Origin of the sequence: Leeuwenhoekiella palythoae, assembly GCF_900130045.1 — a bacterium.
GTDB lineage: Bacteria > Bacteroidota > Bacteroidia > Flavobacteriales > Flavobacteriaceae > Leeuwenhoekiella > Leeuwenhoekiella palythoae.
This window is the reverse complement of the sequence record NZ_FQXT01000003.1, coordinates 173,015-230,685: the sequence shown is the minus strand read 5'-3', so window position 1 is coordinate 230,685 and position 57,671 is coordinate 173,015. Positions and strand designations below refer to the sequence as shown.

The following is a 57,671-nucleotide window of genomic DNA, read 5'->3' as shown; positions in this document are numbered from 1 at the left end:
TGGCGTGACCTAGCGTATGCCCATAATTGAGACTTTTTCTTCTATTCTTCTCGAAGGGATCTTCTAAAACCACTTCGTTTTTTATAGCAATAGATTGTCTGATCAATTCAGCCAGACTTTCAAAATCTGTATATTTTGCTTGCTTTACCGTATTCCAATACGCTTCAGAACTGATGAGGCCATGTTTAAGCATTTCGGCATAACCGCTACGCAGTTCTTCAACAGAAAGCGTTCCTAAGAAATGAGTGTCAACCAGAACCAGCTCAGGATTACTAATGATCCCAATTTGATTTTTTAACGGTCCGAGATCTACACCGGTTTTTCCACCTACAGAAGCATCAACCATTGCGAGTAAGGTAGTAGGAATATTGATGAAATCAATGCCGCGTTTAAAACAACATGCTACAAAACCGCCAAGATCAGTTACGACACCACCACCAAGATTGATCAAGGCACTGTTGCGATCAGCATTCAGCTCTGACAGCACATTCCATACTCCTTCACACGTTTCAAGATTTTTAAACTCTTCACCCGGATCAATCTCTATAATTTCAATAGTCGTTTGAGTGACTATATTCTGAAGAAAAGGCGCCAAACAATGCTCGTGTGTATTACTGTCTACAAGCACAAACAGGATGCTGTAATTTTTTTCCTTTAAAATAGCATTAAGATTTGAGTAGCCGTTTTCGCCAAAAACAACCTGATAATCTTTAGCTTGAATTGCTTCCATGTTAAAGTTTTTTGAGGTTGTGAAATTAATATCTTTTTATAACAATCCCTTTGCGATTTGGCTATATTTGACGCCTAATTTTAGAATATGTTAGAACAAAAAATATTTGATGATACAAAGACTGCATTTTCTTTAAAATCAGATAGTGAGCTTGAGCGAGCTTACTTCTTGTTTAAGATGATTTCCTTGCAGCCTTTGGTAAAAATAGGCACGGCGGTTACTCGCTTTGCATTAAACGCCAGTCTTCCGGTAGAAGGTTTGGTGCGCGCTACCGTTTTTGATCATTTTTGCGGTGGGGTAAGTGAGAAAGATTGTGTTTCTACCATTGATGCGATGTACAGTAAAAATGTACATTCTGTTTTAGATTTTTCGGTAGAAGGGAAGGAGACCGAAAGTTTATTTGATTCTGCTCTAGAACGCGTGATGAGTCTTATTGATTTTGCTAAAGACCGACCCGGGATGCCTTTTTCGGTTTTTAAACCTACCGGTTTTGGCCGTTTTGAAGTTTGGCGAAAGGTTACCGAAAATGAAACGCTTTCAGATAAAGAACAACAAGAATGGAAACGTATTCAGGAGCGTTTTCATAAAGTATGTAAAAAAGCAAAAGCTTGTGATATAAAATTGCTTATTGATGCCGAAGAAAGTTGGATGCAAGGTGCTGTAGATGATCTTGTACTTGAGATGATGCAAACTTATAATCAAGAGAAACCCATTGTTTTTACAACCTTGCAATGTTATCGCTGGGATCGTTTAGCTTATTTAAAGGATCTGCATCAAGACGGAATCGAAAAAGGATATCATTTAGGGATAAAAATCGTGCGCGGCGCGTATATGGAAAAAGAGCGTGCTCGTGCCGAAGAAAAAGGTTATGATTCTCCAATTTGTAAAGATAAGCCTGAAACTGATGCGCATTTTAATGCGATGTTAGTTTACATCTTTGACAACCTAGAAGATATTTGGGCATTCATTGGGACGCATAATGAAGAAAGTAATTATTTGGCTATCGAAATTATGGCACAGAAAGAAATTGCTCCAGATGATGGTCGTGTATGGTTTGGTCAATTATATGGTATGAGTGATCACATTAGCTATAACTTGGCAAAGGAAGGGTATAACGTTACCAAATACGTTCCTTTTGGGCCTGTTAAAGATGTGATGCCCTACTTGATAAGAAGAGCTGAAGAAAATACTTCGGTTGCGGGTCAAACCAACCGAGAGCTTTCGTTAATTCAGGAAGAACGCAGACGTCGCAAACTAAATTAGACGGACTTATATTAAAAAGGCTTACCTCTCTGGTAGGCCTTTTTAATTATAAAGCAGGTTGAATTTAATGCTTAATCACACTCAAAACTTCAAAAGTTTCGTCGCAAAGTTCAAGTGTTGTAGTAATAGGAGTGGGCATCGTTTCTTGTGAATGAATCATATAAAATCCACACGGTTCTTTTCGGGTATCACTTTTATCAAAATCAACTTCCCCTTCTAGGAAAACAGTGTTTAAATCTGAAGTGTCAAGCTTTAATTCTTGTAATTGTTTTTCAGCTTGCTCAGAGAGTGTGTAACCATTATTCCGGATGGTTTTGAGTACGCGTGCATTAGGCATATAATCGCAAGAGGGTAATTCAACCCCGCTACCTTTTACAAAAAAAGCTAAAAGAATAAGGCCAATAGCAAAACCACCAAGATAGAAACCTAATCGGTATAAAATTTTCATGTGCTGTATTTAGATCTAAAAAAATAAGAGATTGATATCTCTAAATGGAAGATCAAACCAATCTGCAACAGACTTGCTGGTAAGAATTCCGCGGTAAAAATACAATCCGTTTTTTAAACCTTTATTGATACGCAGACTATTTTCTAGTCCGCCGTGTTCACCAATTTCTAAAAGATACGGCGTAAAAATATTACTAATTGATAGTGAGGAAGTTCTCGCGTAACGAGAAGGAATATTAGGCACACAATAATGTACCACATCGTGTTTGACAAAGGTAGGCTTATCGTGCGAGGTAACTTCTGAAGTTTCAAAGCTACCACCCATATCAATACTAACATCGATAATGATTGATCCCGGTTTCATATATTCTAGCATGGTCTCTGTAACGATTACAGGAGATCTATCCTTACCTCTCACGGCTCCGATAGCTACATCACAACGGCGCAAAGCCTTAAGTAAATTTTTTGGCTGAATGGTAGACGTATATAAAGGTTGGCCCACACTTACTTGAAGACAACGTAGTTTAGTAAGAGAGTTGTCAAAAACTTTTACGTTAGCACCAAGACCCAGTGCAGAGCGTGTTGCAAATTCACCAACTGTGCCCGCACCAATGATCACAACTTCCACAGGGGGAACTCCGCTAATATTGCCAAACATCAATCCGTTACCTCCATCTTGCCGTGACATCAGTTCTGAAGCGATAAGTACAGATGCGGTACCGGCAATTTCACTTAACGCTCTAACGGCAGGGTAGGTGCCATCAGCATCTTTAATAAATTCAAAAGCAAGTGCTGTAATGCGTTTTGTAGCTAGAATTTTAAAGTATTCTTTTTTCTGAGTTTTGAGTTGCAGTGCAGAAATGATCACCGTTTGCGGATTCACCATCTCAAGCTCTTCAAGAGAAGGCGGCTCTACTTTTAATACCATCGGGCAGCCAAAAACTTTGGCCCGATCAGAAGTGATTTCTGCACCATTTTCAGAATAATCGTGATCTGTAAAACGAGCATTTTCACCTGCCTGTGATTCGATGAGCACACGATGCCCGTGTGCAACTAGGGCTCCCACTGCATCAGGAGTAAGGCAAACGCGTTTTTCTTGAAAGTGATTTTCTTTTGGGATACCTATAAATAGCGAACCTTTACGCTGCTCAATCTCAAGCTTTTCTTCTTGCGGAATCAGCTGTTCTCGGGTAAAAGGGCTATTTTGAATCATTTGATGATTTAGTTAAAAATAAACCTCAAATTAAACATTATTATTTAGGGAAAAAAAGAGATTGAAGTAGAATTCTTATGACTATCCCATAAATAAAGGTTCATCATCATCGTCGTCTTCTTGCTCGTCCTCTTTGGAAAATGAAGGATATTGATTTGTCAGTTCATCTTCATCTCTAATTTTTCCTTTAAAAGAGACTCTTTCAAGCTCAGACAAATCGATATTATGAATACGATCGAAAATTTTCATACGTACTGTATAAAGGAAAATGAATGCAAAAAGTATTAAGGGAGCTAGATAATAAATTTCGACACTATCTTTATAGAAAATATCCTCATTAAACAAACTGTATATTTGAAAAATATACATACAAATAGGGATAATTAAGGAGTGATACCACCAATGCTTACAAGTGAAAAACCAAATCAATAACAGTAGGAGCGGGATTAATTTGCTAAAAAATAACCATCCGGCCACGTTAACACTTTGATAAAATCCACTTTCGTATCGTATGTCAAAACCAAAAAAAGAGGTTTCCCAGATTTTGACATCTGGAAAACCTTCATATAAGTAAAAAAAGTATGGCGTACCAGCAATAAAAGCTGCTAATATACTACCCGTTAGAAGGGACTCTGATCTTAGTTGGGTCAACTTTTTTCGCTGCATAATCTGCGTTAGTATCTTGTGCTGTGTAAGTAACTGCTGTTGCACCTGCAATTAAAAGGCCTAGGAGTAATGCTTTAAGTTTCATAATAAAATGTGTTTGAGTGTTAATGATTTGTTGGTTCAAAGATGAACAACTTTTTACACCCTACTGCATTTTATAATTCTTCTATATTTGCCTCACAAAAAATGGCATTAACACATTTTATCGATTATAATTATAATGCCAATTTAGGAATAATTCTTTTACTCGTACAAATTTTGACTATAACTTTTTCGTGATTTTTAACTTGTAAGAAAAATCTTCACAGTACAATTTTTGCTTTAACATACTTTTAACAAAGTTATAAAAATTCAAGTGTTCTTACATTATCTTTTGTCGAAAAAATTCTCGCTGAATGAACTTCATCATCAAGTAAACTGTTAATTTTTTGAGGCCACTCAATTAATTTTAAACTGTCAGTTTCTAAAAGTTCTTCAATTCCTAAATCGTAAGCTTCATTTTCATCTTTTAGCCTGTATAAATCCAGATGAAAAATGGATGCGCCTGCATCTGTTTTATACTCATTAATCAATGAAAAAGTTGGGCTCGAAACATTATCTGCTGAGCCCAACCTTTTAACCAAAGCTTTAATTAAAGTTGTTTTACCTGCGCCTAAATCTCCATAGAATAGAATTGTTGAAAATTTTAAATTCTTGATTAAGGCTTCAGCTACTTCGTCAATCTGATCTAATGCATAGGTATATTCCATATAAAGACAGCGATGTTATCTTGGGTTTAATACAATAAACGGAATGATCACCTCCTCAAGAGAAACACCACCGTGTTGATAGGTGTTTCTAAAATAGCTCACATAATGATTGTAATTATTAGGATAAGCAAAAAAGAGATCTCCCTTGGCAAAAATAAACGAGCTACTCATATTAATGGTAGGCAAATGAATTGATTTTGGTTCTTTAGCTTCTAACACATCCTTTTGCTCATACGTCAAACTACGCCCCGTCTTATATCTTAAATTTAAACTGGTATTCTTATCACCAATTACTTTTGACGGATTTTTCACATTTATGGTTCCGTGGTCTGTGGTGAGAATAATCTTAAACCCGAGTTGTTGTGATTTCTGAATCATTTCTAAAAGGGGAGAATTCTTGAACCAACTTTCGGTAAGGGAGCGATATGATTTATCGTTACTTGCTAACTCCTTTATAACTTCCATTTCCGTTTTAGAATGGCTGAGCATATCAACAAAATTGTATACGAGTACGGTAAGATCATTTTTTTTGAGCGAATTGAAATTCTCTACTAGTTTTTTTCCGCTTTTAAGATTGGTAATCTTATGATATTCCCAATTCAGGTTACTCAGCCCTAAACGCTTCAGTTGTGCTTCTAGAAACTTGTCTTCATTTAAATTCTTTCCGCCATCATCCGTATCGTTTAACCAAAGATCAGGATGTTGTTTTTCCATCTCACTTGGCATCAAGCCGGAGAAAATCGCGTTTCGCGCATATTGTGTAGCGGTTGGCAGAATGCTGTAATAAGCGCTTTCACTTTCTTTTTTGTAATAGTTACTTATTATAGGTTCAAAAGATTTCCACTGATCGTATCTTAAATTATCTATCACAATAAGCATAACCGGCGCATCGTCCTTTTTGATCTGAGGCACAATTTTGTCTTTAAATAATGTGTGTGACATTGTAGGACGATCTTCATCGCTAAACCAGTCTTTATAATTACGCTCAATAAATTTGAAAAACTGACTATTTGCTTCGGTTTTTTGAGACTCCAGAATTTCTTGCATACTCTGATCTTCAATATTCTCTAATTCAAGCTCCCAATAAATCAACTTTTGATAGAGTTCTACCCATTCTTCATAAGAATTCACCTGCGCCATATCCATCGCAATTTTTCTAAATTCTTGCTGGTAATTGAGCGTTGTTTTTTCTGAAACCAGTCGGCTTGTATCTAAGTTCTTTTTCAGACTCAACAAAATTTGATTGGGATTCACAGGCTTTATAAGGTAATCAGCGATTTTAGAGCCAATAGCCTCTTCCATTATGTATTCTTCTTCACTTTTAGTAATCATAATGACCGGCAGCGTGTCACGTTTTGCTTTGATCTCGCTCAAGGTTTCAAGACCGGTAAGGCCCGGCATATTTTCATCAAGAAAAACCACATCAAAGTTTTGCTCTTCAACAAGTTCAATAGCTTCGGTACCACTCTGACACGTGGTCACCTCATAATTTTTCTTTTCTAAAAATAAGATGTGAGGTTTTAATAAATCAATTTCATCATCTACCCATAGTATTTTAATCGTACTCATATATAGTATCTTTGTATAAGGTGATTTTAAAAATCACCTGTTGCGCACAGCGCGTTATTTAAAATTTTAAAGCCTTTCTTTTTGAAGACTCCTAACAAACTTACGATAATTAACGACCCTATTTATGGCTTTATTACCATACCCAACGGGCTCATCTTTAACTTAATTGAGCATAAATACTTTCAGCGCCTGCGCCGTATTTCTCAAATGGGCTTGTCTTATTTAGTGTATCCCGGGGCCCATCATACCCGTTTTCATCACGCAATAGGTTGTGTGCATATTATGCAAAAAGCTATGGAAAAGCTTGAGCAAAAGGGCGTTGAGATCTCTGCGGAAGAAAAGGAGGCTACGCTAGTTGCTATATTATTGCACGACATAGGTCACGGACCTTTTTCACACGCGATGGAAAACAGTATCGCAGAAGGGGTGCATCACGAGCAGATTTCGCTTCAATTTATTGAGTATCTCAATTCGGAGTTTAACGGAAGTTTAACCCTGGCTCTTAAAATTTTTAAGGGAACCTACCACCGTCCATTCTTGCATCAATTGGTTTCGGGGCAATTAGATATGGATCGTACAGATTATCTTAAAAGAGATAGTTTTTATACAGGAATGGCCGAAGGAAACATCAATACAGACCGTATTCTCGCGATGCTGAATGTAAAGGATGATGAATTGATGGTAGAGGAAAAGGGGATTTATACCATCGAAAAATTCTTGGTAGCACGACGTTTGATGTACTGGCAAGTGTATTTGCACAAGACCAGTTTGGTGGCTGAGCAAGTTCTTGTAAAAGTTTTAAAGCGTGCAAAAGCGCTTACCGAAGCAGGTTATAAGCTTCCGGCAAGTACGGCGCTTGGATACTTTCTAAAAAAGAAAAATGCAGAAGGCATCTTTGATCAAGAGGCGCTTGAAGTTTTTTCAAAATTAGATGATTACGATATAATTTCAGCAATGAAGGCGTGGTGTGAGGAAGACGATTTTGTTTTGCGTACACTTTGTAAAACAATTATTGATCGAAAATTACCACGTATTAAGATTAAGAAGAAACCCTTTAAAACCGATTTTATTCAGACGGAAAGGAGCCGGGTTAAAGCCCACTATAATATCTCTGATGAAGAAGTAGATTATTTTGTATTCACCGGTACACTTACAAATCAAGCTTATACCTTAAAAAAGGAAGCAATTAATATTCTTACAAAAAAAGGAAAAGTCATTGATGTGATTTCTGCTAGTGATCAATTGAGTTTAAAGGCCTTGTCAAAGGTGATCACAAAAAACTATATCTGCTATCCCAAACACTTAAATTAAACCCTTTTTTTCTATTTTTGCGATGATGAAATTTACAGCTGAACAAATTGCTGGAATTTTAGAAGGCTCTGTGGACGGGAATCCCGAAGCAGAAGTTTCTAAACTTTCAAAAATAGAAGATGGAACCACGGGCTCGCTCACCTTTTTGGCGAATCCTAAATACACTCCATATATATATAAGACTAAAGCTTCAATTGCTATAGTTGATAAAAATTTTAAGCCTGAGCACGATCTTGACGTTACGCTTATAAGAGTAGATGATGCTTATAAATCGTTTTCAAAACTTTTGGAATATTACAATCAGGTAAAACTTAGTAAGTCGGGAATAGAACAACCCGTCTACATCTCAGAAAGTGCTTCTTACGGTGATGATATTTATTTGGGTGCCTTTGCCTATTTAGGTAATAATGTAAGCATAGGCAACAATGTCAAAATCTATCCTAATGTTTACATTGGCGACAATTGTAAAATAGGGGATAACTGCGTGATCTTTCAAGGAGCTAAAATTTACTCTGATTGTGTTTTAGGCGAAACAGTTTATGTGCATAGTGGTGCAATTATTGGCGCAGATGGTTTTGGTTTTGCCCCTGATGAAAATGGTGAGTATTCTAGAATTCCGCAAACTGGTAATGTTATTATAGAAGATAATGTAGATATCGGTGCAGGAACTACGATAGATAGAGCTACTTTGGGTTCTACGATCATACGTAAAGGTGTGAAACTAGATAATCAAATTCAGATTGCACACAACGTAGAGATAGGAGAGCATACCGCTATTGCCGCACAAACAGGTATCGCAGGTTCTACTAAAATAGGTAAGAACTGTATGATAGGAGGGCAAGTAGGTATCGTGGGACATCTTACTATAGGTGATCGCGTGCGTATTCAAGCACAATCTGGAATCACGAGAAATATTAAGAATGATGAAGCGGTGCAAGGTTCGCCGGCGCTATCCTATAATGATTTTAATAAATCTTACGTACACTTTAAAAATTTGCCAAGTCTGGCAGAACAATTAAATAATTTGGAAAAACAAAAATCCAATGATAAGTAAAGCTGAAGGAAAGCAAAAAACAATCGCCGGTGAGGTTTCCTTAACCGGCGTTGGTTTACATACAGGTAAAAATGTTACGCTAACGTTTAAGCCTGCTGATGAAAATACCGGTATGTTTTTTAAGCGCGTTGACCTTGAAGGACAGCCTATTATAGAGGCAAATGCAGATTATGTTGTGAATACCCAAAGGGGAACCAACCTCGAAAAAATGGGAGTACACATTCAAACGAGTGAGCACGTACTTGCTGCTTGCGTTGGATTAGGAATAGACAATATTTGTATAGAACTGAATGCTTCAGAACCACCAATTATGGATGGTTCTTCAAAGTTTTTTGTTGAAGCTATTGAGAAAGTAGGCATTCAGGAGCAAGAGGCTAGCCGCGAGGAATACGTGGTGACTGAAGTGATTAGCTATGTTGATGACAAATCTGGCAGCGAAATTATGCTTATGCCGGCTGATGAATATCAACTTACTACTATGGTAGATTTTGGTACTAAAATTTTAGGCACTCAGAATGCAAGTATCAAGAGTATTTCTGAATTTAAAGATGAAATTTCAGACTCTAGAACGTTTAGTTTCCTTCACGAAATAGAGATGCTTCTTGAGCACGGACTCATTAAAGGCGGTGACCTTAATAATGCAATAGTTTATGTAGATAAGGAACTTTCTCCTGAAACTATGGAGAAGTTGAGAAAAGCATTTAATAAAGATAATATTTCGGTTAAATCTAATGGAATATTAGATAACCTTACGCTGCATCATCCTAATGAGGCTGCGCGTCACAAGTTACTTGATGTTATTGGAGATCTAGCCTTAGTAGGGATGCCTATCAAAGGAAAAGTGATCGCCAATAAACCGGGACATTTTGTAAACACACAGTTTGCAAAAAAGCTGAAGAAAATCATTAAGCTTGAAAAGCGTAATAATGTACCTAATTTTGATTTGTCAAAACCACCGGTTAAAGACATTCATCAAATTATGGCGATGCTTCCGCACAGGCCACCGTTTCTATTGGTAGATAAAATTCTGGAAATTACAGACACCGGTGTTGTGGGACTTAAAAACGTCACTATGAATGAGCCCTTCTTTGTAGGGCATTTTCCGGGAGCTCCTGTGATGCCGGGTGTTCTTCAGGTAGAAGCAATGGCGCAAACAGGTGGGATTTTAGTGTTGAGTACGGTTCCTGATCCTGAGAATTACCTTACCTATTTTATGAAAATAGATAATGTGCGTTTTAAGCAGCAAGTGCTTCCGGGGGATACACTTATCTTTAAATTAGATCTGTTATCGCCTATTCGCAGAGGAATTTGCCACATGCAGGGAAGTGCATATGTAAATGGCAAATTGGTATCTGAAGCTGAGCTTATGGCTCAAATTGTAAAAGTAAAGAAAGACTAGATTTATGAATCAACCCTTAGCATACGTACATCCGGGTGCCAAAATTGCCAAAAATGTGGTGATTGAACCTTTCACTACGATCAATAACAATGTGGTCATAGGAGAAGGAAGTTGGATAGGATCTAACGTTACCATAATGGAAGGTGCACGCATCGGTAAAAATGTAAATATTTTTCCCGGCGCTGTTATTTCAGCAATTCCACAAGATAAAAAGTTTGATGATGAGGATACGGTAACAATTATTGGCGATAACACAACCATCAGAGAGTGTGTTACGATCAATAGAGGTACCACAGACAAAATGAAAACTCAGATAGGTCACGATTGTTGGATTATGGCATACAGCCATATTGCGCACGATTGTATTGTGGGCGATCACTGTATTTTTTCTAACAACAGTACACTGGCAGGACATATTGTAGTGGGTGACCACGTTGTACTAGCAGGAATGGCAGCCGTGCAGCAATTTTGTACTATAGGAAGTCACGCCTTTGTAACCGGTGGATCTTTAGTTCGTAAAGATGTGCCTCCTTACGTAAAAGCCGGTCGTGAACCGCTTTCTTATGTGGGAATCAATTCTATTGGGCTACGCCGAAGAGGTTTTACCACAGAGAAAATCAGGGAAATACAGGATATTTACCGTATTCTGTACCAAAAGAATTACAACAACACCCAAGCTGTAAACATTATTGAAGCCGAGATGGAGGCGACTCCAGAACGTGATGAAATTCTTCAGTTTATTCGTAATTCGCAACGCGGAATTATGAAAGGCTATTTTACAGCAAACTAATAATAGATTATAACAGCTTAGATTAATATAGAAATATGGCAACTACATCAGATATTCGTAATGGAATGTGTATTCATTACAACCACGACATTTATAAGATTGTTGAATTTTTACACGTAAAACCTGGTAAAGGACCAGCGTTTGTAAGAACAAAATTAAAAAGTGTTACTAACGGCAAAGTTTTAGATAATACATTTTCGGCAGGGCATAAGATTGAAGAAGTACGTGTAGAAACTAAAGGGTATCAGTTTTTATATAATGATGGGGAATGGTACCACTTTATGAACACTGATGATTATACACAAATCAGACTTTTGGAGTCTGCGCTAGATCAACCCGGACTTTTAAAAGAAGGTGAAGTAGTTTCTATTGCGATCAATACTGAAGACGGTATGCCTCTTTCTGTAGATATGCCGGCTCACGTGATTCTCGAAGTTACCGCAACTGAGCCTGGTGTAAAAGGAAATACCGCCACTAACGCCACCAAACCTGCGACTGTAGAAACCGGTGCTGAAGTAAATGTTCCTTTGTTTATCAATGAAGGGGACAAAATAAAAGTAGAGACCGAAAAAGGTACTTACAAAGAGCGTATAAAAGAATAAGTAGTTGAAATTTCCTCAAAAACATAGCTTAGAGCAGATTGCTACCATTCTTGGAGTAGAATATGTAGGAGCTGCTGATTTTCCGGTTCTGGGAATGAATGAGATTCATGTCGTGGAACCCGGAGATATTGTTTTTGTAGATCATCCCAAATATTATGATAAGGCTTTAGCTTCTGCGGCAACAGTTGTTTTAATAAACAAAAAAGTAGCGTGCCCAGCAGGTAAAGCATTATTGATTTCGGAAGATCCCTTTAGCGATTTTAATAAACTTACTAAGTTCTTTAAACCTTTTGAAAAAGCTACTTCGAGTATTGCGACTACCGCAACGATTGGCGAAGGAACGATCATTCAGCCTAACTGTTTTATAGGTCACAATGTAAAAATCGGTCGTGATTGTTTAATCCACGCCAATGTTACGATTTACGATAATGCGATTATAGGTGATGGTGTAACTATTCATTCTGGAACTGTTCTAGGAGCAGATGCTTTTTATTATAAGAAGCGTGAAACCGGTTTTGATAAACTGCTTTCAGGCGGAAGAGTGGTCATTGAAGATCACGTAGATCTTGGAGCGCTATGCACAATAGATAAGGGTGTGACCGGCGATACTACAATTGGTCAAGGATCTAAATTAGACAATCAGGTTCACGTAGGTCACGATACTCAGATAGGAAAGCGCGTACTTATTGCCGCTCAGAGCGGAATTGCAGGCTGCGTGGTCATTGAAGATGACGTGGTGATTTGGGGGCAAGTAGGTATCGCTAGCGGAATTACCATTAAGGAAAAAGCTGTAATTTTTGCGCAAAGCGGAGTAGGGCGCACCCTAGAAGGAGGTAAATCTTACTTAGGTACTCCTGCCGAAGATAGCAAGAAGAAGTTTAGAGAATTGGCTTCAATTAGGCAAATTCCTTATATTTTAGAACAAATAAAAAAATAAAATGAGTCAATCAGCAAAAGACCTTGTAAGAGGTTTATATGAATCCGATTTTTTTAATGATTCCACTGTTCTAAAAAAATTCTTACATCAGGATGCAGAACTGTATTGGAATGCATCTACCGGATTTTCAAAAATGACGTACAGCGATATTGCTGATATGTCTTCAGAGATGGGAAAATCGTTCATTTCTTTAAGGTCATCTATAAGTCATCTTATTTCAGAAGGTGATAAAGTGAGCGCGCGTTTAACGTATTATATTCAGACCGTTGAAAACCCTGAAGAAGAGGTGGGTATTATTCACTTTATGGCGATTTGGGAACTCAAAGACGGCCTCCTTTACAGAGGGTATCAAATTAGTCAACCTAGTGATGATGACCCACAAAATAATGATGCGCACATCCGCATAAAGTCTTAAAATTCCTTTAGCATTCAGCTTTAAAAAATTATTTTTGTTACCACAAAATTCAAACAACTCATGAGCGTTTTAGTAAATAAAGATTCCAAAATAATTGTACAAGGTTTTACCGGAAGTGAAGGTACCTTTCACGCCGGTCAAATGATTGAATACGGGACCAACGTTGTTGGTGGTGTGACACCGGGTAAAGGTGGTCAAACCCATTTAGACAAACCGGTATTCAACACTGTTGAAGATGCAGTAAAAGAAACCGGAGCTGATGTTTCAATCATCTTTGTACCGCCGGCATTTGCTGCTGATGCGATTATGGAATCTGCTGATGCAGGAATTAAAGTGATTATTGCGATTACTGAAGGTATTCCGGTAGCAGATATGATTAAAGCTGCTGATTATATCAAAGATAAAGACTGTCGTTTAATTGGTCCTAACTGTCCTGGTGTGATCACTCCCGGGGAAGCTAAAGTAGGTATTATGCCCGGTTTTGTGTTTAAGAAAGGAAAAGTAGGTATCGTTTCTAAATCAGGAACACTTACTTATGAGGCAGCAGACCAAGTTGTAAAACAAGGTTTAGGGATTACTACTGCAATTGGAATAGGTGGAGATCCTATCATTGGTACCACTACTAAAGAAGCTGTAGAATTATTGATCAACGATCCGGAGACTGAAGCTGTTGTGATGATCGGTGAGATTGGAGGTCAGTTAGAAGCAGACGCCGCAAAATGGATCAAAGCAAGTGGCACCAAAAAGCCGGTTATTGGTTTTATCGCTGGTGAAACTGCTCCTGCCGGAAGAACAATGGGTCACGCTGGTGCTATTGTTTCTGGAGAAGGAGAATCTGCTGCAGATAAAAAGAAAATCCTAAGAGAAAATGGAGTACACGTTGTGGATTCTCCAGCTGAAATAGGCAAAAAAGTTGCTGAACTTATTGGTTAATTTCAGCATCTGAAAAAATCAAAACCGACACGTAATGTGTCGGTTTTTTTATGCGTGTACCCCTCAAGTTTCCTATATTTACCGCTATTCAAACGAACTATTTTAGATATATCAATTTAGAATGAAACTTTTAGAAGGAAAGAATACGATTATAACAGGAGCCAGCCGCGGGATCGGAAACGGCATTGCCAAGGTTTTTGCTCAAAATGGAGCCAACGTGGCCTTTACCTATAGCTCGTCTGCAGGTCCGGCAGAAGAATTAGAACAAGAACTTCTTGCAATGGGAGTGAAAGCCAAGGCTTACAAGTCAAATGCTGCTTCTTTTGAAGATTGCCAGGAATTGGTAAAACAAATCAGTGCAGATTTTGAATCTATCGATGTTTTAGTTAATAATGCAGGAATTACTAAAGATAACCTGCTGATGCGTATGGGCGAAGAAGATTTTGATCAGGTTATTGAAGTAAATCTGAAGTCAATCTTCAATATGACCAAAGCTGTACAGCGCACCATGCTTAAACAACGTTACGGAAGCATCATCAATATGAGCTCTGTGGTGGGGATTAAAGGAAACGCTGGCCAAGCCAATTATGCTGCATCAAAAGCCGGAATTATAGGTTTCTCTAAATCTATGGCTTTAGAATTAGGTTCGAGAAATATCAGAACCAATGTGGTTGCTCCAGGATTTATCGAGACCGAAATGACCGCTAAACTCGACGAGAAAGTAGTAGCAGGTTGGCGAGATGCTATTCCATTAAAAAGAGGAGGTACTCCAGAAGATATCGCTAATGCTTGTGTATTTTTAGGGAGTGATATGAGTGCTTATGTTACCGGTCAAGTCTTGCAAGTAGATGGCGGAATGCTAACCTAGGCAAATCTTAATACAATACTTTATGGCAATATCCACAGTCTTATATATTATCCTCTTAGGGATAATGGCTCTGGGTATTGCCATATTTTTTTACTTCCATAAACCGGAACGTTCTAAGCGCTTGCGATTACTTCTTAGCGCTTTACGATTTATAAGTATTTTTGCGGTCTTGATTTTGTTGCTAAATCCTTCGGTTAAGCAAACGTCTTATAAAACCATCAAGCCTAAACTAGCGGTGGTGCTTGACAATTCTGAATCCATGTCTTTTTTAGCAGATTCGGTAGCCATACGAGAGGTTTTTCAAGCAATACTTCAAAATGAGGCTTTGAGTGAACGATTTGATCTGGACGCCTATACTTTTGGATCTGAATTGAATCAACAAGAACGAGTTGATTTTAGCGAAACCCAAACCGATATTGCAAAAAGCATTCAAGCATTAGATCGAATTTATAAAGACCAGAAATACAGCAGTCTTTTAATCACTGATGGGAATACCAATCTTGGTGCAAATTATAGATACGTTGCAACCGAAGCTAGAGAGATTGCCCGTCATTTTATTGTGGTTGGTGATACTTCGGCGTATGAAGATTTGCGAATTGATCAGGTTAATGTCAATCGTTACGCATATATAGATAATCAATTTCCGGTAGAAATTACAGCATCATATTCCGGAAAAAAAGAAGTATCTGCCAAGCTTTCGGTAACGCATAGCGGAACTATTGTACATACCGAAACCCTCAATTTATCTTCTCAAAACAGTTCTTTCCGAAGTAATTTTTATTTGAACGCAGATCAGATAGGAACACAGCGTTATACGGTAAGGCTTGATGCATCAATCGATGAGACTAACTTAGAAAACAATACCAAGCAGTTTGCGATTGAAGTCATTGATCAACGCTCTGAAGTGCTTATTATTTATGGTGTTTTGCATCCTGATCTAGGGACGCTAAAAAAGAGTATTGAAAGTAACCAGCTGCGTTCGGTAAGCCTTAGAGCTATTAATGATGTCAAGGTTGCTGAACTTAATGAAGCAGACCTAGTGCTGTTGTTTGAGCCCAATGCACGTTTTGCTACTGTTTATCAGGAACTCAATAAACTAAATAAAAATCGATTTACAATTATAGGGTTGCAAAGCAACCTCTCTTTTTTAAATCAAAATCAGGAGGCATTTACATTGCCGCTAAGAAGGCAGTCAGAAGCGGTGCAGGCCATTAAGAACGAATCGTTTTCGGCATTTCAAATCTCAGAGATCAACTTCGCTAATTATCCTCCGCTGGAAGCCATTTTTGGTGAAATCACAGTTGCCGGCTCCAGTGATGTTCTTTTTTATCAGCGAATTACCGGTGTTACTACCGGAAATCCTTTGTTGGGGCTCACAGAGTTATCGGGTAGAAGAGAGGTATTTTTATTTGGAACAGGTATTTTTCAATGGCGTAGTCAGTCGTTTTTAGATACCGGAAGTTTTGAAACCTTCGATACGTTCATAGACCATTTGGTGCAATATGCAGCTTCAAATCAAAAGCGTCAACGTTTAGAACTAGATTATGACCGTTTCTATTATGGAGGAAATGCGATTATACTTAACGCACAGTACTTTGATAAAAATTATGTTTTTGATCCGGGTGCGCAACTTCAGGTGAAGATCTTTTCAGAAAATGAAGTTCTTTATGAATCACCACTCGTTTACAACGGAACTAACTATTCAACACAGCTTGCAGATTTAGAGCCCGGAACATATTCTTTTGAAATTACTGTTGCTGACGAAAATTTAAAAGCGAAAGGTAGTTTTACAGTAATTCCTTATACAATTGAACATCAGATTAAAAATGCCGATTGGACAACGATGGAAACTGTAGCAAAGGAAACCAATGGGAGTATCGCTCCGTTGGATCGCTATTCAGAGCTGATAGACAGCCTTTTGGATAATCAGGAGTTTACTCCCGTACAGCGAGCTATAGAAAAAAATGTACCTTTAATAGCCTTCAGTTGGCTGCTTTTCCTCATCATTGCAAGTTTAGCAGCTGAATGGTTCATCAGAAAATACAACGGACTCATATAATAAAAACTACATAAAATGGACAGATTACCTAAAATAGGAATTCCGGTAATAATTGGAGTAATAATCGTAATTGTACTCATTGCAAAATCTGCGGTAACGATTGATTCAGGAGAAGCGGGAGTACTTTATAAACCTTTTGGAGGAGGTGTAGTAACTGACGAGCCCCCGTTAGGAGAAGGTTTTCAAATAGTTGCTCCGTGGAATAAAGTTTATATCTACGAAGTAAGACGGCAGGAGCTGAAAGAAATTATGAACGTGCTTTCTTCTAATGGTTTGGATATTAAATTAGAGGCTTCGGTATGGTATAAACCGCAAGCTGAAAATTTGGGTAAACTGCATCAAGAGATAGGAGAAGATTATCTAAATCGAATCTTGTTACCCACTATTAGATCTGCAGCGCGTTCAGTAGTGGGGCGTTATACTCCAGAACAATTGTATTCTTCAAAACGTGATGCGATTCAAGCAGAGATTTATGATGAAACTAAAAAAATCGTAAAAGATCAATATATCGTTCTTGATGAAGTATTGGTACGTGATGTCACGTTACCTGCGACAATTAAGCAAGCAATTGAACGTAAACTGCGTCAGGAACAAGAATCTCTAGAGTATGAATTCAGGCTTATTTCTGCTCAAAAAGAAGCAGAACGTCAGGTTATTGAAGCTCAAGGTAAGGCTGATGCTAATAAAATTTTAAGTCAATCGCTTAATGATCAGATCTTGAAAGATAAAGGTATTGAAGCCACATTAAAACTTTCAGAATCTAACAATTCTAAAGTGATTGTTATAGGTTCTGGAGACAGTGGGTTACCCATTATTTTAGGGAATAACTAGCCTAATCAACTGTCTCTTGGCAAATTTCTGTAAGTTGGAGGGAGTTTCACCTCATTGGCGACGCCAATAAAATCACAAAAAAACCGAATCGATTACGATTCGGTTTTTTTGTGTTGTAACAGTCTTTGTGCAAAGAATCTTAGGCTTTTTTCATTCTAACGTTTCGATCCCTACGCAGTTTAATTTGCTGCTTGGTTTCTTGAAGCAATTTGGCTTTGGCTACCCAATTATCATTTACGATGCGATCTGGAAAAAATTGAATGCGCTCAGTAACGATCTCGATATCTCGCGTATTAAACTTACTGATCTGATCAAAGGTGTAAATACCAATCGTATTGAGTTTTTCTTCGGTATAGGGCCCAATCCCGATAATTTTTTGAAGATCATCTGCATCTTCATAGGATGCGTAACCAATACGCTCAAAATCTAATTCAGTTCTGGTTTTATCGAGTTCGTCTTGAGCGAAACGTTTCTTTTTCGCTTTGGCCGCAATTTGAATATCCTCATCGGGTAATGTTTCCTCTAGATTTGGATCTTCAATAGCAACACCTGCTTGTTCTGAAAGCTTTTGGCGCAGATTAGAAATCCGCTTTACATATTTGCTTTTCTGATAATAATATGCAAAGAAATAACCTATAGAAAAGGCACCCAACATCAATACAATAACCTCTATATACACTAAGGGTATAGAGACGTAATCGTTATTGGTTTGTGTCAAAACTAGATGGAGCATTATTTAAATATCAGTTCGTAGCGGTTATTTAATTCTATTTTATCTTCTTGCTCTCGGGGATATAAAGGAAATTCTTCTCCTTTTGATAATGCAATAACTTGATTTTCAGGTAAATTAAGGCTTTTTATGAGAAATAACCTAATTTTTTGAGCTTGTTCTAAGGCAATTACATAGTTATCTCGATCATCTCCAATATGATCTGTATACCCTATAATTTCAATTTTAGCCTGAGGTTTGATTTTTAATCTTCGTTCAACTTCTGCTAAAAAACGCGATGCATTTTCATCACGCACTAAACGTGCCATTTTAAAAACAGGTCGAAAGGTTATGTCAGCATTTGGTTTAGTGGCTTTGGTAGTTGCCGTTTTGCTCAATTTTGCGAGGCGCAAACGTTCTTCATCTTCATCAATAGCACGCTGGTTACGTTCCATTCTTTTTTGAATGTCATCTATGAGTTTATCGTAATTTCCGGTTTTAGCAAGGCTGCTATCTTGATAAATTCCTCTATTTGCTAGTTGTTCTGTAGGTTCCGTAGCTTGATAAATAGAATCTAATACATATCCAGGAGCTTGCTTTTTAATAGTACCAGAATTTGGGGATTCGACAGTAGACGAAGCGTCAACAAAAAGACTCTTGCGATTATTGAATGCTCCAGTAGCGTTCAAAAAGTACAGACCTACTACACACCAGCAGGTAAATACGGAGAATGCTATAAGAAAATTCTTCATCGGTTAGTAATTTTCTCAAATGTAAGTCTTTAAGATAAAAATCACATCAAGCTGTTAAATGTATTCGATATAATGCACGTAAAAAGGATTTTTTTTATAAATTCGCCCTGTATTATGAGAAAAACAGCATTACATCATCATCATTTTTATTCACGCACTCAAGCGAGGTAAAGATGTTGTATATATAATTGACGTATAAAAAACAGTAACCCGTTTGAGCTTTTCAAACGGGTTTTCTGTTTAGAATAGCTCAGACTACCAATCAAACCTAAAAAAATGAATAAAAAAATTAGAATCGCAATTCAGAAGTCAGGCAGACTCAACGAAGATTCTTTACAAATTTTAAAAGACTGCGGAATCTCTATAGACAACGGTCGTGATCAATTGAAAGCGAATGCTGCTAATTTTCCACTTGAAGTATTTTACCTCCGCAATGGTGACATTCCACAATACCTGAGAGACGGGGTTGTTGATATCGCGATCATTGGTGAAAATGTTTTGATCGAAAAAGGCGAGGATATAGCTATAGCTCAGAAACTAGGTTTTTCAAAATGCCGGGTGTCTTTAGCGATTCCAAAAGGAGTTAAATATGATTCGGTATCAGATTTTGAAGGAAAGAAAATCGCTACTTCATACCCTAATACCGTGCTTAATTATTTAAGTAAGTATAACGTCAAAGCAGATCTTCATATCATTAATGGTTCGGTAGAAATTGCTCCTAATATCGGCCTCGCAGACGGTATTTGTGACATCGTGTCTAGTGGAAGTACATTATTTAAAAACAACCTTAAAGAGGTTGAAGTGATGCTTACTTCTGAAGCCGTTCTTGCAGTCTCACCTAAAATCGATGAGGAGCGTCAGACCATTCTAGACAAATTGTTATTTAGAATTAAAGCGGTGCTAAAGGGGCGTGACTACAAATACGTATTGTTAAACGCACCGAACGATCGTTTAGACGAAATCATCGCATTGCTACCGGGAATGAAAAGTCCTACGGTGTTGCCGCTTGCTGAAAAGGGATGGAGTAGTGTACATTCGGTAATTGACAAGAATAAGTTCTGGGAGGTCATTGATAATCTTAAAGATTCTGGCGCTCAAGGAATTTTAGTGAGTGATATAGAAAAGATGGTGCTCTAATTTTTAGACTAAGGAAGACGTATGAATACGATTGTAAATCCTGAGCGTTCGCAATGGAATGAGATTCTAAAACGCCCTACACAAACTTACAAGCAGATTGAAAAAACCGTTTTAGAGGTTTTTGAAGCAATTCAAAATGACGGTGACGTAGCAATTGAGAAATACACTCAAAAATTTGATGGGATCAGCTTGAATTCTTTTGAAGTAACTCCTGCGGAAATTACTGCTGCTGTAGCAAACTTGGATGCCCATTTAAAAGAAGCGATCACGCTTGCAAAAGCTAATATTGAAGCATTTCACAAAGCACAGCGCACCGAAAAAATTGAGTTAGAAACCGCACCTGGTGTAAAATGTTGGCAAGAAAAGCGGCCTATTCAGAAAGTAGGTTTGTACATTCCCGGAGGAACTGCGCCCTTGTTTTCAACCATTTTAATGCTGGCTGTTCCGGCAAAAATAGCAGGCTGTAAAGAAGTGGTGCTTTGTACACCACCTGATAAAGAAGGGAATATCAATCCTGCAATTTTATTTACCGCTCAACTTTGCGGTATTGACAAAATCTTCAAAGTTGGCGGAATTCAAGCTATTGGAGCAATGACGTTTGGTACACCGAGTATTCCAAAAGTGTATAAGATTTTCGGTCCCGGAAATCAGTTTGTAACGGTAGCTAAGCAAATGGCAACTCAATTCAATGTTAGCATTGATATGCCGGCAGGTCCGTCTGAATTATTAGTTGTTGCTGACGATACTGCCGAAGCTGCCTTTGTAGCTTCAGATTTATTAAGTCAGGCTGAGCACGGTGTGGATAGTCAAGTTATTCTTGTTTCCACCTCTAAAGATTTAATCAAAGCTGTTGCGCAAGAAGTTCAAGAGCAGCTGCAAGCGCTTTCCAGAAAAGCCATTGCAGAAAAAGCCATTGCAAACAGTAAGCTGATTTTTGTTGAGACTAAAGAACTCGCTTTGGAACTTATTGATGAGTATGGTCCTGAACACTTTATTGTGGCTACTTCAGATAATGCATTTTATGTAGAAAATATTGCTAATGCAGGTTCTGTTTTTATAGGAAATTATACCCCTGAAAGTGCCGGGGATTATGCCTCAGGAACTAACCATACTTTGCCAACTAACGGGTATGCTAAACAATACAGCGGTGTAAATCTTGACAGTTTTATGAAGAGTATGACCTTTCAGGAAATTACGTCGGAAGGAATTCAGAATATTGGTAAAGCAATCGAACTTATGGCTGCTGCCGAAGGCTTACAGGCACACAAAAATGCAGTGACTTTACGTTTAACTCAACTCGCAAATTCAAATTAATGACTGCAACTACTTTTAATTTAGAGCGTTTGATTCGCGCCAATGTTGCGCAGTTAAAACCCTATTCTTCGGCTCGTGATGAGTTTAAAGATTTTCACGAGGATATGGTATTTCTTGATGCAAATGAAAATCCGTTTGAAAACGGTGTCAATCGCTATCCAGATCCACAACAGCTTACTTTAAAACAACATTTATCGTCCTTAAAACGGGTGCCGGTTGATCAAATTCTTTTAGGTAACGGAAGCGATGAAGTACTCGATTTATTATTCAGAGCTTTTTGTGAGCCTAAGCAAGATAACGTGATTACGTTACCGCCTACTTACGGAATGTACGGAGTGCTGGCAGCTACTAATGATATTGCTAACCGTGAAGTATTGCTGTCTGAAGATTTTCAGCCCCAAGTTGCTAAAATTCTGGATCAGGCAGACCATCAAACAAAAATGCTTTTTCTATGTTCACCAAACAATCCTACGGCCAATAGTTTTAAGGCAGATGCTATCGAAGTGCTGCTTCAGAATTTTAAAGGATTGGTTGTCGTAGATGAGGCGTATATTGATTTCTCTCCAGAAGAAAGTTGGACGACAAAGCTTCAGCAATATCCTAATCTAGTCGTGACACAAACCTTGTCTAAAGCCTATGGCCTAGCGGGAATTCGCTTAGGAATATGTTATGCTTCCGCAGCAATTATTTCGATCTTAAACAAGATTAAACCGCCTTATAATGTAAATGAACTCACGCAAAAACGCGCGTTAGAACGTGTGCTTGACGATGAAAAGGTTCAAGGTGAAATCAGCACGATTTTAAAGGAAAGAGATGTTTTATCTAAAGTGTTACTTCAAGTGAATTTTGTTAAAAAAGTTTATCCATCTGAAGCTAATTTTATTTTAGCAAAAGTGGATGATGCCAACAAACGTTACGACCAATTGATCAAAAAAGGAATTGTGGTTCGTAATAGAAGTACACAGGCTTTATGCGAAAATACACTACGCTTTACCGTAGGGACAACCACCGAAAATGAAAAACTAATTACCGCTCTCAAAGAACTGGTTTAACTATAATAAATGACTACCGAAACTACCTCCAAAAAACAAAAAGTATTATTCATTGATCGGGACGGAACGATCATTAAAGAGCCGCCCGGATATCAAGTGGATGCTTTTGAAAAGGTGACTTTTTACCCAAAAGCTTTTACCTATTTAGGTAAAATTGCTCAAGAGCTTGATTACAAGTTGGTCATGATCACCAATCAAGATGGTTTAGGTACCGATATTTTTCCTGAAGATACGTTCTGGCCGGTGCATAATTTCATTTTAAAATCCTTTGAAAACGAAGGTGTTGTGTTTGATGACGTTTTTATAGATAAAACTTTTCCTGAGGATCAGGCAGACACCCGTAAACCAGGCACGGGAATGTTAACCGAGTTTTTCTCTGAAGATTACGATCTTGCCAACTCCTTTGTTCTGGGAGATCGTATAACAGATATAGAACTGGCTAAAAATCTTGGGGCACAGGGTATTTTTATCAGTGATCATACTGATTTAGGTGCCGATGAAATCACCACCAAACGGGAAGATCTTGATGCTTATATTGCCTTAGAAACTACAGACTGGCAAAAGATTTATGAATTTTTGAAGCTGAAAGAACGCACCGCTTCGATCTCCAGAAAAACCAACGAAACCGACATAGAAATCAAGTTGAATCTTGACGGAACCGGCAAAAGCGATATCAACACCGGACTAGCATTTTTTGATCATATGTTAGATCAAATCGCTAGACACGGCTCCATGGACTTAAAAATTCACGTAGATGGCGATCTCGAGGTTGATGAGCATCACACAATTGAAGATACCGCGATCGCTTTAGGTGAAGTTTTTTCTAAAGCTTTGAGTAACAAACTAGGTATTGAGCGTTACGGTTTTTGCTTACCCATGGATGATTGTCTAGCGCAGGTAGCCATAGATTTTGGTGGGCGTAATTGGTTGGTATGGGAAGCCGACTTTAAACGCGAGAAAATAGGGGAGATGCCTACTGAAATGTTTTATCATTTTTTCAAATCCTTTACAGACGGTGCACGCGCAAACCTCAATATAAAGGCAGAAGGCACAAATGAGCATCACAAAATCGAAGCCATTTTTAAAGCTTTTGCTAAAGCGATTAAAGTTGCTGTGAAACGCGATCCAGACAAAATGGTATTGCCCAGTACAAAAGGAATGTTGTAAGCTTATGAAACTAGTAATAATCAATTACGGAGCAGGAAATATTCAAAGTATCAAATTTGCTTTTGAACGCTTGGGCGTTCACGCGATATTGTCTGATGATGCAGACGAAATCAAAGCAGCTGACAAAGTGATTTTTCCGGGTGTTGGAGAGGCTAGCAGTGCAATGGCTAAATTGAAAGCGACCGGTTTAGATAAAGTGATTCCTACGCTGAAGCAACCCGTTTTAGGAATATGTCTGGGAATGCAGTTGATGTGTAACCATTCCACCGAAGGAGACACCACAGGTTTAGGGATTTTTGATGTTAATGTGGTTAAATTCTCAAACAAAGTCAAAGTTCCACAAATCGGCTGGAACGAAATCGAAAGTTTAAAAACTCTATTATTTAAAGACATACCAGAGCATAGTTTTATGTATTTGGTACACAGTTTCTACGCACCAACCTGCGATCAAAAAATAGCCACCACGACTTATGGTGTGGATTACGCTTCGGCCTTGCAAAAGGATAATTTTTACGGAGTACAATTTCACCCGGAGAAAAGTGGAGTCGTTGGCGAACAAATTTTAAAAAACTTCTTAGCCCTATGAGAATAATCCCAGCAATAGATATAATCGATGGTAAGTGTGTGCGCCTATCTAAAGGTGATTACAACACCAAAAAAATATATAATGAGAGTCCGTTAGAGGTTGCAAAGGAATTTGAAGCCCACGGGATTCAATATTTGCATTTGGTTGACTTAGATGGTGCTAAAAGCAAACATATTGTCAATCATAAGGTGCTGGAGCAAATTGCTTCTCAAACCAGCCTAAAAATTGATTTTGGAGGCGGACTTAAAACCGACGATGATCTGCGCATTGCCTTTGAAAGTGGTGCTTCACAAATCACCGGTGGAAGCATTGCCGTTAAAGATCCTGAGACTTTTAAAAGTTGGTTACAGAAATTTGGCGCTAATAAAATCATTTTAGGCGCAGATGCTAAAGATGAAAAAGTTGCGGTCAGCGGCTGGCTTGAAGAGTCTAAAGAAGAATTGATTCCGTTTATTCAAGGCTATCAAAAGGAAGGAGTTTCTTATGTGATTTGTACCGATATTAGTAAAGACGGGATGTTAGAAGGACCTTCTTTTGAGCTGTATAAGCGTATTTTAGAAGAAACGAAGAACTTGAAACTGATCGCTTCCGGCGGAATTTCAAGTTTTGACGAATTACCAAAATTAGCTGAATTAGGCTGCGAAGGAACGATAATCGGTAAAGCGATCTATGAAGGCCGCATTTCAATGAAACAGTTGGAAAATTATATTTTGGGACATGAATAATGCTTCAACTTTTAGAGAAGAATTGGTCAAAAATATTTTCTACAGGTTAGATGAAAACCTTAGAATGATAAGAATTGCATTTGCTCAAATCACAGAAGAAGAGATCTGGTTAAAACCCAATCCCACGCTAAACAGCATAGGCAATTTGATTTTACACCTATGCGGAAATCTGACTCAATATGGGATTTCTTCTTTAAGTGGAGCTTCAGATGATCGAGTTAGAGATTTAGAATTTTCAACTGAAAGTGGACTTTTAAAACAAGAGTTGTTAGATAAATTGGAGACTACGGTTAATCAAGTTAAAGCGACGATAATTCAAGTTTCTGATGAGCGTCTAATTCAAATAAAGGAGGTTCAAGGATATCAATTTTCAGGTATTGGAAATACTATTCATTTAGTAGAACACTTTTCGTATCATACGGGTCAGATTGCTTTTTGGGTAAAAATGCTCAAGTCAAAAGATTTAGGTTTTTATTCTAATGTTGACTTGAATAAAAGAAATAAAAAAGAATAATTATGTTAACCAAACGTATAATTCCCTGTCTCGATATCAAAAACGGAAGAACGGTAAAAGGTGTCAATTTTGTGGACTTGCGTGACGCCGGTGATCCGGTAGAACTGGCTGCAAAATATGCCGAAACAGGAGCAGACGAACTCGTTTTTCTCGATATTTCGGCTACAGAAGAACGCCGAAAAACCTTAGCCGATCTGGTTTTACGCGTAGCGGAAAAAATAAATATTCCGTTTACCGTAGGCGGCGGTATTTCTTCGGTTGAAGATGTAGATGTGTTGCTTCAGAATGGGGCTGATAAGGTTTCAATCAATTCTTCCGCAGTAAAAAATCCGCAACTCATTAATGATTTGGCAGCAAAATTTGGTTCGCAATGTGTAGTGGTGGCGATTGATGCTAAACAGATCAATGGAAAGTGGACGGTGCATCTTGTAGGAGGAAAAGTCCCAACCGAACTCGATTTATTTGAATGGGCAAAAGAGGTGGAAACCCGCGGCGCCGGTGAGATCTTATTCACCTCAATGGACCACGACGGTACTAAAAACGGATTTGCAGATGAAGCTTTAGCCAAGTTGAGTACAATGCTGAATATTCCTATTATTGCTTCGGGAGGAGCAGGAGCGATGCAGCATTTTGCAGATACTTTTGTAAATGGAAAAGCAGATGCAGCTTTGGCAGCGAGTGTGTTTCATTTTCACGAAATCGACATTCCCGAACTCAAACAGGTTTTAAAAGAAAATAATATCCCGGTTAGAATTTAATGACCTAGCCGAAAAACAACATAGTTACAATGGAAATTAAATACGATGAAAACGGACTCGTGCCGGCGATAATTCAAGATGCTAAGACTAAAACGGTTTTAATGCTGGGCTATATGAATGAAGAGGCTTATTTGAAAACCAATACTACTAAAAGGGTTACTTTTTACAGTAGAAGCAAACAGCGTTTATGGACAAAAGGCGAGGAAAGTGGGAACTTCTTGAATTTGGTTGCTATTAAAAATGACTGTGATAATGATTCGCTTTTGGTGACCGTAAATCCAGTAGGACCTACGTGTCACACCGGGACAGATAATTGCTGGGGCGAGGATAACAAGCAGACTTTTGGTTTTCTAACGGAATTGGAGCAAACTATTGCAGACCGAAAAGCGAATCAGGATAACGACGATAGTTATGTCGCAAGTCTTTTTAGAAAAGGAATCAACAAAATTGCGCAGAAAGTAGGAGAGGAAGCTGTAGAAGTTGTTATTGAAGCAAAAGATGATAACGATGATTTATTTTTAAATGAAAGTGCCGACCTTCTTTTTCATTACCTCATATTGATGAAAGCTAAAGGTTTTGGACTAAATGATATTGAACAGGTATTGCTTGATAGAAAGAAATAATTGAATCCGAATAATTTAGACGTTTTCAATATCGCTAAAAATTTAAAGCCCTTTCCTACAAGAAAGGGCTTTTTTGTTGATTATATTTTTTAGACAAACAACAAAATTTGACGTTACGAAGCGCATAATGCTTTTCGTAAAGGTGAAAAATGTAGCCTTTTTCGACTATTTTAAGTATAGATCTAGAAATAATTAAAATTCAGTTATTTGGTACTTGTAGAATACTATTGAAGTATTTTTGACATAGAATTAGCACAACTAAATCGATTGATAATTAGTGTTTTACAAGTGAAATTTGTAATATTTCTTTCTGAAATAATATTGAACGCAAATTATTATTAAAAAATATAGGTGCTTAGTACAAGTATTAATATTTAGTTAAAGGATTTAGGAGATCAAAGAAATGTAAATAATGCGCAGTTAAGCGTATTTGCTTGTATTTCATCTTGTTATTAAGGAAATTAGGGTGACAATCATCCAATTTAGATTATGCCCAAAATTCTACTTTTCTTCTCTCTTCTTCTTACATGTTTTATTGCCCATTCACAGGTGGGAATAGGAACTACAGACCCACATCCTGATGTGATGCTAGATGTCAATGGCGGATTGCGAATACGCAATTACAATGACGGTAGTGATAATGCAGCAAAAGATTCTTTAGTCGTTTTGGATGGAAGAGGTGTGGTTCACCGCATCGCTACAAGTACCTTACTTGCCAATATGGATAAATCATTAGTTAAGGCAAATATTTCATCCAGTGCATCATCTTTGTTAAGTATAACAATTGGAGAAAGTTTAATAAAGTTTGACAATACAGAATTCGACATTAAAGGAGAGTACAACTCTTCCTCAGGATATATTACAATTGAAAATAGCGGAATTTATCGAATTACGAGTCAAATTCTATCTTCATCTACAATTTCCGGACTTGTTTTGTTTGGTTTGCGATTGAAAATACGAAAGGGAGGGGTAGGTTCATTTAACACAGCCGCAGAAACTAATTATACAGGACTCAGTGCTGTCCCTAGAACTATTTCTACAATATTGGAACTTGAAGCTGGAGATCAAATCGCCTTTTATTCTTATAATGATTTATCTATAGGCGTAATAAACCTCAGTGCTAATGCATACGATAATTATTTTACCATCGAACAAGTACGTTAGCTATCCTTCCATTCCAATTAAGGTGAGGGCTAAACGAATTTTATAGTAAGGAATCTTTTCTTCAAAATGCTCAAAATAAGGCTTTAGACCTTCGGGATGCTCTAGTTCTTGTCGAGCGGTTTTTATTTGAGCGACTTCTGTTGGGCTTACATAGTTATACAAATCAAGATCAGCACCATCTTGCGCTAATTTGGCTAAATGCGAATATACCGTAGTATCCTTTAAATCTCTTTTAGCCGCTATGGCTTCCACACTTAAACCATCTTTGAGCAGTTCATAGGTTACTTGATGTGTGGCACTTTTGCTTCCTTTTTTCTTGATCTTATTTTTTTGAAAATCTATAATTGCTTTGATAAAAGCATCCCCATAAACTTCAAGCTTGCGTTGCCCCACACCACTGATTTCAAGAAATTCCATTTCTGTGACCGGTCGTGCTTTTTCTAGTTCTTTTAGCGTTTTATCGCTGAATACTAAATAAGCAGGAATCTCTTCTTCTTTGGCAATTTCTGCACGCAGGGCACGTAGTTTTTCAAACAGCTCATTGCCTTTTTTAATTTTAGGCTTTTTAGCCTCAACAGGTTCTTTTTGCAATACTTCGGTAGGTGATGTCAGGCGTACTTTTTTTCCGTGGAATAAAATTTCTTTACTGGATTCCGTCAGATGTAGATTGTTTCTCAAATGAAAAGCAATCTCACAATAGCCTTGATTGATGAGTTGTAAAACATAATGTTGCCAATCTTTCCAGGAAATGTCTTTTCCGATCCCGTAGGTGCTTACTTGATCTAACTGATGATCTAGAATATGCGCATTTTTAGCTCCTCTCAAAATATCAATGATCACCCCAATGGGTTCACTACCTTTTACACGTGCGATCGTAGAAAGTGCTTTTTGAGCTAAAATGGTTCCGTCAAAAAACTGCGGCGGATTTTTACAAACATCACAGTTGCCACAATCTTCGGCCAAAAATTCGCCAAAATAACTCAGTAAGATCTTACGCCTGCACGTGGTTGCTTCGGCATATTGCTTCATACGGTCAAGCTTCGCGTTTTGCACTTCTTCATTTCCGGCGCCTTGCGTAAAACGCCGCAGTTGCAGCACATCAGCATAACTGTGAAAAAGCAATGCGTGCGATTTCAGTCCGTCTCTTCCTGCACGCCCAATTTCCTGATAATACCCTTCTAGGTTTTTCGGCATATTATAATGAATCACCCAGCGCACGTTAGATTTATCAATTCCCATCCCAAAAGCGACCGTAGCACAAACCACTTGGGTTTTATCATATATAAAATCTTCTTGTACTTTATTGCGCTCTTCAAAGCTTAAACCGGCGTGATAACAAGTAGCTGCTATACCCTCTGCCTTTAAAGATTCTGAAACACTCTCGGTTGTTTTTCGGCTCAGGCAATAAATAATCCCGCTAGTGTCTTGGTGCTTTTCTAGAAAACTCTTGATCTGGTTTAGGCGTTTGTCTGCTGCGCGGACTTCTAACGTGATGTTTTTTCGGTCAAACGAACTGATAAATTGTTGCGCCTCAGAGATGTTTAATTGATTTGCGATATCCTCACGGGTCGCTTTGTCAGCAGTCGCCGTAAGCGCGATCAAAGGAATTTGTGGTAAAGACTTTTTCAGAAATCCCAACTGTTGGTAAGAAGGTCTGAAATCGTGACCCCAAGAAGAAATGCAATGCGCCTCATCGATTGCAATACAACTGATGTAGGTTTTGTTTAAAATAGGATTAATACCCGATAAACTTTCGGGCGCCACATAGAGCAATTTTAATTCGCGGTTGGCTACCTGATCTAGAATCTTTTGTTGGTCTTCCGCACTCTGGCTGCTGTTGTAAAAATCAGCGGCGATCCCGTTAGCCTTCAATCCATCAACCTGATCTTTCATCAGAGCTATCAAAGGTGAAATTACAAGTGTTAGGCCGTCAAAAAGAACAGCAGGAAGTTGGTAGCATATAGATTTTCCTCCGCCGGTTGGCATAATCACGATCGCATCATCACCACCAAGCACCGTCTCAATGATCTTACTTTGCTGATTTCTATAACTATCGTACCCAAAGTAGGTTTTTAGTGTGGTAAGCAATGTATTTTGATCTATTGATGCACTCATAAATTTCTTTTTCCTCTATAATCGAAATTCAATCCCTGCGGGTTTACCCGAAGTAGTTTATTGCAAAAAACGGAATTTTTAGGCAGACCTCAGTCGCTTTGCTTTTAGAATCTAAACGGAATTGATCAAGAGGCGTTACAGTTTACAAAAACCGTAAAATCAACATCCCATTTTTATGCTAAACTCAAATTATTAAACTAAAATTGACAATTGCATAATTCTTAAGTTTAACCTTTATAAAAGCTACTGCTCACGGGCTTTGGCTTCAAATTTATCACTAAAATTGTTCTACATGAAAGCGAGAAAATATACCATTGCGGTCCTTCAATTGGCCTTAAACAATACACCTCAAAATAATTTGGAAAAGTGTAAAAAGTGGGTTGCAGATGCTGCTGAAAAGGGAGCTGAGATCATTTGTTTGCCTGAACTCTACAGCAGTCATTATTTCTGTCAGGATGAGGATGTTGACAATTTTAAATATGCCGAACCGCTTTATGATGTGTCTTTTATTGAGTTCAGTGCGCTGGCCAAACAATTAGGAGTCGTGATCATTGTTCCGTTTTTTGAAAAACGTATGAGCGGCATCTACCACAACAGTGCTTACATCATCGACAGCGATGGGAGCGAAGCCGGCCTTTACCGCAAAATGCATATTCCAGACGATCCTCATTTTTATGAAAAATTTTATTTCACTCCGGGAGATCTTGGTTTTAAAACGATCAAAACGCAAAAGGCTAATCTAGGTACTTTGATTTGCTGGGATCAGTGGTATCCTGAAGCAGCCCGTCTCACCGCGTTACAAGGCGCTGAAGTTTTGTTTTACCCGACTGCGATTGGCTGGCATCCGCAGGAAAAGGAAGAATTTGGGGTAAATCAGCACGGCGCTTGGATGAATGTTATGAAAGGGCATGCGGTGGCCAATGGAGTATATGTAGCTGCAGCAAACCGCATAGGACTAGAACAGTATGTGCCTGATACTAACGGCATCGAATTTTGGGGACAAAGCTTTATCTGTGGTCCACAAGGAGAGATTTTAGCTCAGGCTTCAGCAGATCAAGAAGAAATACTTCTCGCAGAAATCGACCTTGATCTTCAAGAAAATGTACGCCAGAATTGGCCATTTTTTAGAGACCGTCGCATTGATTTTTACGGAGAAATAACCAAACGAGCACTCGATTAATCTATGAAAAACAACAGACGTTTACCTGCAGAATGGGAGAAGCAACAGGGGATTTTATTATGTTTTCCCAGTAACGGAAACGACTGGCCCGGTAAATACCAGGCAATTCAATTTGTTTTTATTGATTTCATAAAAAAGATCGCAGAAACCGAGACAGTTTTTTTACTCATCGGGCGGGAGAGTATGAAGGAAAAAGTGATCACACTGCTTGAGGCGGCACACGCCAATATGAGCAAAATCACGTTTATCTTACAGAAAACTAACCGCAGCTGGATGCGTGACTCAGGCCCGATCATAGTTAAAAATAATGGAGCGCGGGAGGCGCTAAATTTTAATTTTAACGGCTGGGCAAAATATGGTAATTACCGTTTAGACAAACAAGTACCCAAACGTATGGCTGATTTTTTAGGGATACCACTTCAGCAGGTTATGTATAATGGGGAGCCTGTAATTCTTGAAGGTGGCGCTATTGATGTAAATGGTAAAGGAACTTTACTCACTTCTGAAGAGTGTTTATTAGATCCTAAAATTCAAGTGCGCAATCCGGGATTTACTAAAGAAGATTACGAGAGCATTTTTAAGCAGTATTTTGGGGTTACTAATACAATTTGGCTAGGCAATGGTATAGCAGGGGATGACACTCACGGACATATAGATGATCTCTGTCGCTTTGTAGATGCAAAGACCATTGTTACAGTAATAGAAACTGATAAAACAGATCCTAATTATGCTGCCTTGCAAGATAATTTAGCCCGGTTAGAATTAGCTAAATTAGAAGACGGTAGCAGCCCTAAAGTCGTGACTTTGCCTATGCCCAAGCGTATTGACTATGAAGACCTGAGGCTTCCGGCGAGTTATGCTAATTTTCTAATTCTCAATAAAACGATTTTGATGCCCACCTTTAATGATCCTAATGACTGTGTGGCTTTACAGACCTTGTCTGATCTTTTTCCAACACGTAGCGTCGTAGGTATTTGTGCTCTTGATCTGGTTTGGGGCTTAGGTACTTTGCATTGTTTGAGTCAGCAAATTCCTTCTTAAATCGGTATAGAATAGAAGCCGTTTAAAACCGTACATTTGCAGCGGTTAAAGCAACTGCATGGTTGCTAAAATAATTATTATGGCCTCTTTTGAAGATTTTAAAATAAATAAGCAATTGCGTTATGCAATTGAAGATCTGGGTTTTTCTAATCCGACACCTATTCAAGAACAAGCGTTTTCTGTAGTCAAATCAGGACGCGATGTTGTTGCGATTGCCCAGACCGGTACCGGGAAAACCTTTGCATATATGCTTCCGGTATTAGAAAATTTAAAATTCTCAAAGCAGATCAATCCGCGTGTTTTAATTATTGTACCCACCCGCGAACTCGTTTTACAAGTCACAGAACAGGTGAAGGCCTATGGTAAATACAGCTCCATCAGAGTGGTAGGGGTGTATGGTGGAACCAATATCAATACGCAAAAAGAGGCGGTATTACAAGGTTGCGATATTCTCGTAGGTACTCCGGGACGGTTGTATGATTTGGCACTAAGCAGAGCGCTTCAGTTAAAATCTGTAAAACAATTGATCATTGATGAAGTAGATGTACTACTGGATCTTGGTTTCCGTTTTCAACTGGTGAATATTTTTGATTTACTTCCGGCTAAACGGCAAAACATCATGTTTTCGGCAACGATGACTGATGAAGTAGACGAGTTGATGGACACTTTTTTTACCAGTCCAGAACGCATTCAAGTGGCACTGAGCGGTACTCCGCTTGATGCTATTGAGCAGCATTATTATGAAGTACCCAATTTTTATACTAAAGCAAATCTGCTAAGTGTTTTACTGAAAGATAAAAACGAATTCAAAAAAACGCTGGTATTTGTTTCAAATAAAAAACTAGCAGACCGACTTTTTAAAGTGCTTGAAGAAGTCTTTGGAAACGAAGTAGGCGTGATTCACGCTAATAAAACACAAAACTACCGTATCAACGCTATAGAGCAATTTGACACCGGCACGTATCGTATTTTGGTCACTACAGACGTGATGGCACGCGGTCTGGATCTTGATGAAGTAACTCACGTATTTAACGTAGATGTACCGCGTTTTGCCGAAAACTACATGCACCGTATAGGTCGTACCGGTAGGGCAGGAACCACTGGTAAGAGTTATTTAATAGGTACGCCAGATGAGCTGGAGCGCAAAGAGGCTATTGAAGCCTTAATGAACAAAAGTATCGCACAGGTAGACCTTCCGGAGGGCTTAGAAGTATCGAAACGTTTAATTCCCGAAGAAGAGCCCAATTACGTTGAGATCAACAATCCCACAAAACGGGACGACACCCGTGGCGCTAGTTTTCACGAGAAAAAGGAAAAAAATAAAAAGGTCAATCTTGGCGGAAAGTACAAACGAGAAATTGCCAAGAAATATAAAAAACCGAAGACTCGTGGCGACAAAAACTACAACCGAAGAAATTAAGCGTAAATAGCTAGAGGTTCTACAGTTGACATTGTAACGCTTTCGCTGGTCAGGAAGCGTTATAAACTTATTTCAGTATCAAAAAGATATTCTTCACAAACACGTCAAAGACTTTTACAGAAGCTATTTATTTTAATAATTCTGTAAAAATAGTGTTATAAAATTTCGTACTTTTTAAACTTTAAATGCATTTTTAATGAATTGGAGGGCTAATCGGTTAATCGACTGAAGTTTCCCTTGAAATTTATAATTTGCTCGAAACAAATGCCTTGAGTTTAGCTACGAGGTAGTTACAATAGAAGTATGAAACGTAGAAATACCATTAAACTGCTTACGCTGGGCACAGGAGCAGTTTTTGTTACGCCGCTCGTTAGCGGCTTGCTTTCCGGGTGCAAAGCAGAACCAAAAGCGCCAGAATTCGATCCGGAATTCTTCAATGAAAACGATTTGCCATTTTTGGTTGCGGTTATAGATACTTTAATTCCGGCGACTGATAGTCCTTCAGCATCAGAAGTAGGGGTTCCGCAAATGCTAGATCATATGATCGCCGGACTTTATTCAGAAACAGATCAAGCAAATTTCTCAATGCAATTTTCGGCTTTAAAAGATTACCTCAATACCATAGACGGGCAGTCTTTTGTTTACTTAGATCCTGAGGAGCAAACGGCGCATATTCAAGAACTTATCACTTCTAGGGAAGATTCAACTAATGCTGCACGTAGTGTTCTTTTAGCTATTAAAAATCAATCAGTTAATTATTATTTAAATACTGAAACGATCGCTAAAAATCATTTGAATTATTTACCGGTGCCGGGACCTTTTTTACCGTGTGTACCTCTTGAAGAACTTAATGGAAAAGCCTGGGCAATATGAAAAACGAAGATACAATGAACACCCAATATGACGCTATTGTAGTAGGCTCCGGAATCAGTGGTGGCTACGCAGCAATGGAACTTTGTAAAAAAGGCTATAAGACGCTAGTGCTCGAGCGCGGTCGGGATGTGGAACATATCAGCGATTATGAAACGGCGAATGACGATAACTGGGATTTGCCGTACAATGGGCGCGTTCCTAAAAAGGAAATAGACGCGCATTATCCTAAACAGAATCGCTTAAGTTGGTGGGTTAATCAAGATAATAAGCCGTTTATTAACAAAGATGATGAATATCCGTATGAAGAGCTTTCCCGCTTCGACTGGATTCGCGGGCATCACGTTGGTGGGCGTTCAATTATGTGGGGCCGGCATTGTTACCGCTGGAGCGATATTGATTTTGAAGCCAATAAAAAGGAAGGTATCGCGATAGACTGGCCTATACGTTATGCTGATATTGAACCTTGGTATGATCAGGTAGAAACCTTTGTAGGTGTGAGTGGCCAAGCCGAAGGTTTAAAACAAGTTCCTGATGGAAAATTTTTAAAGCCTTTTGAACTTAATTGTGCCGAACAGGATTTTAGAGAAAAGGTAAACGCTAAATATCCGGAACGAGTGGTGACTCCGGGGCGGATTGCCAACTTATCTGAGTACGACCCCGAAGTGCATTTGGGAACACGTGGCCAGTGTCAAACCCGTAACCGCTGTTGGCGGGGTTGTCCTTTTGGTGCATATTTTAGCAGTCAGTCGGCGACTTTACCTGTTGCGCACGAAACCGGTAATCTTACAGTAAGACCCTTTAGCATCGCTGCCGAAGTTTGTTACGATCCAAAAACGCAAAAAGCTACCGGTGTGCGTGTGATTGATGCCAATACCGGAGAAGAAACGGTATTTACAGCGCGTATTATCTTTTGTAACGCGAGTACGGTAGGTACTACTGCCTTATTATTAAACAGCAGGTCTGAACGTTTCCCTAACGGAATGGGGAACGATAGCGGTGAACTAGGCCATAATTTAATGGATCATCACTACGGAATGGGCGCCGGCGGTACCTATCCCGGTTTTGAAGATGTATATTATCAAGGCCGCAAAGCCAACGGATTTTACATTCCTCGGTTTAGAAATATTGATGATGAAACAAAACGCGCGGATTACCTGAGAGGCTTTGGCTACCAAGGAAATATTTCGCGCGGAGCACATGTTCCGGAAGAAACAATAGGGGTGGAACTTAAAGAAACTATCTTTAAACCGGGGCCTTATAATGTTTCGGTGGCGTGTTTTGGAGAAATGTTGCCTTATCACGAAAACCGAATGTTTTTAGATTTTGAAAAGCGGGATCAACACGGAATGCCCATCATTACATTTGATGCCAAATTGCGTGATAACGAGATGAAACTACGTGAGGATGGCGTGCAATGTGCCGTTGAAATGCTTGAAGCTGCCGGTGTTGAAAATATATGGAGCTACAATGATCTCACTGCTCCCGGCGCGTGTATTCACGAGATGGGTACTGCCCGAATGGGTAGTGATCCTAAAACCAGCGTACTCAACAAATGGAATCAAATACACGCGGTACCAAACGTTTTTGTTACCGATGGCGCTTGTATGACCAGTAGCGGCACCCAAAATCCCAGTATTACCTATATGGCCCTAACCGCCCGTGCAGTAGATTACGCAGATAAACAGATTAAAGCGGGGAAGTTGTAGTTATGGGGAAGAAACTTACAGTTTATATGATTGATGGTACTGCTTATGGTCCACGACTGGCAGAAATCGGCAACTGGGTTGGAAAGGCAATTTACTGTCCTAGAGCAACTGTTAACAAGATAATTACAAGACCTGAGTTCAACAATCCCGGAATTTATTGTTTAAAGGGAGATCCAACTGACGAAGCATTTGACGAAAGAATCTATATAGGTGAAGCCGAAAACATAAAATCACGCCTAAAGCAACACCTGAGTGATTCAACCAAAGATTTTAAAGAACTAATATTCTTTATTAGTAAGGACGAACTTCTGACTAAAACACAGATAAGATACTTAGAATCAAGATTGGTGCAATTAGCTATTGATGCAAAAACAGCTCAAATTGATAATGGAAACTCTCCCGGCATTCCAACTCTTCACGAAGCTGATATTTCTGATATGGAATATTTTTTAGAACAAATGAAATTGATATTACCAGTTATGGGTTTTAAATTCTTGATTTCATCTACTGTGACTGAAAATAAAGAAGAGCAAAGAAGTCAAAAATTAGAGGTGCACCAAACCTACACCATAAAAACTAGAAGTTTTGAGGCTCGAATGAAAGAAACTGATCAAGGGTTTATAGTAACAAAAGGTAGCGTAGCAAAGAAGAAACTTTCACCGTCTTGTACTGAAACGTATAGAAATATGAGGAAGCGCTTATTAGAAACTAATGTTTTAATTGAATATGAGGACAAATTAATTTTTGCGGAAGATACTGTGTTCAATAGTCCAAGCGCTGCTTCAAATATGATTTTAGGGCGTAATTCCAATGGCTTAACTGAATGGGTTACTGAGCAAGGCGAGACGTTTAAGCAAGTTCAAGAAAAATTAAACCCATAATATTTTTAAACCTCCCCATCCCAAGCTAATACTTCGCCCGGTTGCATGGTATTGAGTTTTAAATTCCCTACGCGTACCCGTACTAATCTTAGCGTAGGGCAGTCAATTGCAGAAGTCATCTTGCGCACCTGTCTAAACTTGCCTTCGGTGATGGTGATGCTCAACCAAGTGGTTGGTCCGTGGCGGGAATCTCTTATTTTTTTTCCGCGATCGGGCAGTGCCGGTATTCCCTCGAGCTTTTGTACCTCGCAGGGTTTCGTAGTATATTTTTTGCCCTCTAAGCCTATCTCAATTCCATTTCTCAACTGATCTAGTTGGACTTCGGTGGGCACGCCGTTTACCAAAGCATAATATTCTTTTTCAATCCCGCTTCGGTTGATGTGATCGCTCAGAACACCATCGGTTGTCATGAGTAATAAGCCTTCTGATTTTTCATCAAGCCTTCCAATTGGCATGATTCCTTCTGGCCAATCGTAAAGTTCAGCAAGGAATTTTTTCTTCCGCCGTTGGCGTAAATCATTACTGCTCAGCTGACTGATGTAGCCATAGGGTTTGAATATGAGAAAATGTTGTGGTGAGGCCAAGAGACTTATTTTTTTCGCCTTGCGAAAGTATAAAAATATCAATGAATCTGAGGTTACAGCTTTAGCCGGAGATGTAAGCGGTTTAGGCTCTAAAAGCTTATTTTTGGTTACTTCAACGCAATACAGATTCTTTTCTGCTTTTTATGACAGGACAACACAAGCGCAAGCAGCAGGCCAAACTACTTAGACAATTTAGAAGCGTTCACCGGGCTATGGGCGCTTTATTATTTGTATTCTTTTTTGTGATTTCGATTTCAGGATTACTGCTGGGCATCAAGAAAAACAGCGGAGATCTACTCTTACCAAAAACCCAAAAAGGCACAACAACCGATTTAACACAGTGGCTTCCGTTAGAGGATTTAAAAGAGCAAGCGATACAGGTTTTACACGATTCTGTTTCGGCAGACTTGTCAACTAAACTAGATCGTATTGATGTAAGGAATGAAAAAGGAATCGTCAAATTTATCTTTGACGGCCATTATTACGGAATACAGTTAGATGGTGCTACCGGCAATGTTTTGCACATTGGTAAGCGGCGCTCAGACGTGATCGAGAATATTCACGACGGCTCGATACTCGATAATTATTTGGGAACGGGCGGCTATATCAAATTGGTTTACACACTGGTGATGAGCATTGCTTTGCTGTTGTTTACCATTACCGGATTTTGGCTGTGGTATGGTCCTAAGCGTATGCGAAAAGGCCGTAATTAATTGATTAAAAATTCACTATGCTGAAACAATTTGGCGGAAAAATCACTCCAGAATTGAAAAAACGCTACGCCCAATCTCCCAATTGGAAGTCGGGTAGTTTTCAAAATCTGGAAGAAACCACAATGGATATTGGCCTCGCGGAAATGCCCGGTATGCTTTGGAAAATGTTTTTCTCTAAAGGAAACACCATTCCTCAACAAAACTTACCCATTCAGGCTTTTGATAAAACGACGTTTTTAGCGCCAGATGATTCCTTAAAATATATCTGGTATGGGCACGGTGTTTATTTACTACGCTTGGCCGGAAAAACCATTCTAATCGACCCAATGCTTGGTCCTGATGCAGCACCAATTGCTCCCACAAAAAGCGCGCGTTTTTCGGAAAACACTTTGCAATTGATTGATGATTTTCCGCAAATTGATTTGCTGTTACTCACACACGATCACTACGATCATCTGGATTATGCAAGTTTTAAAAAACTGCTTCCCAAAGTCAAGAAGTATTATGTAGCCTTGGGTTGTGGCAGACACTTGGAGGCGTGGGGTGCCGCATCACAAACCATTACCGAATTTGATTGGTGGGACTCTCACACGTTTGAAGATATTAAGATTACGTTTACACCCAGCAGGCATTTTTCGGGAAGAGGCATACGTGATAGAGCCAAATCACTCTGGGGCGGTTGGGTATTAAAAACCGCTCAAACGGCTTTATTTCATACGGGAGATGGCGGCTACGGCGCTCATTTTAAAGAAATAGGAGAGCGTTTGGGTCCGTTTGATCTGGGTTTTGTAGAATGTGGTCAATATAACGAGCGCTGGCGTGCGATACATATGCTGCCCGATGAGGCTGTACAAGCCGCTTGCGATGCTCAAATAAAACGAGCGACACCGTATCATTGGGGTGGATTCAAATTGGCTTTTCATTCGTGGACCGCACCTGCGGAAGATTTTACAGCAGCGGCCCAACTAAAGCATTTAGAGTACACCTTGCCAAAATTAGGACAGTTAATGCACCTCGATCAACCAGCACAAGTTGATCCTTGGTGGAAAGACATCACCTAAATTATGGAAAACAAAGCCATATATGCCGTAATTCTTGCCGCGCTAATCGCCGGATTTAACGGGATTCTCATAAAAGCGATGCCCAGTTTATCTACCGGTGCTATTGGCTGGTTTCGGGCGGGAGTTCCTGTATTGTTTTTGCTGCCGGGATTGCTAAAAGCAAGTCAGTTAAAAGTACAAGGCAATACCAGAATGCTCTTATTGGCCTCGGTGATCAATGCGGTGCGTACTTATTTTTTTCTACTGGCTTTTGTATATACTTCGGTAGGTAATGCTATTGTTCTGTTTTATGTTTATCCGCTGTTCATTACCATTATTGAAACTACGGTTTACAAAGCTCCCATCAGCAAGAAGCAAGTTTTATTTATGCTTTTAGCCTTCGGCGGAATTGCTTTCACCTATGCTGACAAAGAATTCAGTTTTGAATCTCGGGATTTTATAGGAATGCTTGCTGCGATTCTTGCTGCCGTAGGTTATGCCTTTTTTGTTTCGATCTTTAAGCGGCAAACCCAAGACTGCAATCGCAACCAATTGCTTTTTTATCAAAATTTAGCAGGAGCGGTTTTATTCATTCCTTTTTTATTCGGTTTAAAGGATGTTGCATTGACACATATGGGAATTGGCGTTTTTTACGGACTTCTTATCGGGATCGTGCAGTTTGGGCTGTTTTTTTTCGGACTAAAACACCTTAATGCCACTACCGCCGCTTCTTTAATGTATTTAGAAGTGTTAAGCGCAGTACTCTTGAGTTTTTTTATTTTGAACGAGCAACTAAGCTGGAATACCTACGTAGGCGGTTTACTCATCCTGATCAGTAGTTTCTATATTTCTAAACTCAACCGGAAAGCTACGTGATTCGGTTTTAAATATTTCAGTGTTTTGTTATTTATTATTGTAATGGATCTCGCATTTCTAAATATGTATAGCATCTTAGCAAAAGTGACAAGTGATTTTAAAAACCGCAATGCACTTTTGCGGTATGAACACACTTTCTAAATTTTGTATTTTTACACTGCTTTTTATCAGCAGCTTGACTATAATGGTGGGTAGTGCGATTGCACCGGCTTTATCAGGAATTATTGAAGCAACTGATTTTAATTTTCCGCCGAGTTTGCTGATCACGTTACCGGCATTGGGCGTATTGGTTTTTGCACCAATAATTGGTAAACTCACCAATGTTTTAGGTCCATTTAAACTGCTGGCCCTTAGTCTCATTCCGTATGCAGTTCTTGGTGTGATTGGAGCTTATTTGGGCAACCAATACCTGTTGCTGATCGATCGCTTTTTGTTGGGGGCAGCTACCGTAGCCATTCAGGTTTCAGTAACCGGACTCATAGCTCAATTATTTTCAGGTCCTACACGGATGAAAATAATCGCTTGGCAAGGAATGGCGATCGAATTGGGCGGGGTGGTGTTTCTGTCCATTGGCGGTATTTTAGGCGAATGGCACTGGCAAGCACCCTTCTATATTTATTTGACAGCACTGTTTTGCCTTTTTCTGCTTTATACCACCATCCCTAAGAACACTCCAACCGAAGCCGAGCAAACAAGAGAAACGCAGCATAAACCATCTGCTCAAAAAACCATCTGGGCGATCTGTGCTGCGTCCTTAGCGGCGATGGTTTTGTTTTTTGTATCGTTTGTGACGCTTCCGCTGTATTTAGATCAAGGATTTGATTTTTCAGAATCTATAATCGGGTATTATATGGCGTTCATTTCGCTAATGGCAATTGCTACAGCAAGTCAAATGCCCAAAGTGGTTAGTAAGTTTGGAGATGCCAAAACGGTCGCTATCGGATTTTTATTCTTTTGTTTTGGGTATGTGGTTTTTGCCGCTACGCATCAAATCGCGTTTCTGATACTCGCTGCTATTTTTATAGGGATTGGTTTTGGGCTTACCGTGCCGTTACTGAATCATATGACCGTAGAGGCAAGTACGCCGGAAACAAGGGGTAAAAATTTGGGCCGTTACTCGATGGGTATTTTTGGCGGGCAGTTTTTATCTACATTTATAACGTTTATCAGTAAAGACTATATTACGATTTATTGGGTTGCTGCCGCATTTGGTATACTCGTTTGTCTGGTTCTCTTTATACTATTTAAAAAAGTTTTGAATACATAAAACTGAAGCTGCTTGATGCATTTCGGCTTTGTACTGCTAATCTTAGTATTTTTACAGGAAATGCCTGTATATGCATACTACCGTTTGGAAACAGAAAATACAGCTCCTAGAGTCTTTGAATAAAGACACTGAATTACTTTCTGAAAATTCGTTTGGCTTTTATTTTTCTTCAGATCAAGCATTTTCAAAATTATATTTAAAGCCGCTTAACGAAGCTTTTGCTGCTGAGGCTTATGAATATAGCGAGGGTATATTGATCAATTTTGAGCGCGAACTTATCGAAGAAGATGATCAGGAATATGCGCTTGACGTGATGCAGCTTTTTAATGGAAGTCGCTGTTTGCATTTAAATCAGAATGTATGGATATCTAACCAGATTCAGCATTCAATTGTTCTTTTAAAAGAGGAATATGCGTACGATAAGTGTTCTTACATTGTGCTCAAGACTATTTTAAAGGTGTTAATGCTTCAATTAATTCGCTTTCAAAAAACGCATTATGCACCGCAGGAATTGGATCAAAAACGCATTTATGAGTTTTTAAAATTGATGGAAACCTACTACCTCCAAGAAACGGAAAGTATTTATTATGCAACTAAAATGGGGATCAGTGAAAAACGCTTGAATCAGATCTTAAAAGAAAAACTTCAACGCACGGCGAAACAAATAATTCAACAGCGTCAAATCACCGAAGCTAAACGGCTTTTGATTCGTAGTGAAGCTACCATACAAGAAATAGGGTTTCAATTAGGATTTAACTCGTTAAGCAGTTTTTCTCGATTCTTTAAAAATCAAGTAGGGGAGAGCCCATCTACCTACAAAGAGCTACATTCTTAAAACGAGAATCTAACTTAAAACCCTTGTTAAGTTATTCAGACTTTTTAGAATCGCTTTGCGTTTTCACATTAAAACTCGGAGCCACATAATCTTTAGGTAAATAATCAGATGGAATCGTGCTCTGATTGCCATCGCGGGCAGCACGGTAATGCGGCGAAAGAATCTCTATACCGTTTTCATTACATACATCTTGAATATTTTGATGCAGGTTAGAGTAGATGGAAGCTTGTTTATTGGCTTCGCGTACATAGGCATTGATCTGGTAGGCCACATAAAAATCCTCTAAACTGGTTTGCAACACAAAGGGTTGCGGATCTTTTAAAACCAGATCGGTGCGTAATGCAGCATCAATAAGCGTCTGGTGCATCACCTTCCACGGAATATCATAACCGATAGTCACGGTGGTATGAATGATTAACCCTTTTTCTGGCGCATCACTGCTGTAATTGATGGTATGACTGCTCATCACCGTAGAATTAGGAATAGAAATGATCTCGTTTTTGGGAGTCCGTACTCGAGTCACCAAAGAAGATTTTTCGATCACATCGCCTACGATTTCACCAATTTTCACCCGATCACCTATTTTAAACAAGCGCATATAGGTAAGTACTAATCCTGCGATCACGTTAGAAAGTGACCCCGCAGAACCAAAGGTAAAAAGGAAACCTAAAAACACTGAGATCCCTTGAAAAACGGGAGATTCGCTTCCAGGTAAATACGGGAAAATCACCACAAAGGCAAAAGCGATCACTAGCACACGTACCAATTGATAGGTTGGGTTGGCCCAATCAGGGTAAAACCCGTTAAAGGTCAGGCGGCCTTCTGCGATCTCAACTTTTAAAAAATTTAAAAATTTCAGCAATAGCCTAAATACCACAATGATGACAACGATCGCAAAGATGTTTGGTAGATAATTCCAGATGGCAAGAAAAATCCCTTTAATGGGATTGATAATGTATCCTAACAGTTCATGTGCAAAGGCTTCTGTTTGTGGGAAAAAGCCAAAAATGAGCGGTAACGCGATATAAATGGCCAGCAGTACCGTAACCCATTTTAATATGCGATTGATCAAGAGTAATACATGTACTTGACGCTCGGTATCTAAAAGTGTATAGTTTTTAACGGTAACCGCTTTGAGGCGTTTATGTTTTTGACGTTGAATTTTTAAAGCCGTCCATCTGAATAAACGCAACACGTATTTGATGATCAATCCCATCACGATGATCACCAGCAGGGCCATACCGATGCTTTTCAGTAAATTGATCAGGCTGTGTTCTTCCTTGTAAACGGTCACTGCATCGGCAATGATCTCCTTGTACGAGGTGGCTAATGCCAGCGGCGTGGTTTCAAACCACAAGGCATCCACTTCAGTAACACTGGCGATGGTTTGATTGCCATAAATTACATCAACGGTAGCTTCATTTTCATTCACTTTGAGCGAATCAGAGAAGAATTCTAAAGTCTCGGTGAGACGCTTGATACGCGAACTGATCGCATTGGCGCGCTCTTGTGCCGAAAAACTTCCTAATCGATTATAGATTAAGAACAACGTATCATCTTCAAAACCTGCAACCGGAAAACCTCTGGTAGTTTTTTTGAGGCTTTCTATTTGAAGACGTTTTTTTTCTAGAAGTTCACTTTCTTTGGTTTCAAACTGCTTGAGTTGAGCTTCTAATTGCGTACGCTCTCTGTTGTTTGTAGAGCTCACTGCATCTAAGCGTGCTTCGAGATCGGCACGGCGTATTGAATCTGCAAAACGCTGTTTTTCTAATTCGGCGAGTTTTTTTACAAAATCATCACCGGTTGTGACAGCCGGAACAGAATCCACAACTGTGGTGGTACTATCAGTCTGCGCCGAAGTGACGAGTGTAAAAAAGAAAACAAGAACAAAACTTAAACGCTGTGCAAAAACCATTTGTAAACCTCTTAAATGAAGTCTGAAAAGTACTTAATTTGAGAGAATTTTATATACGGAATAGCAGGATTAAAAACCTTGAATTATAAAGACCCTTCTAAACTATCAATCTGTCCTTTTAATTCTAGCAGAATTTCTTGGTCTTTTGCTCTAATTTTTCCTTCCCGATTGGGCGGTGCGTTTAAGATTAGAATGTTGTTTTGTGCCGTAGCTTTTTGGTATAAATCAGTGAGCTGCGCAATGCTTTTATAGGTAGAATCTGTGGTGTTATAAAACCACCGCTCACTGAGACAAACGGTAGATTCCCAAGGCATATAGTAGGTTTTACCCTTGTGTGTAAACAGTTTAGGGTCAGGATTGGCTGGAAGCATAGGGTCCCCTAATCTAAAATCACTCGGAAAATATCTAATAGGATAGCCTTCTTTTTGATCCTCGGGGTACACCGCGTGATAATCTATATTCTCAGGTAATCCTATACTCCAGTTGACACCTATTTGACATTCGGGAACTCTTGATTTTATGGTTTGATAAATATCGTTCAGAGGCCATCTGTTATGCTCTTTGGTCCAACCGCCATCAAACCAAAATTCAACAACGTCGGTATAGGGTTGGGTAATATCAATCAATTCATTTAATTGATTGATCATAAAACGATTGTATTTTTGATCTGCTACAGAATCTTTAACATAGGTATATGGCACGGTATTCTCGCCATTGATGTAAGCATTGCCGTTTTCCTTTCGATCCCAAAGAGAATAATACAAGCCTAATTCAATATCAAATTTTTTACAAGCTTTGGCGACTTCTTCGATCACGTTGGTGCCATTTCCGCTACTAGCAACATCATAATCAGTGTACGCGCTGTCCCACAAACAAAAACCATCGTGATGTTTAGAAATAAGAATGATATAATTCATCCCTGCATCTTTTGCTGTTTTTACCCATTGTTCGGCATCTACGGTTGTAGGATTATAAGAAGAGGCAGGCAGCGACCCGTCTGACCATGGAATATCATTAAATGTATTGATGCTAAAATGAATAAACATCCCATACTGCCGCGCGATCTGTTTAAGCTGAGCCTGATTAGGAGCGTTTGACGGAATGGGCACAATAGGTTTGTTTTCAGTGTTACACGAGATTAAGAAAGCGAGGAAGAGTAGAAAATAAAATGTTTTCAATGGAATGTATTTAGATCGAAACTTTAAAATTAGAAGAATTACCAAAGCTATAATGATCTAATATTATCCAAAAAATCACATCGCAATGCGATTACAGGTATTTATGCGAACCATCGCAGGAGGGAAGCCGTTTTGATAAACCACAGGTGCAGTCGTTGATACCTTTTCCAGATAGAATTCGGGAGGTATATTTTTCAATACGCCCTATGCGTGTTTTGGCTTGTTTTGCTCCGCCGAAAAATAATAAGTAACCACGCTGTCTGCCGGGAGTTAATGCCTTAAACGCCTTTTCAAAAGGGAGGTCTTCTTTAAATTTTTGCTGAAGTTCGTCAGGAAAATCAAATGCTTCTGTTTTCTTTAAAACTACTTTCTGACCGGAAGCTTCTATAGAAATAGCTTGCTGAACATAATCTTGGATACACTGTTTTTTCTTGACTATTTCATCTACCGAATAAAATTGTAATAATCTAACAGATTGTGAATTAGCACCCGGTGCTTCAAGTAAATTATAAGTATCGTCGATCAGTACGCCTTTAAAAAAGCTGATAGCGCAATAGTCTTTAAAACTTCTAAGGATTAATACATTAGTATTTTTATAAGTATAGCAGGGATTGCGCCATTTAAAGGTTTCACACAATTCTGAATCCAGCACTAAACTTCTCAAATACGCCAATTCTTCTTTCCACTTGGTGGCTTGCTTGAAAAACATGTCAGATTTTGAATCCATTTGAATTATTCCGTTGAAATACCGTCAAGAACAGCTTGAATTCCGCGCAGCGCAACTAAAGCAAATAACGGTCTGTGGTTAAGTTCGCTATTGAGTTCGCCCACGGCTATTTCCAATAGAAAAGTATCCAGAAGCACGCTATAATCCCGATCATTATCCGGAATCAAGTCGGTATCTTGAAGTGTAGATTTGTACCCGTCCAGATAAAAACGAGACACATAATAATACCAAGCTTCTGCCCATTGCTCTAAATGTTCCTCGCGATATTCTTCGGCATAATTTTGCTGCATCAACGGACTGTAAGCTGCATAATGAAATGAGCGAATCATCGCCGCAACATCACGCAAGCCCGAGCGCAGAATACGACGCTCACTAAACGGACGCGAAGGTTCACCTTCAAAATTAATGATTACAAAATCTTTTCCTGTCCATAACAATTGTCCCAATTGAAAATCGCCGTGCGTTCTGATCTTCACCGTATTGATCTTATGTTTAAAAACACGTTTAAAACACGCCAGTACTTCATTTTTACGCTGTAAAACAGCTTCAGCTTCCGCTTGAATCGTTGTCGGCAAACTGGGTATAGAACGGCGTAGATTCTCAAACGCTTCGCGAGTCACGCGCTGCAACGAAGAATACAAAGAACGCTGATAGTGCAAAGAGAATGCTTCGTGTTCAAAACCGCTAAGCTCTTTATGGCTGGCAAGAGCCAGATGCATTTCGGCACTGCGGCGTCCTAATAAACTTATACGTTCAGGAAATAAACTTTCTATAAGTTCGCTTTCAGGTTCGTGTAAGGCTTCAAAAACTAAAGGCTGTGTACGTAGCGTCTTGTCATAATCCGGCTGAAGTTCCTGCGCTTGTGTCTCTATACGCTCCATATACCTGTGGGCAGCATCTTTTGCATTTACCCAACCCGTACCCACATTGGTCACGAGATCTTGCATCATCCCCAAAACCGCTTCGTTGCGTTTTTCGGTATGATACACGAGTTTCCCCATGTAATCAGGTGTATTCGCAAATTTTACCGTTTCGGTAAGGTACTGCGCAAGCTCTGCATCAGGGTTGATGGTATTATCCAGGCGGCGATACAGTTTTAAAAAGTAACGATGATCATAAATAATCGATGTGTTGCTCTGCTTCGATTCGATAATACGGGAATTCACATCCTTGATTTTCTCATCGGGAGTGATTTTTCCGCGGTTAAACGTAAGTTTTTCTTTACCGAATTTAAGCGTTTTTCCTTCCTGCAAACCATAGAACAATTGCGCTCTAAAAGGTGCTACATACACCGCATCTACGAGTAACCCGGCACGATCTTCTAATTGTATTTCGGCTAAAATTCCTTTATGCGGAATGGCTTCAATTAGACTTTCCTGACTGTTGGCAATAAAGGAAACTGGCAATTGATAGATTTCAGGAAGCCCTTCATTAAAGTTAACTTCCACGATCAAATTCTTGACCAAAACAGTGCTGTCAGAAAGGTCGAGCATATTGGTAACGTGCATCGACTGAATGATTCTGTTCGCATCACCAAACCAATATTTGCTTTTAAAGTACGCCGGCAAGATTTTACGTTCTAGCAGCTTTACACTTTTAGCGTCAAACAAGCTTTCCCAAGAAGAAGTCTTCACTTGGGGCAAGGGACCGTCTTGTGCTTCGCTCGCACGATGCGTCAATGCGAACCAATAATACCCGTGTGGTGCCAGCGTAAATAAATAAGGCCGATTCATTATTCTGGGGAATTTATTATGACTGAAAACTTCTACAGGAATATAATCGATATAATCTTCCAATTCTAATTCAACTGCCTGCGAGAAGCGCGAAAGATTGGCTAGAACTAAAATAGTTTCATCTTCATAGGTACGCGTAAAAGCAAGAATTTTGGCATTAGAAGGCGATAAAAATTGAATATCTCCACGCCCGAAAGCTTTAAAACTTTTGCGCATATGCATCACGCGCTTCATCCACCAGAGCAAGGAAGACGGATTCATTTGCTGGGCTTCTACATTCACCGATTCTGACCGGTATTGCGGGTCTATAATTGTTGGTAAATATAACTTTTGTGGATTAGCCATCGAGAAACCGGCGTTTCGGTCGGCGGTCCATTGCATTGGGGTACGCACGCCATCGCGATCTCCTAAATAAAAGTTGTCTCCCATACCTATCTCATCACCGTAATACAGCACCGGTGTTCCCGGAAGCGAGAACAACAGCACATTCATCAGCTCAATTTTATTGCGATTGTTATCGAGTAGGGGAGCGAGTCTACGCCTGATGCCCACATTAATTTTTGCCTTAGGATCTTTAGAATAAACTTTATACATATAATCACGCTCCTCGTCTGTCACCATTTCGAGCGTGAGTTCGTCGTGATTTCTCAAAAAGATCGCCCATTGGCAGGATTCGGGAATATCAGGAGTTTGATCTATAATATCCATTATAGGGTAACGATCTTCCATCTTGACCGCCATAAACATACGTGGCATTATAGGAAAGTGGTAATTCATATGACACTCATCGCCATCACCAAAATAGGCTGCAGAATCTTCCGGCCACATATTTGCTTCGGCGAGAAGTAATTTATGATCGTATTTTGAGTCGATGTGTGCCCGTAGTTTTTTTAGGAAAACGTGTGTTTCCGGCAGGTTTTCGCAATTGGTTCCGTCGCGCTCAAAAAGATAAGGAACCGCATCAAGCCGAAATCCATCAACGCCCAACTCGCACCAGTAGTCCATAATATTAAAGACTTCTTGCTGAACATCAGGGTTGTCAAAATTCAAATCGGGTTGATGAGAGAAAAAACGATGCCAATAATAGGCGCCTGCTTCGGCATCCCACGTCCAATTAGAAGGTTCTGTATCTGTAAAAATAATTCGGGCATCCTTGTACTTTTCTACATCGTCGGTCCATACATAATAATCTCGGTATTTGGATCCCGCCGGAGCTTTACGCGCCCGTTGAAACCACTCGTGCTGGTCTGAAGTATGATTGATCACCAACTCGGTAATTACTTTAAGTCCGCGTTTGTGTGCTTCTTCAATAAACCGTTTAAAATCCTCGATCTCGCCGTAGGACGGGTTGATGCTGTAATAATCTGCAATGTCGTAGCCATCATCACGCAGGGGCGAAGGGTAAAATGGCAGCAGCCAGATGGCCGTTACGCCCAGATCTTCCAGATAGTCTAACTTTTGCAACAAGCCTTCAAAATCACCTATTCCATCGCCATTACTATCAAAAAAAGCTTTGATGTGCAGTTCATAAATTATCGCGTCTTTATACCAGTTTTGTTGATCGTCAATAAATGGAGTGATGGCCATAGATTAGAATTTATGCTTGATTTTAAAAGATTTACAGTTGGCGGGAAGGTGCCAAAATGTTAAAGTTAAAGAAGTCTTTTTAAATGCCTCGTTAAATAATAATTAAACCTAAAAATATAGCGAGTGATAAGGTTACAGCATTAATTTTTACTCTAATTTTCGCCCATTAATTTTTATTCATGAATGCATCAGAATCCACGGTGAACAGGGAGATCTCTCAAGAAGATTTACAAACTTGTTTACGTGTTTTAGAACAGTTTAATACTGATACTAATCTTTTATTTGAATTAGATCGTGAAGATCGAATCGCTATCTTAAAAGCTTCCGGAAGATTATCTCGACCTGATCGTGATGAATTTTCAAGACGAAAAAAAGACGCTAAAAAAGCGCAGAAGCGTAAACAAGCCGCTAAAGATCGAGCGGCCAGAAAAGTGACAGGAATACGCAGTGCCCGTGAAGCTTCGGTATTTACCGCGCCAAAATTACTTCAGGCCGCAGAACTTGAAAAGCTAGAAACACCTGAGTTACAAACTGCGCGTAATTGTTATGTGTGTAAAACAGAGTTTACTAAACTGCACCACTTTTATGATACGATGTGTACGAGCTGTGGTGATTTTAATTACGCAAAGCGCTTTCAGACTGCAGACCTTACAGGACAGGTGGCGATTATTACCGGTTCACGGTTAAAAATTGGATACCACATTACTTTGATGTTACTGCGTGCAGGAGCTACCGTAATCGCCACGACCCGTTTTCCGGTAGATTCTGCATATCGATTTTCAAAAGAAGAGGATTACCACATATGGGCCAACCGCTTAAAAATTCACGGTCTTGATTTGCGGCATATTCCCAGTGTGGAAATCTTTTGCAATTATATTGAGCAGCGCTATGAGCGTCTGGATATTTTGATCAATAACGCTGCGCAAACCGTACGCAGACCGGCCGGGTTTTATCAGCATCTAATGGCTAAGGAAGAGACTGCTCTAAGCGAACTTCCGCAAGTGGTAAAAACTTTATTGTCTGACCACATAGGCTGTTTAGACGAATTGAAGTCCTTAAGCACTTCTGCTAGTGGTACTAAAAATATGCCGGTGACCTGGCACGGACCAGAGCCGGGAATTGGGATTAGAGCTTCGGCAAAATTATCGCAGATCCCGTATAGTTTTGATAATTCACTACAAGCTGCTGAAGTATTTCCTGAAGGAAAACTAGACGCAGATCTTCAGCAGGTAGATTTACGTAAAACAAACAGCTGGCGTTTGAAATTAGGAGAAATCGAAACCACCGAAATGCTGGAGGTGCAACTCGTTAATTCTGTTGCACCTTTCGTGCTTTGCAACCGTCTTTCAGAATTAATGAAGCAAGAGCTTACGGGTCAAAAGCATATTATTAATGTTTCGGCGATGGAGGGTAAATTTCATCGCTTTTTTAAAGAAGATCGGCACCCGCATACCAATATGGCCAAAGCTGCACTCAATATGCTCACACATACCGCAGCCGGAAGTCTCGCAAAAGATGGGATTTATATTAATGCAGTAGATACCGGTTGGGTTACTGATGAAGATCCTGTTGCCTTAGCGCAAAAAAAGGTTGAAGAACATGATTTTCAGCCACCTCTTGACATTGTCGACGGTGCAGCCCGGGTGGTTGATCCTTTATTTGATGGGATCAATACAGGTAAACACTGGAGCGGGAAATTCTTAAAAGATTATTTTCCTATTGATTGGTAAGTACAAGTTGATTTTTCTATAAATGAATCTAAGTCGCTGGTTTTCTGGATATACGAAAACCAGCGACTTAATTACATCGTTATATTTCGACTATTTGTATATTTCCTTGCTGTAACTTTGTATTTATGATAGACGCTTATTTAGAAATTCTCGATGCTTTTAGTCCGTTACAAGAAGAGGCGAGAGCGCTCATAGAATCTCAGATAACAATTAAAGATATCCCTAAAGGAGATTTTATCTTACAAGAGGGGAGTGTGTGTAATCATATTTACTTTCTACACAGCGGATTTGCACGGCAGTTTTATTATAAAAACGGAAAAGAAATCACCGAGTGGTTTGCTGCCAGTAAAGAATTTTGCTTTTCTATAGAAAGCTATTTTCATCAAACTCCAAGTAAGTTGATGATTCAAACTTTAGAAGATTCAACAGTGATCTTTTTACATCGCGATGCCTATATGGAACTGAGTAAAATACAAAGTGACCTAAGCCAACTGGCGATTAAAATGTTTGCCGAATCTCTGGTTTTCTCTCAACGCCGTATGGAGCACGTGCTCTTTGAAAGTGCCAAAGATAGATACGTACATTTACTGGAAACAAAACCCAACATCATACAAAAAGTACCCTTAGCGTACATTGCTTCGTTTTTAGGAATAACGCAAGAAACACTCAGTAGAATCCGCGGACAATTGTAATTAATCTGGAAAATTGCTAATCGACTCATTATTTGATAAATGTCAAACCAATTCTTAATCAGAGAGTTGATATTTGCAGCTCATAATTGAGATTTTTTTTGGTTAAGAATGTAGGAGGCTTTTTCACCCCAATGTACACTTCATTTTTAAATTTTATAATTAGGTGTCCCCTAGACCTAATTGTTTATTGTAAGAAGCAGTTCGTTTAGAACTGCTTTTTTATTGCCGCTACTTCAACACATAGAGCCATGAGAAACTATTTAAGATTTGTCTGCTTAATCCTTATAGGTTTACGTATTTAAACCATAGTACTCGCAAAATTTTAAGAATTTTCTGTTTATTTGATAAATATCAAAGGTTTTCGTTGTTTGATTATTCAATTTTATTGAATAATCAAAACCAAAACAATGAATGCAAAAATCTTTATTTTAATTATGCTTTTAGCGGTGTTCTCCGGAGTTGCTCAAGAGGATACTCAAAAACTGATAGATCAACTTTCGGTTGATGAGAAAATTTACTTATCCATTGGTACAGGGATGGACATTCCGGGAATTCCGGCAGGTGCTGAAGCTCCACAAGCGGTAGTAGGCTCCACAAAATCTGAAGTTGCCGGTGCAGCAGGTACAAGTTATCCTATTTCAAAAATAAATCTTCCACCTATTGTATTTGCAGACGGGCCGGCGGGTATCCGCATAGATACTGTACGGCCGCAAGCACCGGGAAAGACCTTTTATGCGACCGCATTTCCTACGGCCAGTAGTCTTTCTTCAAGCTGGAATATTGAATTAGCCCAACAAATTGGCCAGGCTTTTGGTATTGAAGGGCGTGATTATGGAGTAGATTTTTTATTAGCTCCAGCGCTCAATATTCATAGAAATCCGCTGGGCGGAAGAAATTTTGAATATTATTCTGAAGATCCAATTCTAGCTGGCGAGATCACCGCCGGCTTTGTTAATGGCGTTCAAGCGGAAGGCCTAGGGGCTACCATCAAGCATTTTGTGGCAAATAATTCTGAAACCAATAGAACTGCACTCAATACTGTGGTGAGTGAGCGTGCACTTCGCGAGATCTATTTACGTGGATTTAAACTCGCTATCGATAAAAGCGAACCTTGGGCGATTATGTCTTCATACAACAAGATCAATGGAACTTACGCTTCTGAAAATAGTGAATTGTTAACCGATTTACTTCGTAAAGAATGGGGCTACGAAGGATTTGTTATGACCGACTGGTTTGCGGGGCTTGATGCAGTAGCGCAAATGCGCGCCGGAAATGACCTGCTTATGCCGGGAACAGAAGTACAGTTTAATGCGATAAAAGAAGCCATCAGTAACGGTACTTTGGAGGAGTCTATTTTAGACCGAAACCTCACTGCGACACTTAATGCGTATAAAAAAACATTCTCGTGTAAGGGCTATGAGCCGTCAGGAGTTACAGATCTTGAAGGTCACAAAATGGTGGCCAGAAATGCTGCGCTAGAAGGAATGGTCTTATTGAAAAATGAAAATAAAGTTTTGCCCCTTAAAAGCGACGCTAAAATTGCACTATACGGTTCTGCATCTTACGAAACGATTGCCGGCGGAACCGGTAGTGGTGATGTTAATAAAGCCTACAGCGTTTCGGTATTTGAAGGACTTAAAAACGCTAATGTACATTTAGATCAGGAGCTAACCTCTATTTATGAGGTATATATGAAAGAAGAACGAGCCAAAATTCCACCGAAGGCAATGTTCTTTTTAAAAGACGAACTTGTACCTGAAAAAACGTGGACTGAAGCAGAATTGGCACGTGCAGCAAAAGCTAATGACGTTGCGATTTTTACGCTAGGCCGCACCAGCGGAGAGTTCCAGGACCGTATTGAAGCAGGAGATTTTGAATTGACGGCGACAGAGTTAGAATTAATTTCTGATTTAAATAAGGCCTTTGCTGCCGAAGGTAAACCCCTAGTTGTGCTACTAAATGTAGGAGGGGTGACCGAAACAAACTCTTGGAAAGCACTTGCTGATGCTATTTTGTTGATCTGGCAGCCAGGCCAAGAAGCGGGTAACGCAATTACTGATCTATTGCTAGGGAAAGCAAATCCGTCTGGGAAATTACCGGTAACTTTTCCTATTGCTTTAGACGATAATCCTTCTAGCAAGAATTTCCCGGGAATTCCATTAGATCCAAATGCCGAAAAACCTGCCAATCCGTTGCAAGGTATTCCTTCAGAAGAAATCTATGAAGAAGGAATTTATGTAGGCTACCGCTATTTTGATACGTTTGAGGTACCGGTTTCTTATCCATTTGGTTACGGAATGTCTTACACGACTTTTGAATACAGTGATCTTCAGGTTGAATCAGGAGCTACGATTAGCGTTTCGTTCATTGTAAAAAATACTGGAAGCGTAGCCGGAAAAGAAATTGCTCAACTTTATGTGAGTGCTCCTGAAGGTACTTTAGAAAAGCCCTCAAAAGAGCTTAAGGCCTTTGCAAAAACAGCACTACTAGAACCGGGAGCTTCTGAAACGATCACACTTGAAATCAATCCGGAATCGCTAGCTTCTTATGATGATAAGAAACACGCTTGGATTCTGGATGGAGGAACTTACACCTTGTCTATTGCTGACAATATCGCCAGTTCAAAACTTAAAGCAACACTAGAGATTGAAGCAACCACGGTAAGAGAAACCGAAGCGTTGTTGGTACCCCAGAATGCTTTAAATACGTTATCAAAAAACTAAACTTACAGAACTTAAACTTATGTAGAGGCTGCCTAAAAAGGCAGCCTCTTTTTTTATAGAGGAAACCTATAGAGCAATTCTAATTTGAATAACGCTCCTTTTTGCAATGGGGTATTGAGTAAATTTCTATCATCGCCTAAGAAAAATAAACTCAAACCTAAATCTACTTTATCGCTTTGTTCAAATACTTTATAGGTGCGTGTAATGCTGTATCCGGCTTTGGCTTTTAAGAAGAGATTTTTAGCAACAGGGTAGCGTACATACGCAAAAAATTCAGTGGTGTTTTTAGCAAAGTATTCAGGCGAACTTCCAAAATAAGGATCATCAAGCGCATAGCTTGACGTAAGACCATTGACGTCACCACCTATATTAATTTTTTCTGTGAGCATATAATTGATGTCGCCGTTGATCGTGGTGATATAGGCTTCAAAACGTTTAGACGGACTCAAATAATAAAACCCCACATAAGGCACTAGAAACAGTCCGAATTCTTCGGTGTTGGCATATAAACCAAATTTATAATTGAGGTTTTCATTCTTTTTTAGCGTAGCCAACGCCAAACCGCCTAATTGAAAACCTTGACCGGTGATCTGTTTTAAATCTGATGCGATTTTAGGTATGACCAAATAGGTTATTGCTAACTTTTCAGAATACCTATGATTGAATCCTAGCGCTAAACCTAAGGATGCCAGCGTAGTTCTATCGGCTAAAGACGGGTCTAAGCGCAAGGCATTAGATTCAAGCATAACATTAGCGATCAACGTATTTTTTTCATCTAAAACCTGCGGAAACGTAAACTGAAATTCCAATTCTTCAACCTGAGTTTGAGCATTGCTCGATTCAAATTGATTTTGTGGCGTTAGGGAATACGAGAGATTCGCCAAATCAATGTAGTCCTGAGCAAAGTTTATTTGAATACTGAAGAAGAGCAAACCGCTCAGAATATAGATTCTCATATAACGAATATAGTTAAGAACGACTTATAAGCAAGCTCAAAGGCACAAATAGAAACAAATTTTAAAGCCTTTGACGGTGCCAAAAAAAAGGAATTTCCTGATAAGTGGAAATTCCTTTCTATGTTTAATTGCTCTTTGAATGATTATTCTGCAGTGGGTATAGCTCCTATACCTGCTTTCCACAGGGCGGCGTTATAGTTTGGTATTCTTGTCTCAAGAAGGTTTAATCCTTCGACTTTTAGAGATTCCCATTCTTGGTTCATACGATCAAATTCAGCTTTATTTGAAGCATTTACCCGCGGAATATCACTATCAGTCTGATTCATTACAAACATATAATTTGCTGAAAATTTATTTTCAAAATTCTCAACATCATCATAAGCTTTAGATTTGCGCTGAACCATTTTAGAATCCCAAGCGTTTAAATCGTTGATCAAAGCTTCTCCTTGTTCTACTAAGGCCGTTGCATTCTTAGCTTTTAATTTTGGTAATAAGCTTGCGATTTCTTCTTCGGCAGTTTTAAGTTGGTTCACGAGTGTATGCATCGCTGTCACGCGTTGCTCCATCACGTTCATGAGTTCGTGATACGCTTCAAAATCAGTAGCATCAATATCTAGATTAGGATTAGGAAGAATTGTTGCAGTGGTGCTTTGACTTTCCCTGCCGTACGTCAGCGTTAAGGTATACGTTCCAGGCGCTACTTTATGCCCTGCATAACTTGCTTCAATATACACGCCCGGGACTCCGGGAAGCTCAGGATATCTGCCGTCCCAAACAAAACGGTTTAGACCTTGATCAACCGAAAGTGTTGGGGTAGGCGACGGTCCGCCGGCATATGCGCTGAAATTCTCATCTGCGTTTGACGAAAAGGAATTGATCAAGGTCCCGTCTTGGGTTTTAATCGTTAGTTCAATTGCTATGGAATCCTTCAGTTTGGGCAAATTATAGTAGATCTCGCTTCCATTAGCCGGGTTCACACCTTCAAATGTTGAAGTCCCGTCAAAGTCCGGATCGCTACCGTTTAAAGCAGAATACCAACTTCCATAGATAGCATTTTTCGGCTCAAATAATTGAAATTGATCTGCATTTGCTGAATATTGCTGCAATAATTTAAGATCATCAAGTATCCAGAAGGAGCGCCCCGAAGTAGCCACGATGAGATCACCTTGATGCACTTTTAAATCAGTTATTGGTGTGATGGGTAAGTTGAGCTGCAAAGATTCCCAAGAAGCGCCGGCATCCCAAGAAACATAAACACCTTGTTCAGTACCAGCATATAACAAGCCTTCTTGATCCTGATCTTCGCGAACCACGCGCGTGTAAGCGCCGTATGGAATTCCATTGTTTATGGATTTCCAGGTTTTTCCGTAATCCGTAGATTTATATAGCGCCGGAGTGTAATCGTTGAATTTATAGCGTGTTGTGGCGATAAATACGGTTCCCGGATCGTGCGGAGAAACCTCAATAGCGTTGATCAAGGTTTCCTCAAGTCCTTTGGGTGTGATGTTTTGCCAAGAAGCGCCATTGTCGCGAGTTAGATGAACTAAACCGTCATCACTTCC

At 39.3% G+C, this 57,671-nt stretch carries 53 protein-coding genes (2 of these 53 running past the window's edge); 36 read left to right on the top strand and 17 right to left on the bottom strand.

Translation table 11 applies throughout. The annotated features are described in order from the left end of the window. Positions 1-730 carry the 5' portion of a 3-dehydroquinate synthase gene (aroB, locus tag BUA96_RS08230; RefSeq protein WP_072982161.1) on the bottom strand. 350 nt of this gene lie to the left of the window's left edge, so 730 of the gene's 1,080 nt are visible here — the first part of the coding sequence; its start codon is at positions 728-730; its stop codon lies off the left edge, out of view. 87 nt (positions 731-817) lie between these two features. Here aroB and BUA96_RS08225 point away from each other — a divergent pair, with 87 nt between their 5' ends. Beyond that, positions 818-1,993, top strand: coding sequence for a proline dehydrogenase family protein (locus tag BUA96_RS08225; RefSeq protein WP_072982159.1), 1,176 nt, complete (start codon positions 818-820; stop codon positions 1,991-1,993). A gap of 64 nt (positions 1,994-2,057) precedes the next feature. Here the strand turns inward: BUA96_RS08225 and BUA96_RS08220 are convergent, their stop codons facing one another. The 6 genes from BUA96_RS08220 to porX all read right to left on the bottom strand — a co-directional run bounded on the left by BUA96_RS08220 (position 2,058) and on the right by porX (position 6,637). Next, positions 2,058-2,441: a DUF4258 domain-containing protein gene (locus tag BUA96_RS08220; protein WP_072982158.1), complete on the bottom strand. Its 384-nt coding sequence runs from the start codon at positions 2,439-2,441 to the stop codon at positions 2,058-2,060. A gap of 15 nt (positions 2,442-2,456) precedes the next feature. Next, positions 2,457-3,653, bottom strand: coding sequence for an alanine dehydrogenase (locus tag BUA96_RS08215; protein ID WP_072982156.1), 1,197 nt, complete (start codon positions 3,651-3,653; stop codon positions 2,457-2,459). Between the two features lie 81 nt (positions 3,654-3,734). After that, the gene (locus BUA96_RS17190; RefSeq protein ID WP_128755669.1) at positions 3,735-4,304 is read right to left on the bottom strand and encodes a hypothetical protein; all 570 of its coding nucleotides are present in this window, start codon (positions 4,302-4,304) and stop codon (positions 3,735-3,737) included. Beyond that, positions 4,267-4,404 (bottom strand): hypothetical protein, encoded by a 138-nt coding sequence (locus BUA96_RS17280; protein WP_164916921.1) that lies wholly within the window; start codon positions 4,402-4,404, stop codon positions 4,267-4,269. The genes BUA96_RS17190 and BUA96_RS17280 overlap by 38 nt, the downstream gene beginning before the upstream one ends. A 256-nt stretch (positions 4,405-4,660) precedes the next feature. Beyond that, entirely contained in the window at positions 4,661-5,068 is a 408-nt protein-coding gene (tsaE, locus tag BUA96_RS08205) for a tRNA (adenosine(37)-N6)-threonylcarbamoyltransferase complex ATPase subunit type 1 TsaE (RefSeq protein ID WP_072982153.1), read from the bottom strand. A 15-nt stretch (positions 5,069-5,083) separates the two neighbouring features. Continuing rightward, complete coding sequence (gene porX, locus BUA96_RS08200; protein WP_072982151.1) at positions 5,084-6,637, bottom strand: T9SS response regulator signal transducer PorX; 1,554 nt, start codon at positions 6,635-6,637, stop codon at positions 5,084-5,086. Positions 6,638-6,718: 81 nt separating this feature from the next. Here porX and BUA96_RS08195 point away from each other — a divergent pair, with 81 nt between their 5' ends. The 11 genes from BUA96_RS08195 (at position 6,719) to BUA96_RS08145 (ending at position 17,836) form a co-directional block, all read left to right on the top strand. Then, positions 6,719-7,948, top strand: a complete 1,230-nt coding sequence (locus tag BUA96_RS08195; protein ID WP_072982149.1) for an HD domain-containing protein — start codon at positions 6,719-6,721, stop codon at positions 7,946-7,948. Between the two features lie 25 nt (positions 7,949-7,973). After that, on the top strand, positions 7,974-9,002 hold the full coding sequence (gene lpxD / locus BUA96_RS08190) for a UDP-3-O-(3-hydroxymyristoyl)glucosamine N-acyltransferase (RefSeq protein ID WP_072982147.1): 1,029 nt from the start codon (positions 7,974-7,976) through the stop codon (positions 9,000-9,002). Continuing rightward, positions 8,992-10,401, top strand: a complete 1,410-nt coding sequence (locus BUA96_RS08185) for a bifunctional UDP-3-O-[3-hydroxymyristoyl] N-acetylglucosamine deacetylase/3-hydroxyacyl-ACP dehydratase (RefSeq protein WP_072982145.1) — start codon at positions 8,992-8,994, stop codon at positions 10,399-10,401. The genes lpxD and BUA96_RS08185 overlap by 11 nt, the downstream gene beginning before the upstream one ends. Before the next feature lie 4 nt (positions 10,402-10,405). Further along, on the top strand, positions 10,406-11,191 hold the full coding sequence (lpxA, locus tag BUA96_RS08180; RefSeq protein ID WP_072982143.1) for an acyl-ACP--UDP-N-acetylglucosamine O-acyltransferase: 786 nt from the start codon (positions 10,406-10,408) through the stop codon (positions 11,189-11,191). Between the two features lie 35 nt (positions 11,192-11,226). Next, positions 11,227-11,793: an elongation factor P gene (gene efp, locus BUA96_RS08175; protein ID WP_072982142.1), complete on the top strand. Its 567-nt coding sequence runs from the start codon at positions 11,227-11,229 to the stop codon at positions 11,791-11,793. Positions 11,794-11,797: 4 nt separating this feature from the next. Next, complete coding sequence (locus BUA96_RS08170; RefSeq protein WP_072982140.1) at positions 11,798-12,730, top strand: UDP-3-O-(3-hydroxymyristoyl)glucosamine N-acyltransferase; 933 nt, start codon at positions 11,798-11,800, stop codon at positions 12,728-12,730. A gap of 1 nt (position 12,731) precedes the next feature. After that, positions 12,732-13,145 (top strand): nuclear transport factor 2 family protein, encoded by a 414-nt coding sequence (locus BUA96_RS08165; protein WP_072982139.1) that lies wholly within the window; start codon positions 12,732-12,734, stop codon positions 13,143-13,145. A 60-nt stretch (positions 13,146-13,205) separates the two neighbouring features. Continuing rightward, positions 13,206-14,078, top strand: coding sequence for a succinate--CoA ligase subunit alpha (sucD, locus tag BUA96_RS08160; protein ID WP_072982137.1), 873 nt, complete (start codon positions 13,206-13,208; stop codon positions 14,076-14,078). A 121-nt stretch (positions 14,079-14,199) separates the two neighbouring features. After that, positions 14,200-14,946 carry a 3-oxoacyl-[acyl-carrier-protein] reductase gene (gene fabG, locus BUA96_RS08155; RefSeq protein WP_072982136.1) on the top strand — a complete coding sequence of 249 codons (747 nt, stop codon included), beginning with the start codon at positions 14,200-14,202 and terminating at the stop codon, positions 14,944-14,946. 22 nt (positions 14,947-14,968) lie between these two features. Next, the gene (locus BUA96_RS08150; protein ID WP_072982134.1) at positions 14,969-17,005 is read left to right on the top strand and encodes a vWA domain-containing protein; all 2,037 of its coding nucleotides are present in this window, start codon (positions 14,969-14,971) and stop codon (positions 17,003-17,005) included. 15 nt (positions 17,006-17,020) lie between these two features. Then, positions 17,021-17,836, top strand: coding sequence for a prohibitin family protein (locus BUA96_RS08145; protein WP_072982132.1), 816 nt, complete (start codon positions 17,021-17,023; stop codon positions 17,834-17,836). 139 nt (positions 17,837-17,975) lie between these two features. Here the strand turns inward: BUA96_RS08145 and BUA96_RS08140 are convergent, their stop codons facing one another. Both BUA96_RS08140 and BUA96_RS08135 read right to left on the bottom strand, forming a co-directional pair. Continuing rightward, positions 17,976-18,569 (bottom strand): hypothetical protein, encoded by a 594-nt coding sequence (locus tag BUA96_RS08140; protein WP_072982131.1) that lies wholly within the window; start codon positions 18,567-18,569, stop codon positions 17,976-17,978. Continuing rightward, positions 18,569-19,297 (bottom strand): OmpA family protein, encoded by a 729-nt coding sequence (locus BUA96_RS08135; RefSeq protein ID WP_072982129.1) that lies wholly within the window; start codon positions 19,295-19,297, stop codon positions 18,569-18,571. Before BUA96_RS08135 ends, BUA96_RS08140 begins: the two co-directional genes overlap by 1 nt. A gap of 276 nt (positions 19,298-19,573) precedes the next feature. Here BUA96_RS08135 and hisG point away from each other — a divergent pair, with 276 nt between their 5' ends. The 10 genes from hisG (at position 19,574) to BUA96_RS08085 (ending at position 28,337) form a co-directional block, all read left to right on the top strand. After that, the gene (hisG, locus tag BUA96_RS08130) at positions 19,574-20,434 is read left to right on the top strand and encodes an ATP phosphoribosyltransferase (RefSeq protein WP_072982128.1); all 861 of its coding nucleotides are present in this window, start codon (positions 19,574-19,576) and stop codon (positions 20,432-20,434) included. 21 nt (positions 20,435-20,455) lie between these two features. Then, positions 20,456-21,748, top strand: coding sequence for a histidinol dehydrogenase (gene hisD, locus BUA96_RS08125; protein WP_072982126.1), 1,293 nt, complete (start codon positions 20,456-20,458; stop codon positions 21,746-21,748). Continuing rightward, a complete protein-coding gene (hisC, locus tag BUA96_RS08120; protein ID WP_072982125.1) occupies positions 21,748-22,800 on the top strand; it encodes a histidinol-phosphate transaminase in 1,053 nt (350 codons plus the stop codon). Before hisD ends, hisC begins: the two co-directional genes overlap by 1 nt. A 9-nt stretch (positions 22,801-22,809) precedes the next feature. After that, positions 22,810-23,967 carry a bifunctional histidinol-phosphatase/imidazoleglycerol-phosphate dehydratase HisB gene (gene hisB, locus BUA96_RS08115; RefSeq protein WP_072982123.1) on the top strand — a complete coding sequence of 386 codons (1,158 nt, stop codon included), beginning with the start codon at positions 22,810-22,812 and terminating at the stop codon, positions 23,965-23,967. A 4-nt stretch (positions 23,968-23,971) separates the two neighbouring features. Then, positions 23,972-24,553 (top strand): imidazole glycerol phosphate synthase subunit HisH, encoded by a 582-nt coding sequence (gene hisH, locus BUA96_RS08110; RefSeq protein ID WP_072982121.1) that lies wholly within the window; start codon positions 23,972-23,974, stop codon positions 24,551-24,553. Then, the gene (gene hisA / locus BUA96_RS08105; RefSeq protein WP_072982119.1) at positions 24,550-25,278 is read left to right on the top strand and encodes a 1-(5-phosphoribosyl)-5-[(5-phosphoribosylamino)methylideneamino]imidazole-4-carboxamide isomerase; all 729 of its coding nucleotides are present in this window, start codon (positions 24,550-24,552) and stop codon (positions 25,276-25,278) included. Before hisH ends, hisA begins: the two co-directional genes overlap by 4 nt. Then, entirely contained in the window at positions 25,271-25,792 is a 522-nt protein-coding gene (locus BUA96_RS08100; protein WP_072982118.1) for a DinB family protein, read from the top strand. The genes hisA and BUA96_RS08100 overlap by 8 nt, the downstream gene beginning before the upstream one ends. A gap of 2 nt (positions 25,793-25,794) precedes the next feature. Beyond that, positions 25,795-26,550: an imidazole glycerol phosphate synthase subunit HisF gene (hisF, locus tag BUA96_RS08095; RefSeq protein ID WP_072982116.1), complete on the top strand. Its 756-nt coding sequence runs from the start codon at positions 25,795-25,797 to the stop codon at positions 26,548-26,550. 29 nt (positions 26,551-26,579) lie between these two features. Continuing rightward, entirely contained in the window at positions 26,580-27,173 is a 594-nt protein-coding gene (gene hisIE, locus BUA96_RS08090; RefSeq protein WP_072982114.1) for a bifunctional phosphoribosyl-AMP cyclohydrolase/phosphoribosyl-ATP diphosphatase HisIE, read from the top strand. Between the two features lie 489 nt (positions 27,174-27,662). After that, positions 27,663-28,337, top strand: a complete 675-nt coding sequence (locus BUA96_RS08085; RefSeq protein WP_084673099.1) for a C1q-like domain-containing protein — start codon at positions 27,663-27,665, stop codon at positions 28,335-28,337. Here BUA96_RS08085 and recQ read toward each other — a convergent pair whose 3' ends face one another. Next, on the bottom strand, positions 28,338-30,452 hold the full coding sequence (gene recQ / locus BUA96_RS08080) for a DNA helicase RecQ (protein ID WP_072982111.1): 2,115 nt from the start codon (positions 30,450-30,452) through the stop codon (positions 28,338-28,340). It abuts the gene before it with no gap. A 292-nt stretch (positions 30,453-30,744) separates the two neighbouring features. Here recQ and BUA96_RS08075 point away from each other — a divergent pair, with 292 nt between their 5' ends. The 6 genes from BUA96_RS08075 to BUA96_RS08050 all read left to right on the top strand — a co-directional run bounded on the left by BUA96_RS08075 (position 30,745) and on the right by BUA96_RS08050 (position 37,553). After that, positions 30,745-31,632: a carbon-nitrogen hydrolase gene (locus BUA96_RS08075; protein ID WP_072982109.1), complete on the top strand. Its 888-nt coding sequence runs from the start codon at positions 30,745-30,747 to the stop codon at positions 31,630-31,632. Between the two features lie 3 nt (positions 31,633-31,635). Continuing rightward, positions 31,636-32,673 carry an agmatine deiminase family protein gene (locus BUA96_RS08070; RefSeq protein ID WP_072982108.1) on the top strand — a complete coding sequence of 346 codons (1,038 nt, stop codon included), beginning with the start codon at positions 31,636-31,638 and terminating at the stop codon, positions 32,671-32,673. 79 nt (positions 32,674-32,752) lie between these two features. After that, positions 32,753-34,093, top strand: a complete 1,341-nt coding sequence (locus tag BUA96_RS08065; protein WP_072982848.1) for a DEAD/DEAH box helicase — start codon at positions 32,753-32,755, stop codon at positions 34,091-34,093. Positions 34,094-34,396: 303 nt separating this feature from the next. Next, positions 34,397-34,966: a gluconate 2-dehydrogenase subunit 3 family protein gene (locus BUA96_RS08060; protein WP_072982106.1), complete on the top strand. Its 570-nt coding sequence runs from the start codon at positions 34,397-34,399 to the stop codon at positions 34,964-34,966. Continuing rightward, the gene (locus BUA96_RS08055) at positions 34,963-36,672 is read left to right on the top strand and encodes a GMC oxidoreductase (protein ID WP_072982104.1); all 1,710 of its coding nucleotides are present in this window, start codon (positions 34,963-34,965) and stop codon (positions 36,670-36,672) included. The genes BUA96_RS08060 and BUA96_RS08055 overlap by 4 nt, the downstream gene beginning before the upstream one ends. Before the next feature lie 2 nt (positions 36,673-36,674). Beyond that, a complete protein-coding gene (locus tag BUA96_RS08050; protein WP_072982102.1) occupies positions 36,675-37,553 on the top strand; it encodes a GIY-YIG nuclease family protein in 879 nt (292 codons plus the stop codon). Between the two features lie 5 nt (positions 37,554-37,558). Here BUA96_RS08050 and BUA96_RS08045 read toward each other — a convergent pair whose 3' ends face one another. Continuing rightward, positions 37,559-38,137, bottom strand: coding sequence for a pseudouridine synthase (locus BUA96_RS08045; RefSeq protein ID WP_072982100.1), 579 nt, complete (start codon positions 38,135-38,137; stop codon positions 37,559-37,561). 143 nt (positions 38,138-38,280) lie between these two features. Here BUA96_RS08045 and BUA96_RS08040 point away from each other — a divergent pair, with 143 nt between their 5' ends. The 5 genes from BUA96_RS08040 to BUA96_RS08020 all read left to right on the top strand — a co-directional run bounded on the left by BUA96_RS08040 (position 38,281) and on the right by BUA96_RS08020 (position 42,868). Next, entirely contained in the window at positions 38,281-38,850 is a 570-nt protein-coding gene (locus BUA96_RS08040; protein WP_072982099.1) for a PepSY-associated TM helix domain-containing protein, read from the top strand. A 17-nt stretch (positions 38,851-38,867) separates the two neighbouring features. After that, complete coding sequence (locus BUA96_RS08035) at positions 38,868-39,911, top strand: MBL fold metallo-hydrolase (RefSeq protein WP_072982098.1); 1,044 nt, start codon at positions 38,868-38,870, stop codon at positions 39,909-39,911. Between the two features lie 3 nt (positions 39,912-39,914). Further along, on the top strand, positions 39,915-40,766 hold the full coding sequence (locus BUA96_RS08030) for a DMT family transporter (protein WP_072982097.1): 852 nt from the start codon (positions 39,915-39,917) through the stop codon (positions 40,764-40,766). A 124-nt stretch (positions 40,767-40,890) separates the two neighbouring features. Further along, positions 40,891-42,033 carry an MFS transporter gene (locus tag BUA96_RS08025; protein ID WP_072982096.1) on the top strand — a complete coding sequence of 381 codons (1,143 nt, stop codon included), beginning with the start codon at positions 40,891-40,893 and terminating at the stop codon, positions 42,031-42,033. Between the two features lie 70 nt (positions 42,034-42,103). Continuing rightward, positions 42,104-42,868, top strand: a complete 765-nt coding sequence (locus BUA96_RS08020; RefSeq protein WP_072982095.1) for a helix-turn-helix domain-containing protein — start codon at positions 42,104-42,106, stop codon at positions 42,866-42,868. A 31-nt stretch (positions 42,869-42,899) separates the two neighbouring features. Here the strand turns inward: BUA96_RS08020 and BUA96_RS08015 are convergent, their stop codons facing one another. The 4 genes from BUA96_RS08015 to treS form a co-directional block, all read right to left on the bottom strand. Continuing rightward, positions 42,900-44,783 (bottom strand): mechanosensitive ion channel domain-containing protein, encoded by a 1,884-nt coding sequence (locus tag BUA96_RS08015; RefSeq protein ID WP_072982094.1) that lies wholly within the window; start codon positions 44,781-44,783, stop codon positions 42,900-42,902. 83 nt (positions 44,784-44,866) lie between these two features. After that, on the bottom strand, positions 44,867-45,961 hold the full coding sequence (locus BUA96_RS08010; protein ID WP_072982093.1) for an alpha-L-fucosidase: 1,095 nt from the start codon (positions 45,959-45,961) through the stop codon (positions 44,867-44,869). A gap of 91 nt (positions 45,962-46,052) precedes the next feature. Continuing rightward, entirely contained in the window at positions 46,053-46,688 is a 636-nt protein-coding gene (locus BUA96_RS08005; protein WP_072982092.1) for a DUF1801 domain-containing protein, read from the bottom strand. A gap of 5 nt (positions 46,689-46,693) precedes the next feature. Continuing rightward, positions 46,694-50,008: a maltose alpha-D-glucosyltransferase gene (gene treS, locus BUA96_RS08000; RefSeq protein WP_072982091.1), complete on the bottom strand. Its 3,315-nt coding sequence runs from the start codon at positions 50,006-50,008 to the stop codon at positions 46,694-46,696. A gap of 179 nt (positions 50,009-50,187) precedes the next feature. On the opposite strand from treS, the gene BUA96_RS07995 reads away from it, so the two are divergent. The 3 genes from BUA96_RS07995 (at position 50,188) to BUA96_RS07985 (ending at position 55,153) form a co-directional block, all read left to right on the top strand. Next, on the top strand, positions 50,188-51,738 hold the full coding sequence (locus BUA96_RS07995) for an SDR family NAD(P)-dependent oxidoreductase (RefSeq protein ID WP_072982090.1): 1,551 nt from the start codon (positions 50,188-50,190) through the stop codon (positions 51,736-51,738). Positions 51,739-51,863: 125 nt separating this feature from the next. Continuing rightward, on the top strand, positions 51,864-52,430 hold the full coding sequence (locus tag BUA96_RS07990; protein WP_084673098.1) for a Crp/Fnr family transcriptional regulator: 567 nt from the start codon (positions 51,864-51,866) through the stop codon (positions 52,428-52,430). 407 nt (positions 52,431-52,837) lie between these two features. Further along, positions 52,838-55,153: a beta-glucosidase family protein gene (locus BUA96_RS07985; RefSeq protein WP_072982089.1), complete on the top strand. Its 2,316-nt coding sequence runs from the start codon at positions 52,838-52,840 to the stop codon at positions 55,151-55,153. A 53-nt stretch (positions 55,154-55,206) separates the two neighbouring features. Here the strand turns inward: BUA96_RS07985 and BUA96_RS07980 are convergent, their stop codons facing one another. Both BUA96_RS07980 and BUA96_RS07975 read right to left on the bottom strand, forming a co-directional pair. Beyond that, on the bottom strand, positions 55,207-56,109 hold the full coding sequence (locus BUA96_RS07980) for a DUF6268 family outer membrane beta-barrel protein (protein ID WP_072982088.1): 903 nt from the start codon (positions 56,107-56,109) through the stop codon (positions 55,207-55,209). A 143-nt stretch (positions 56,110-56,252) separates the two neighbouring features. Continuing rightward, a protein-coding gene (locus BUA96_RS07975; RefSeq protein ID WP_072982087.1) for a WD40/YVTN/BNR-like repeat-containing protein crosses the window boundary here: on the bottom strand, positions 56,253-57,671 show its final stretch. 1,719 nt of this gene lie beyond the right edge of the window; only the last 1,419 of its 3,138 coding nucleotides appear in the window; the start codon falls outside the window, past its right edge; the stop codon is at positions 56,253-56,255.

Coding starts and splice junctions, on each gene's coding strand:
- BUA96_RS07985 (WP_072982089.1), top strand. CDS start 52,838: ATGAATGCAAAAATCTTTATTTTAATTATGCTTTTAGCGGTGTTCTCC.
- BUA96_RS08215 (WP_072982156.1), bottom strand. CDS start 3,653: ATGATTCAAAATAGCCCTTTTACCCGAGAACAGCTGATTCCGCAAGAA.
- hisC (WP_072982125.1), top strand. CDS start 21,748: ATGACTGCAACTACTTTTAATTTAGAGCGTTTGATTCGCGCCAATGTT.
- BUA96_RS08015 (WP_072982094.1), bottom strand. CDS start 44,783: ATGGTTTTTGCACAGCGTTTAAGTTTTGTTCTTGTTTTCTTTTTTACA.
- hisA (WP_072982119.1), top strand. CDS start 24,550: ATGAGAATAATCCCAGCAATAGATATAATCGATGGTAAGTGTGTGCGC.
- BUA96_RS08140 (WP_072982131.1), bottom strand. CDS start 18,569: ATGCTCCATCTAGTTTTGACACAAACCAATAACGATTACGTCTCTATA.
- hisG (WP_072982128.1), top strand. CDS start 19,574: ATGAATAAAAAAATTAGAATCGCAATTCAGAAGTCAGGCAGACTCAAC.
- hisB (WP_072982123.1), top strand. CDS start 22,810: ATGACTACCGAAACTACCTCCAAAAAACAAAAAGTATTATTCATTGAT.
- BUA96_RS08145 (WP_072982132.1), top strand. CDS start 17,021: ATGGACAGATTACCTAAAATAGGAATTCCGGTAATAATTGGAGTAATA.
- BUA96_RS08075 (WP_072982109.1), top strand. CDS start 30,745: ATGAAAGCGAGAAAATATACCATTGCGGTCCTTCAATTGGCCTTAAAC.
- tsaE (WP_072982153.1), bottom strand. CDS start 5,068: ATGGAATATACCTATGCATTAGATCAGATTGACGAAGTAGCTGAAGCC.
- hisIE (WP_072982114.1), top strand. CDS start 26,580: ATGGAAATTAAATACGATGAAAACGGACTCGTGCCGGCGATAATTCAA.
- lpxD (WP_072982147.1), top strand. CDS start 7,974: ATGAAATTTACAGCTGAACAAATTGCTGGAATTTTAGAAGGCTCTGTG.
- BUA96_RS08050 (WP_072982102.1), top strand. CDS start 36,675: ATGGGGAAGAAACTTACAGTTTATATGATTGATGGTACTGCTTATGGT.
- BUA96_RS08060 (WP_072982106.1), top strand. CDS start 34,397: ATGAAACGTAGAAATACCATTAAACTGCTTACGCTGGGCACAGGAGCA.
- sucD (WP_072982137.1), top strand. CDS start 13,206: ATGAGCGTTTTAGTAAATAAAGATTCCAAAATAATTGTACAAGGTTTT.
- BUA96_RS08040 (WP_072982099.1), top strand. CDS start 38,281: ATGACAGGACAACACAAGCGCAAGCAGCAGGCCAAACTACTTAGACAA.
- lpxA (WP_072982143.1), top strand. CDS start 10,406: ATGAATCAACCCTTAGCATACGTACATCCGGGTGCCAAAATTGCCAAA.
- BUA96_RS08220 (WP_072982158.1), bottom strand. CDS start 2,441: ATGAAAATTTTATACCGATTAGGTTTCTATCTTGGTGGTTTTGCTATT.
- BUA96_RS08065 (WP_072982848.1), top strand. CDS start 32,753: ATGGCCTCTTTTGAAGATTTTAAAATAAATAAGCAATTGCGTTATGCA.
- BUA96_RS07990 (WP_084673098.1), top strand. CDS start 51,864: ATGATAGACGCTTATTTAGAAATTCTCGATGCTTTTAGTCCGTTACAA.
- BUA96_RS08030 (WP_072982097.1), top strand. CDS start 39,915: ATGGAAAACAAAGCCATATATGCCGTAATTCTTGCCGCGCTAATCGCC.
- BUA96_RS17280 (WP_164916921.1), bottom strand. CDS start 4,404: ATGAAACTTAAAGCATTACTCCTAGGCCTTTTAATTGCAGGTGCAACA.
- BUA96_RS08100 (WP_072982118.1), top strand. CDS start 25,271: ATGAATAATGCTTCAACTTTTAGAGAAGAATTGGTCAAAAATATTTTC.
- hisH (WP_072982121.1), top strand. CDS start 23,972: ATGAAACTAGTAATAATCAATTACGGAGCAGGAAATATTCAAAGTATC.
- BUA96_RS08150 (WP_072982134.1), top strand. CDS start 14,969: ATGGCAATATCCACAGTCTTATATATTATCCTCTTAGGGATAATGGCT.
- BUA96_RS08055 (WP_072982104.1), top strand. CDS start 34,963: ATGAAAAACGAAGATACAATGAACACCCAATATGACGCTATTGTAGTA.
- BUA96_RS08035 (WP_072982098.1), top strand. CDS start 38,868: ATGCTGAAACAATTTGGCGGAAAAATCACTCCAGAATTGAAAAAACGC.
- BUA96_RS08225 (WP_072982159.1), top strand. CDS start 818: ATGTTAGAACAAAAAATATTTGATGATACAAAGACTGCATTTTCTTTA.
- BUA96_RS08070 (WP_072982108.1), top strand. CDS start 31,636: ATGAAAAACAACAGACGTTTACCTGCAGAATGGGAGAAGCAACAGGGG.
- BUA96_RS08185 (WP_072982145.1), top strand. CDS start 8,992: ATGATAAGTAAAGCTGAAGGAAAGCAAAAAACAATCGCCGGTGAGGTT.
- BUA96_RS08085 (WP_084673099.1), top strand. CDS start 27,663: ATGCCCAAAATTCTACTTTTCTTCTCTCTTCTTCTTACATGTTTTATT.
- porX (WP_072982151.1), bottom strand. CDS start 6,637: ATGAGTACGATTAAAATACTATGGGTAGATGATGAAATTGATTTATTA.
- BUA96_RS08025 (WP_072982096.1), top strand. CDS start 40,891: ATGAACACACTTTCTAAATTTTGTATTTTTACACTGCTTTTTATCAGC.
- hisF (WP_072982116.1), top strand. CDS start 25,795: ATGTTAACCAAACGTATAATTCCCTGTCTCGATATCAAAAACGGAAGA.
- BUA96_RS07980 (WP_072982088.1), bottom strand. CDS start 56,109: ATGAGAATCTATATTCTGAGCGGTTTGCTCTTCTTCAGTATTCAAATA.
- treS (WP_072982091.1), bottom strand. CDS start 50,008: ATGGCCATCACTCCATTTATTGACGATCAACAAAACTGGTATAAAGAC.
- BUA96_RS07995 (WP_072982090.1), top strand. CDS start 50,188: ATGAATGCATCAGAATCCACGGTGAACAGGGAGATCTCTCAAGAAGAT.
- efp (WP_072982142.1), top strand. CDS start 11,227: ATGGCAACTACATCAGATATTCGTAATGGAATGTGTATTCATTACAAC.
- BUA96_RS08165 (WP_072982139.1), top strand. CDS start 12,732: ATGAGTCAATCAGCAAAAGACCTTGTAAGAGGTTTATATGAATCCGAT.
- BUA96_RS08135 (WP_072982129.1), bottom strand. CDS start 19,297: ATGAAGAATTTTCTTATAGCATTCTCCGTATTTACCTGCTGGTGTGTA.
- fabG (WP_072982136.1), top strand. CDS start 14,200: ATGAAACTTTTAGAAGGAAAGAATACGATTATAACAGGAGCCAGCCGC.
- BUA96_RS08020 (WP_072982095.1), top strand. CDS start 42,104: ATGCATACTACCGTTTGGAAACAGAAAATACAGCTCCTAGAGTCTTTG.
- hisD (WP_072982126.1), top strand. CDS start 20,456: ATGAATACGATTGTAAATCCTGAGCGTTCGCAATGGAATGAGATTCTA.
- recQ (WP_072982111.1), bottom strand. CDS start 30,452: ATGAGTGCATCAATAGATCAAAATACATTGCTTACCACACTAAAAACC.
- BUA96_RS08005 (WP_072982092.1), bottom strand. CDS start 46,688: ATGGATTCAAAATCTGACATGTTTTTCAAGCAAGCCACCAAGTGGAAA.